This is a genomic window from Methylobacterium amylolyticum, from assembly GCF_030700245.1.
Taxonomy (GTDB): Bacteria; Pseudomonadota; Alphaproteobacteria; order Rhizobiales; family Beijerinckiaceae; genus Methylobacterium.
The window spans coordinates 1-55622 of the sequence record NZ_JAUYZI010000027.1; the positions used below are offsets into that span (position 1 = coordinate 1).

Below are 55622 nucleotides of genomic sequence, written 5' to 3' on the forward strand. Positions count from 1 at the left end.
GCCACCCTTGTATCTAGGAGGCGGCCCTGTGATGTGCTGAGATTGGGGCTGCGCCGGGTGGGGTGGCCACCCCACCCGGCGCGCGGCGTTTGGCGCCCGCCCACCCTCCGGCCACAACCGTGGGAGAGCTTTGGGACCGAACGCCGCCTCGTCACGCACGACCGGACAGTCGCTCGATTGCCGCTCGCATGGACAAGGCAGGTCACCGTGACACGCATCCTCTGTGGCGTCGACATCGGCGCCGACACCCTGGTCGCCCGCCTGGGCCGGGACGGGCCCGAACACACCTGCCGCAACACGCCGGAGGGTCTGGCCGACCTCGTCGCCTTCTGCCGGACGCATCGGGTCGACGTGGTGGCCATGGAAGCCACCGGCGGCTACGAGCGCTTGGCGTTCGGCCTGCTCTGGGGCGAGGGCCTCGCCTGCGCGCTGCTCAACCCGCGCGCCGTGCGCCGGTTCGCCGAGGGTATGGGCGTGCTGGAGAAGACCGACCGGATCGATGCTGGGCTGATCGCTTGGTACGCGCAGGTCAAGGCTGTCCGGCCCACCCCGCTCGCCTCGGCGGCGCAGGCCCGGCTGACCGCCCTGGTGACCCGCCTGCGCCAGCTCACCGCGCTCAAGGTCAGCCAGAGCAACCAAGCCCGTCTCGTCACCGATCCGGACGCCCTGGCCTCGTTCGCGCCCATCCTGGCCGCGGTCGCGGCGCAGACCCGGCGCCTGGAGGCGCTGATCGCCGAAGCGCTCGCCGCCGACCCGCTCTGGGCGGCGCTGGAGGCCGAGTTCCGCACGATCAAGGGCGTGGCGGGCCGCACGGTGGCGCTGCTCATGGCCGAGATGCCCGAGATCGGCACGCTCTCGGGCAAGGCGGCGGCCAAGCTCGCCGGCCTCGCCCCCCTGGCCAACGACAGCGGACGCCGCACCGGCCCGCGGCCGATCCGGGCCGGGCGCGCGAGCGTGCGCGGCATCCTGTTCGTGGTGGCCGAGATCGTCCGCCGCCATGAACCGGACTTCCAAGCCTTCCATCAGCGGTTGAGCCAAGCCGGCAAGCCCAAGAAGGTCATCCGCGTCGCCCTCGCCCACAAGCTGCTCGTGCGCCTCAACGCAAAAGCCCGAGATCTCCGTGCCGCTCTGCCCCAACCCGCTTGACACCCCAGACAGTCGCTCCCCCGCAGAGGGGAGAGGGAACCCGCGGTTACCCCTTCCCCCGCACCCGCACCCCCAGCAGCGCCTCGAACGGCAGCACCATCGCGCCCTTGTCGCGCTCGCCGTGGCCCTGGCGGAGCGCGGTCTGGTAGGTGGCGGTGGCCGCCGCCGTCACCGGCAGCGGGAACCCGCCCTCCGCCGCCACCGCGGCGGCGCTGACGAGGTCCTTGTAGGCCTTGCCCATCGGGTAGCCCTCGTCGAATTCCCCCCGCAGGATGCGCGGCACGAAGTACTGCGCGGCGTAGCTGCGGCTGGTGCCGGTGGTGACGACCTGCCCCAGCGTGTCGGGGTCGAGCCCCATCGCCACCGCCATCGGCAGCACCTCGGCGAGCGCCGCGATGGCGATGTCGTAGAGCACGTTGTTCACGGTCTTGGTGAGCTGGCCCGAGCCCGCCGGCCCCATGTGCAGCACGGTCGTGCCGAACCGCTCCAGCAGCGGGCGCGCCGCCGCGAAATCCGCCGCCGCGCCGCCGCACATCACGGTCAGCGTCCCGGCCTCGGCCCCGGCCGGCGCTCCGGAGACCGGCGCGTCGAGGCCCCGCCGGCCGCCCGCGTCGAGCGCCCGGTGCAGCGCCAGGGCCTGCCCGTGGTCGATGGTGCTGAGATCGACCACGAGCGCCCCCGGCGCGAGGCGCTCCGCCACCCCGTCCGGCCCGAACAGGGTCGCCTCCACCGCGTCCCCGTCCGGCAGGCACAGGAACAGGACCTCCGCCCCCGCCACGGCGGCACGGTCGGTCGTAGCCACGACCTCCGCCCCGCCGAGCCCCGCCAGCCGCGCCGGATCGGCATCCACCGCCACGATTGTTTCCGACGTGTCCGCGCGCTTCCCGGCGAGGTGGCGGGCGATCGGGTGGCCCATCGCGCCGAGGCCGATGAGGGCGATTGTCTGGGTCATGCCGACCGTGCTCCCTGATGCGCGGGGAGCGTGGCAGGGGCAGCCAGTCCGTTCAAGGGAGTGCCGTTCGGTCGATCGGTCATGCTCCTGGGCTGACAGACCCGGTGAGCAGAGTGGTTCCGGACTGCGGAGCGGAGGAATACTCACACGTCACGGAGGATTTTCCTTGACAATGTTCCTTCTTTGTGCTCATTGTCCCTCACTCGCCGCCCGGCGCCGAGGGAGCGATCCCAGGGGCGTCCAGCAGGGATCCGCGCTGGACTGAGCGCGGGTTTGGGCGGCGGGGCGGTGCCCGCGGGGTCAGGCTTCAGTCGGCCGGCCACCCGGGCGGCGCGTCCGGTGCGGGACGGCTCGGGTGCGGGCATGGAGGCAGGGGCGTACGCGCCCGGCGCGGCACCAAATGAGCCGCGCCCGGACCCCATCCTGGGCCGATCCTGAGGTAAGACTGCGGGCCCGCATGCCACTACGGGCACGGGCCGGGCTGCAAAGCCCCAGCGACGATGCGGGTTCCGGGGGCGCGAGCCGGGAGCAGCGATGCTTCCTGGGCCGGGCGCCCCGTCAGAGACCGCTCACGTGCGGGCGTAGACCGGGCGGGCTGTCAGACACCGCGACGACAAGATGGCCGGCGGCCCCGGTGACGGGGGCGGTCGGCCACGGGGCGCCGCGGGGGCCGGCTTCCGCGTGTGTCACACGACCAGGGCTCCCGCGGCGTCCCGCGTCCCCTGTATCTCTTGGGCCATGTCCCCGGCGCGGAAGCGGGTGGGGGCGAGAACGCGTGTCCGGAGGGCGGGCCGCGGCGCAACGCCGGCCGACTCGAAAGAACCCGATCCTGTTTCCGGTTGAGCGCTTCGGGCGCGGCTCTCTCCGTCTTTGCGAGCGGAGCGAAGCAACCCAGCGGCGCCACATCGACGGGCGTCGCGCAGCCCTGGGTCGCTTCGCCTACGGCTCGCGATGACGGCGTGGGCCCGGATCCCCGCGTGGTTCGGAGGGAAGCGCTATGAGGTGTCTGCGAACTGCCCTCGAAGGCGGGCTCCAGCCGGCCGCGCGATCCCTGGAGGGCTCCTTCGAGGCCCGCTGCGCGGGCACCTCAGGATGAGGGGGGTTGGTGGGAGGACGCTGGTGGGAGGGGGCCGGTGGACGGGCGTCGGCGAAGGCGCGGGAAACGCTCCGCCCCTCGCCCGGCCACCCTCTCTCTCCGCTACCGCGACCCCGAGTGCCAAAAAAAAGAAATTTGACGTGGGGGCGGGGGGGTGCGATCCGCCCGGCCGGCGTGCCTGCACCGGCGACACCGCGAGTCCGAGAATCCATGACCGACCTCATCGAGACGATCCGCCGGACGCTCGTGCCGATCCACAAGGAGGGCTACCCCTTCATCCTGATCGGCATCGTGCTGACGGTGCTGGCCGGCTACTTCTCGCAGTTCTTCGGGTGGATCTTCCTGATCCTGACCCTGTGGGTCTGCTACTTCTTCCGCGACCCCGAGCGGGTGGTGCCGGTGGCCGACGGGCTGGTGGTGTCGCCGGCCGACGGGCGGGTGAACCTGATCGCCACGGTGCTGCCGCCGCCGGAGCTCGACCTGCCGCCGGTCCCCACTCTGCGGGTTTCCGTGTTCATGAACGTGTTCGACTGCCACGTGAACCGGATGCCGGTGGGCGGGCGGATCGGCCAGATCCACTACACGCCGGGGCTGTTCCTCAACGCCGAACTCGACAAGGCGAGCGACGACAACGAGCGCAACGGCATGGTGATCGAGACCGAGCACCGGGGCGAGCCCAAGCGCGTCGGCGTCGTGCAGATCGCGGGGCTGGTGGCGCGGCGCATCGTCGGCTTCGTGGCGGCGGGCGACGCGCTGGCGGCGGGCGAGCGCTTCGGGCTGATCCGCTTCGGCTCGCGGGTCGACGTGTACCTGCCGGCGGGTTCCAAGGTGCTGGTCGGGCTCGGCCAGAAGGCGGTGGCGGGGGAGACCGTGCTCGCCGACCTCGGCGGCGGCCCGGACCGCGCCTTCCGCCGGATCTGAAGCGAGGCGCCCGTGGACGACCTGTTTCCGCCCTTCGCGCCCGACCCGAACGAGCCGCGCCCGCGCCGGTTCAAGCCGGTGCCGTTCCGGATGATCGCGCCGAACATGATCACCCTGATGGCGCTGTGCCTCGGGCTGACGGCGATCCGGCTCGCCTTCGAGGGCAAGTTCGAGCCCGCCGTCATCGCCGTGGTGGTGGCCGGCGTCCTCGACGGGATCGACGGGCGGGTGGCCCGGCTCCTGAAGGGCACCTCGCGCTTCGGGGCGGAACTCGATTCGCTGGCCGACTTCGTCAATTTCGGCTGCGCCCCGGCGCTGATCCTGTACGGGTTCTCGCTGTTCCACCTGAAGTCGGCCGGCTGGATCGTCGCGCTGATCTTCGCCATCGCCATGGCGCTGCGGCTCGCGCGCTTCAACGCGATGCTCGACGATCCGGACCGCCCGGAATGGAAGAAGGACTACTTCGTCGGCATGCCGGCCCCGGCCGGTGCGCTGACCGCGATGCTGCCGCTCTACCTGCACTTCCTCGGCTTCAGCTTCGAGGGCTGGGCGGCGCCGGCGATCCTCGTCTACGCCCTGTGCATCGCGCTGATGGTCGTCTCCACGGTGCCGACCTTCTCGGGCAAGACCATGGGCAAGCGGGTGCCCCGCGCCTGGGTGCTGCCGATCTTCCTGCTCGGCGTGGCCGCCTTCGGCATCCTGATCAGCTATCCCTTCGAGGCGCTGGTGGCGGTGAGCGGGGCCTACCTCGCGACCATCCCGGTCGGCGCCGCGCAGTACCGCCGCCGCGCCCGGGCCGACCTCGCGGCGCCCCCGGCCGCCCCTCAGGCCGCCCCTCCCGCCGCTCTCCCGGCCGCCGCTCTCCCGGCCACCCCGCCCGAGGCGCGGCCGGCGCCGGAGACCGGTGGAAAAGGGACGGCCTGAGTCTGGCTCGACCCCGGCGGCGCCCTATCGTCCCCACGGGTGCCCCGGAGGCGCTCACCGGGTCGGATCATGCTGGAAGAATTCAAAAAATTCGCCCTGCGGGGCAACGTCGTCGACCTCGCGGTGGGGGTGATCATCGGCGCGGCGTTCGGCGCCATCGTCACCTCGGCGGTGCAGGATCTGTTCATGCCGGTGATCGGCGCGCTGACCGGCGGGCTCGATTTCTCGAACTACTACCTGCCGCTGTCCGAGGCGGTGAAGACCGGGCTGCCCTACGCCGAGGCCAAGAAGCAGGGCGCGGTGTTCGGCTACGGCCAGTTCCTGACCGTGTCGCTCAACTTCCTGATCGTCGCCTTCGTGCTGTTCCTGGTGATCCGGGCGATGAACCGGCTCCAGAGCGCGCAGGCCGACAAGCCGGAAGCCGCCCCCGCCGTGCCCGCCGACGTGAAGGTGCTCGTCGAGATCCGCGACCTGCTCGCCGCCCGGCCGAAGGCCTGATACCGCATCCGCTCGATCGGAGCGGATGCGGTATCGGCAAGCCCGCGCGGCGCCTGAGCGAAGCCGAACTCCGCCATCCCGAAGGGATCGATCGGAGTTCGCATGAGCCTCAGCCGCGGCGCGGCTCGTCCGGGTTGACGCCCAGCGCGTCGAGGATCTTGTCGAGCGCCTGGCCGACCGCTTCGGTGCCCTCCTCGTGGGTCTTGAGGCGGGTCTCCAGCCGGCGGAGCTGCGGGGCGAAGGTGTCGTCCACCGGCGCGTCGCCGAGGAAGCTCGGCTTCTCCGCCACCGGCAGGGCGCCGCGCAACTGCTGGCCGAGATGGTCGCGGACCGGCTCGGGCAGGCTCGCCCCGCGGTCGTCAGGTTCCTGGATCATCGGATCGCTCCCGTTCGCCGCCCGTCAACGAGGATGCCCGGCCAAGCGTTGCGCGCTCGGAGTGTTGCGCGCTCGGCGTTGCGCACGCCCCGGTGCGCCTCGCGTCCGGGCATCCCGACACGAAAAAGGCCCCGGAGCCGGGCTCCGGGGCCTGTCGGGCGGGCCGGCCGGGCGCCGGCCCGGTGACGCACTCAGTCGATGACCTCGACGATGCGGTGGCCGCGGTCGACCAGCACCGGGCGGTCGTTGACCACGGTGTAGCGGTAGCCCGGCTGCACGCGGTACTCGCTCGGCACGTCGTAGTAGGTCACGCCGGACGAGGGCAGGGTGCTGCCGACGACGACGCGGCCGTCGTAATCGTAGGAGCGGACGTTGCGCTCGCGGACGTAGCTGCGGAAGCGGGGCGCCATGTCGACGCCGAGGATGCCGCCGACCGTGCCGGTGGCCGCGCCGACCGCGCCGCCGACGATGCCGCCGATCGGGCCGCCGACCTCGGAGCCCGCCGCCGCGCCGCGCTCGGCGCCGGGGATCGTGCCCTGGGCCTGCGCGGCCAGCGGCAGCGACAGGGCGAGGGCGGAGGCGGCGAGGAGGGTCTTGATCGTCATGCGCAACAATCTCCGTTCCGTGTGTTGCGCCGCAGCGCAGCGGCGCGTTCGGCCCAGTAACGCGCGCCCCCCGGAAACGGATGCATGTTTTTTTCGACGCCGCCCGCCGGCCGTCCCGGGCCCCGCCGGGCCTCGGGTTCAGGCGTCGGCCTCTGGCGTCGGGCTCAAGCGTCCTTGGGCATCGCCGACTGGATGAAGCGGTCGGAGCCGAGATCCTCCTCGTCGTAGCCGAGCAGCTCGGCGAGCCGGCCGCGGGCGCGGCTGACGCGGCTCTTCACGGTGCCGACCTTGCAGCCCATGATGGTCGCCGCCTCCTCGTAGGAGACGCCCTCGGCGCCGACCAGCACCAGCGCCTCGCGCTGGTCCGGGGGCAGCTTGGCGAGCGCGGTCTGGAGATCCTCGACGTCGAGCCGGTCGCCCTGATGCGGTGCGGTGGCGAGCCGGGCGGCGTAGGAGCCGTCCTGATCCTCGACCTCGCGCACCCGCTTGCGGTGATCCGAGTAGAAGATGTTGCGCAGGATCGTGAACAGCCACGCATTGAGGTTGGTGCCCGGCTGGAACCGGGCGCGGTGCTGCCAGCCCTTCAGCAGCGTGTCCTGCACGAGGTCGTCCGAGCGGGCCGGGTTGGAGGTCAGCGACAGGGCGAAGGCGCGCAAGGACGGCACCGCGGCGAGCAGCCCGTCGCGGAACTCCGGCTCGATCGCCTCGCCGCGGGCCCGCAGCGCGCCCTCCAACTGCTCGATCAGCTCGGCGAACCGGGCGGGCAGGGCGTCCTCGCCGATCCGGTCGTAGACCGTGCGCAGGTGCTCACCGAGATGGGTGCGGATGGAGGAGGACAGGTTCGGGCGGCCATCCTCCCGAAGGCCGTCCTCGCGAAGGCCGTCCTGCGCGGGCGGCGGGACGGTGTCGATGTCGTCGCGGGTCATGCTCGTCGCACTCGTCGGCTCGTCAGGGCTCGACCGGCGGTCCGGGTCGGTCGAGGGGGATCGCTTGACGGCCGGAATCCAGAGAAAGTAAGGCCGCTGCGGTCCTGTTGCTCGCAAGTCTAGCGCATCGGGCGCTCCGGCGCACCCTCCGCCCGGGTCGCACGCGCCGGCCCCTCCGCCCCCCTCAACAGGCGGATCGCCCCGTCCCGCAGCGTGAGCACGTCCCCGCGGGCGAGGTCGGTCCAGCACTCGTCGCGGGTCAGCGCCTGGGTGGCGATCACCGTCACCACGTCGCTCTCGGTGGTCTCCCGGGCGAAATCGACCTCCCAGTCCTCGTCGATCAGGGTCGCCCGGCCGAAGGGCGCACACCGGGTGAGGTAGCACAGCCGCTTGCCGCAATGGGCGTAGAGGGTGCGGCTGTCGGTCATCAGCATGTTGAACACGCCGAGCCCGTGCAATTCGGCGCACAGGTCGGCCACCGCCCGATCGAGGGTCTCCGGCCGCGGCAGCGCCCGGAACCGGTCTTGGAGCCGGCCGAGCATCCAGCAGAAGGCGTGCTCGCTGTCGGTGGTGCCGATCGGCGTGAACCCGCCGAGCGGCAGCCGCTTCACCCCCTTGAGCTGGCCGTTATGGGCGAAGGTCCAGCGCCGGCCCCACAGCTCGCGCGAGAACGGGTGCGTGTTCTCCAGGCTGACGCGGCCCCGATTGGCCTTGCGCACGTGGGCGACGACGATGCGGCTCTTGATGGCGGTGTCGCGCAGGAGCCGCGCCAGCTTGGAGCGGGAGCTCGGCTCCGGCTCGTGGAAGCTGCGGCAGGTGCGGCCCTCGTAGAAGCTGATGCCCCAGCCGTCGGCGTGCGGGCCGGTCTCGCCGCCGCGGCGGGCGAGGCCGGCGAAGGAGAAGCGGATGTCGGTCGGCACGTTGGCGCTCATGCCGAGCAGTTCGCACATCGGGGAAGCCGGGGCGTGACGGGAAGGCCGCCGATTTAGGGGCCTTCGGCCGCCGGAACAACGGGTTTCCGGCCGGTCAGCGCCCCAGGAGTCAGCGCGCCAGCACGTCGGTGAGCGTCATGCCGACGAGGATCGCCACCCAGAAGAAGCCCAGCGCCGAGAACAGGCGCACGAGGGGCGGCTCCTTCCGCACCTCCATCGAGACGAGCAGGATGATCGCCACCATCACCGTCACGACGGCGAGTTCGACGATCCAGACACGGGCGAAGGGCAGGGTGGCGCCCAGCGCGACGTTGACGGCGAGCAGGCCCAGCAGCGCGAGGAAGGTGAGCAGCGGCGCGCGCAGGTGCCGCTTGAGGAGCGCGCGGTCCTCGGGGCTGAGGGCGGCCCAGCGCCCGGGCCGGCTCATCGGTCGGTCCCGGCCATCGTCATGTCCGCGCCCGGCCGCAGGACGATGAGGGCATCCCGCGCGGCCTCGGCCGCCTCCGGATCCGCCCCGGCCGCGAGCGCGGCGAGCGCGGCGACGGCCCGGGCGCGCGCCTCGGGGCCGCTCTCCGAGATCCGCCCCGCGTCCAAGAAATGCAGGGCCTCGGCGCGTCCCTCGAACGAACCGCGCCGGAGAATGTTGACGAAGCTGTCGAGCGGCAGGCTGGCCCCGAGCTCGTCCAAGGCGAACAGCAGCGTTCCCGACTGGGGCGCGACCTCCGGCCGTTCGAGAACCTGCCCGATCCGGGCGGCCGCACCGGCCGCGCCGAGATCGGCGAGCGCCAGCGCCGCGGCGTTCCGCAGCCGAAAGGACGTGGTGGTGTCGAGGATGCGCTCGATCTCGCGGGCCTCCATCGGCGGCGTCCGGCCGTGCCGGTCGCGCAGCAGCGCGATCACGCCCTCCTCGTCGCGCGGATCCAGCCTCGTCCAATCCCGGTGAGCGACGACCATGCTCAGGACCTTACACGATTCCGGCCGGATGTGATCCAGGCCTCGTACTCGGCAAAAGCCTGCTCCCGGCCTTCGAGGTCGCGGCCGCCGGCCTCCTCCTTGCCGACCCGGTGCCACCAGCGTCGGAACGCCTCGAAATCCGGTCGCTCTTCGAGCCCGAACCAGCGGTCCCGCCGCGCTTGTCCCCCGCCCCGAAAGCGCCCGCCCGGCTCCCGCGACATGGGGCGTCAGCTCGACCGGTTGACCACGTAGAGGATCGGGAAGGCCAGGATCCAGACGAGGTCGATGAAATGCCAGTACAGGCCGTAGACCTCGATCCAGTTCTGGTGGCGGGCGAGGAAGCCCGCTCGCGCCGCCATCCAGGTCATGCCGAGCAGGATCAGGATGCCGGTGAGCAGGTGGACCGCGTGGAGGATCGTGGCCACGTAGTAGAGGTTCACGAACAGCCGCGCGGCCGGCGTCTCGGCGAGCGCGAACGGGCGGTCCGCGAGGAACGGCATCATGTGCTCGTCCCAGTCGGCGTAGTACTCGTAGCCCTTGAGCACCAGGAACAGCCCGCCCAGGGCCGCCGTGGCGAGCATGGCGCGGACCATCGCCCGCTGCCAGCCCATGCGCGAGAACGCGATCGCCATCGACATGGTCAGGCTGGAGCAGATCAGCACCACCGTGTTGGTCGCGCCGATCCAGAACTTGAGGTGGCGCGCCGCCGCGATCGTCGCCTCCGGGTGCTCGATCCGGACCACCAGCGCCACGAGGAACAGGGCGGAGAACAGCAGCAGTTCGGTGATCAGCCACGCCCAGATCCCGAGGGTCGCCGCCTGCCGCTGCTGGGCGACGGTCTCGAAATGGGCGACGCGGGCGACGCCGACGCCCTCGACCGCCCCCTCGGGCACCGGCGCGCTGCTCATCGGTGCTGGTCCCGGGTTTCCTGCGCCTGGATCGGGTAGTCGTAGGGGATCCGCGGCACCTCCGGCGGCTCCAGGAAATTGTGGGCGGGCGGCGGCGAGGCCGTCTCCCACTCGAGCCCCTTGGCGTTCCACGGGTTGGCCGGCGCCCTGCGGCCGAACCACAGGGAGTAGACGAGGTAGAGCATCGGGAAGAGGTAGCCCGCCGCCAGGATCGTGGCGCCGGCCGAGGACAGGACGTTGAGGAGCTGGAACTCGGGCGGGTAGGTCGCGTAGCGCCGCGGCATCCCGAGATAGCCGAGGATGAATTGCGGGAAGAAGGTGACGTTGAAGCCGAGGAAGATCAGGAAGGCGGACACCCGCCCCCACGCCTCGACGTACATGCGGCCGGTGAATTTCGGCCACCAGAAGTGCAGGCCGCCGAGGAAGGCCAGCACCGTGCCGCCGACCATGATGTAGTGGAAATGCGCGACCACGAAGTAGGTCGCGTGGATGTGCTGGTTGATGGCGAGCGTGGCCAGGTACAGGCCGGTCAGCCCGCCGAGCACGAACAGGCCGATATAGCCCATCGCGTAGAGCATCGGCGTGTCGAGGCGCAGGCTGCCCTTATGGATCGTCGCGGTCCAGTTGTAGACCTTGACCGCGGACGGGACCGCCACCGCGAAGGACAGCACCGAGAAGACGAGGCTCGCCAGGTCGCTCTGGCCGTTGACGAACATGTGGTGGCCCCAGACGAAGAACGTCACCGAGGCCAGCCCGATCGAGGCGTAGGCGACGAACCGGTAGCCGAACAGCTTCTTCTGGGCGAAGGCCGGGACGATCTCCGAGATCACCCCCATGCCCGGCAGCACCATGATGTAGACGGCCGGGTGCGAGTAGAACCAGAACAGGTGCTGGAACAGCACCGGGTCGCCGCCGTAGGCCGGGTCGAACACGCCGATGTGGAAGGCGCGCTCCATGATCAGCAGGATCAGCGCCGTGGTGATCACCGGCGTGGCGAGCAGGAAGATCAGGCTGGTGGCGTAGTGCGCCCAGACGAAGATCGGCAGCTTGAACCACGTCATGCCGGGTGCCCGCATGGTGTGGATCGTGACGACGAAGTTGAGCCCGGTCAGGATCGAGGAGAAGCCGACGATCGTCACCCCGATCAGCGCCGGCAGCACCCAGGTGTTCGAGAAGGCGGTCGAGAGCGGCGCGTAGAAGGTCCAGCCGGTGTCGACCCCGCCGAGCACCACCGAGACCAGGGTGAACAGGGCGCCGCCCATGAACACGTACCAGCTCGTCAGGTTGAGCTTGGGGAACGCCAGATCCTTCGCCCCGATCATCAGAGGGATCAGGAAGTTGCCGAAGGTCGCCGGGATCGACGGGATCAGGAAGAACCACACCATCACCACCCCGTGGATGGTGAACGCCTTGTTGTAGGTGTCGTTGGTCATCACCGCGCCGTTCGGCACGATCAGCGCGAGGCGCACCACCCCCGCGGCCACCGCCCCGATCACGAAGAAGCCGGTGATCGACGCGAGGTAGAGGATCGCGATGCGCTTGTGGTCGGTGGTGAGGAACCACGAGCGCAGGGTCGATTCCGCGTGCAGGTAGTCCGGCTTGCGCCCGAGCGTCGATTCCGGGGCGTGCGGCTCGCGGCGGGCGGTGCCGCCGACGCTGCCCGTTGCGCTCATCGCGTCGCCTCCGCGGATTCGCCCGCCCCGGACGCGCCGGCCCGGGCGCCGGCGGTGTCGTAGGCCTTGATGAAGTCGATCACGCGGCCGAGGTCGTCCGCCGGGATCCTGCCCGCGAAGCTCGGCATCACCTGCTTGCCCCCGCCGGCCAGCCGGTCGCCGTTCGGGTTCAGGATCTTTTCGCGCAGCCACGCGTCGTCGGCGACCACGGTGCGGCCGTCCGCGAGCCTGACCTCGGAGCCGTAGAGGCCGGCGAGGCCCGGCGCCTTCACGGCCGAGCCCGGCTCGTGGCAGCCGGCGCAGCCGTAGGCCTCGTAGAGGACGCGTCCCGCGGCGACCTTGCCCTGCTGCGCGCCGGCATGGGTCAGCCAGTCCTGGTAGTCGCCGGGGTTCATGAAGGTGATCTTCCCCTCCATCACCGAGTGGTCGGTGCCGCAATATTCCGAGCAGTAGAGGTGGTAGGTGCCGGTCTTGTCGGCCTTGAACCACAGCTCGGTGTAGCGGTCGGGCAGGGCGGCCACCTGCATGCGCACGGCCGGCAGGTAGAGGGCGTGGATCACGTCCTGGCTGATGATCCGCAGGCGGATCGGCTGGCCGATCGGCACGTGCAGGTCGTTGATCTCGGCCTGCCCGGTGGGGTGCTGGAACTTCCACATCCACTGGCGGCCGACCGCCTCGATCGTCATCGCGTCGGGGGGTGGGTTCTTCGAGAGGACGAACAGCCGCGCGCCCCAGACGAAGAACACCAGCGTCAGCAGGAACGGGATCAGCATCCAACTGATCTCGATCAGGTTCGAGCGGATGCCCGAGGGCTGCCGGTCGGCCTGCGAGCCCTCGCGGTAGCGCAGGGCGAAATAGGTGATCGCCAGGAAGACCGGCACGGTCAGCAGCAGCGTCAGCACCGTGAAGGCGAGGATCAGCACGTCGGTCTCGACCGCGTTGGCGGAGACGGCGGCGGGCCAGAGCTGGAGGGCGGCGTGGTCCGGGGTCATCGCGCGCCCGCGTCCAGGGGCCGGCCGACGCTGAGCTGCATCGCCCGGTCGATCGGGATGCGGGCGCGGGTGCGCGCCGGGTCGAGGTAGCCGTAGGCCGAGAGCGCCCGCTCGGCCGAGGCCCGCTCCCGGTCGAGGTCGGCGTAGGGGTCGGGCTGGAGGTGCGGGGGCGGGGGCCGCAGGCGGGCCGTCTGCTGCGGGGTCAGCGTCGGCAGCGCCGCGCGCTGGCTCGCGGCGAAGGCGCCCATCAGCCAGATCATGATCCCGATCGCCACGAGCGCCGCGCCCGCGAGGCCGGCCATCGCCAGGGCGGTGTTGCGGACGTTCACGTCCTCGGTCTCGTGGCCGGGGCCGGCCGGCCGGTCGGGCGCGTCCGCCCGCGCGGGCGTCACCGGCACGGCGCCGGTGCGGCGCAGGAGGAGGCCGGCGAGCACCGCCGGGATCAGGCCGCGGGGCGTCGTACCGCGGGGAGTCCGGCCACGGGTGCTCATGCCGGGCTCCCGGCGCGGGCGCCGCCCGGCGTCGCCCGCGCGGCGAGCGGCGCGAGGACCGGGCGCAGGGCGGCGGCGAGGGCGGCGAGGGCGAGGGCGGCGAGCGCGTCGGACCAGCGGATGACGAAGCGGTCGCGCAGGGCCGGGGTGACGAGCCAGGACATCTCCAGGGCGTGCACGCACAGGGCCGCGCCGGCGAGCCAGCGGGTGATCACCCGCCCGGGGCGCAGCGTCGCGAGCCCGGCGAGCGCCACCACCGCGCCGCCCGCGAGCGCCAGCCCGCGCCCGAGCGCCCCGCCGCGGGCGAAGTACCAGGACACCTCGGGCGGGAGGTTGGCCGACCACACGATCAGGAACTGGACGAAGTGCATGTAGGCCCACAGGCTCAGGAGCACGACCAGCGGGATGAGCCGGCCGCGGCCGGGGACGGTGCGCCCGCGCCCGATCGGCTCCGGCTCCTCCCAGGCGAGCAGGATCGCGGCGGCGAAGGCCAGCCCGCTCCAGGCGGTCGGCACCAGCAGGCCGAGCAGGGCGGAATCGAGCCGCGGGTCGAGGGCGGCGATCACGTCGATCACGAACAGGGTGGCGACCACCGCGTGCAGGCCGACCGCCGGGACGGTGCGGGCCTCGCCGGGGGCGTCGTAGGCCTTGGCGAAGCGCAGGCACAGCCACGTCCAGGCGGCGAGGTAGGCGATCACCCGGGCGGCGAAGAACGGCGCCGTGAACCACAGGGCGGCGAGCGGCGTGCGCGGCGGCGCGTCGGCCCAGGGGTAGAGCAGGGGGCCCATGGCGAGCACCGGCAGGCCGAGCAGGGCGGCGGCGGGCATCAGCCCCATCAGCCGGCGCAGGGCGGCGAGCATCTCGACGCCGCCGCGGGCCCGCACCCGCTCGCCGAAGCGCTCGGCCACCACGGTGATCGGCATGGCGCCGACCGGCAGGGCCAGCAGCACCAGCCACGCGGCGAGGTAGGAGCCGGCCGCGCCGCGCCAGCCGGCGACGAAGACGCAGAGGGCCAGCGCGGCGAGGCCCGCGGCGGCGAGGAGCAGGGGGCGCCTCATCGGCGCGCCTCCAGCCGGGCGCGGTCGGCCTCCGGCAGGTCGGCCACCGCGACGTCGCGGCTGAGCTGGAGGGCGCGCAGGTAGGCGACGATCGCCCATCGGTCGGCGGAGGGGATCATCTGCGCCATGCCGAACATCGTCCGGTAGCCGTCGGAGATCGTGCCGTAGAGGTCGGCGGCGCTCGCCCGGCGCAGCTTCTCCGCGGCGAGGTCGCCGGCATGGGGGAAGCCGCGGGCGACGACCATGCCGGCGCCCCGCCCGTCCGGCCCGTGGCAGGGGGTGCAGAACACGCCGTAGCGCTCCTGCCCCCGCGCCAGCAGGTCCGCGGTGATCGTCGCGGGCTGCGGCGCCGGCCGGGCCGGGTCGGCCCGCGGCACGGTGCCGGCCACCGGATGGCGCATGGTCGATTCGCGCGGGAAGAACGCGTTGCGGTCCCAGGTCTCGGCGCGCGGCTGGTCGGCCATGTTCGCCTCGCCGCAGGCGCCGAGCGGCAGCAGGCAGAGGAGGGCGAGGCAGGGGGGCAGCGCTCTCACCGCGGGATCCGCCGGATCTCGAGGGGCCGCCCGGCCTCGGCCGGCAGGGCGGCGAGCCGGCGCTCGATCCGGCCCGCGTCGAAGCCGTCGCCCTGGGCTTCGGCCGAGAGGAAGAAGCGGTCGTCGGAGGCGCGCAGGAAGCCGGGGATGTTGAAGGCCGGGTGGTTCAGGCGCGGCAGGCGGTTGAGCACGAGGAGCGCGACGTGGATCGCGAGGCAGCCGGTCATCATCGCGCAGGACACGCTCGGCACGACGAAGGACGGCCAGGAGAAGCGCGGGCGCCCGCCGATCAGGAACACGTAGTCGTAGGCCGTGGCGTAGACGCACAGCGCGTAGAAGGCACCCCCGCCCAGCAGCGCCCCGGCCAGGGCGTAGGGCAGGATCGAGCGGCCCTCCAGACCGAGCGGGCGCAAGGCGCGCGGCATCGGCACCGGCCCGTGGCCGTCGAGGTGCACGTCGCCGCCGCGCATCCCCGAGAGCGCCTGGAGGGCGGCGGCGAGGTCGGCCTGCGTGGCGAAGGCGGCGGCCACCCCCCAGAGCGGCCCCGCGTGCGGCTCCGCCTCCGGCCGGCGGACGCCGCGGGCCGCCTCGGCGGCGCCCGCGGCCGGGGCCTGCGCCAGCGCCAGCCGCCGGGTCTCGGCGATCGACACCGCCGGCAGGTAGCGCAGGAACAGCAGCAGCAGGGTCAGGAACAGGCCGACCGAGCCGGCGAAGGTGGCGATCCCCCAGGCGTTCTCGGCGTAGGAGAGGCGCGCGGCCGGCAGGAAGTCCTGCGTCAGGGTGACGACGAGCACCATGACGTGGTCCGCGTAGGCGCCGGCCGCCGCGAGCAGCCCGACCGCGGCGATCGCCAGCGGCGACACCCGTGCGCGGGCCGACCACAGCACCTGCGGCGCCCCCACGAGGCAGATCACCGCCGTCCAGAAGGCCGGCGCGTGCGCCCCGGTGAAGCGGCGGATCAGCACCGCCCGTTCGGGGGCGTGGCCGTTGAGGAGCGTGCCGAACGCCTCGGCCGCGTAGCAGTAGGCGCTGGCGCAGCCGAGGCAGAGCATCAGCCGGCCGAGCACGTCGAGGTGGCGGGCGGTGATCAGGGCGTCGAGACCGTACACGACCCGGACCGTCACGACGATCGCCGCGGTGACGCCGACGCCGGACAGGACGGCGTGGACGAGGAAGCTGATCGGCAGGAGCGTGCCGTGCCAGCCCGGCATCAGCGAGCCCGCGAGCATCACCGAGGCGCCGGTCTGCACCGAGATCACGAGCAGCACCCCGAGCAGGGCGACGGTGCGGTAGGCCTGCCCCCAGATCTGCCAGTGCGCGGCCGAGCCCCGCCAGCCCGAGGCGACGATGCCGTAGACCTGGGCGCGCAGCAGCGCGACCCGCCGCGTCGGCGCGCCGACCTCGCGCTGGCGCATCGCCTCGGCATGCGCCCGGTCGCGCAGGGTGGCGAGGTCGGGCAGGAGGCCGATGTACCAGAGGCTCAGGGCGATCACGAGGAAGGACACGATGTCGATCGCGTCCCACAGGAGCGGCGAGCGGAACTGCGGCCACAGGTCGTAGGTGTTGGGATACGGCAGGTTCCAGAAGAAGAACCACGGCCGCCCGAGATGGATGATCGGGTAGAGCCCGGCCGCGGCGGTGGCGAGCAGCGCCACCGTCTCGGCGATCCGGTTCACCGCGCCGCGCCACTCCGCTTCGAGCAGCATCAGCACGCCGGAGACGAGCACGCTGCCGCAGGCCACGCCGATCCACCAGTCGTAGCTGGCGATGTCGAGCGCCCAGACGACGGCGTTGTTGTTCCCCCAGATTCCGGGCCCCGCGTAGAGCAGATAGCCGAGCGTGAGGGCGAACACGCCGAGCAGCGCCAGCGCCGCCGCGAAGGCGATCCACCAGCGGCGGTTGCCGGGATGGGTGAGCGGGATGGCGGAGACGGCGCCGCCGATGTCGCGCAGGGTCTCGCCGGAGGCCAGCAGCGGGCCGAAGCGCGGACCCAAGCGCGGCGCGGAGCGCGGACCGGGGGGCGATCCGGGGGGCGGGCCGCCGCGGCGGGTGCCGGACATGCTCAGCCCTCCCGCCCGGACGGCGCCGGACCGGGCGCCGCATCGGGCCCGGGCGCGAGGCCGGCGAGGTAGGTGGTGCGCGGCCGGGTGTTCAGGTGCCCGAGCAGGGCGTAGTTGCGCGGATCGCGCTTGGCGGCGGAGACGCGGGCCCCCGCGTCGGCGACGTTGCCGAAGCTGATCGCCCGGGTCGGGCAGGCGCCCTGGCAGGCGGTCTCCACCGCCCCGTCGGGGATCGGGGCGTGGGCGTCCTTGGCGGAGGCGATCCGGGCCGCGGTGATGCGCTGGATGCAGTAGGTGCACTTCTCCATCACGCCGCGGGCGCGCACGGTCACCTCGGGATTGTTCTGCTGCTGGCGCACCGGCGGCAGGTCGCCCGTGTAGTCGAGGTAGTTGAAGCGCCGGACCTTGTAGGGACAGTAGCTCTGACAGGTGCGGGTGCCGACGCAGCGGTTGTAGACCTGGAGGTTGAGGCCCTCGCTGTCGTGCAGCGTCGCCTCCACCGGGCAGCCCAGCTCGCAGGGCGCGCTCTCGCAGTGCATGCACGGCACCGGCTGGAAATGCGTCGCCGGCGCGTCGAGGGGTCCCTCGTAGTAGCGGTCGACCCGCAGCCAGCCCATCCACCGCCCGCGCGCCACCTCCTCGCGCCCGACCACGGGGATGTTGTTCTCCGCCTGGCAGGCGGTGACGCAGGCGTTGCAGCCGGTGCAGGCGTCGAGGTCGATCGCCATGCCCCACTGCGCGGCGACCCAGCGGTCCTGCGAGGCGGGCGGCGGGTAGAACGAGGCCGGGGCGGGGGCGCCCTGCGGGTCGCCCACCGGCGCGCCGCCGACCGGCTGGACCCGGACGATGTCCGCGCCCTGCATCGTGCCGAGGTCCTGGGTCGTCACCGGCATCCGGCGCGCGCCGGTCTTCGTCAGCCGCGCGCCGGTCAGGTGCCAGGGGGTGCCGGTGGGGCGCAGCGCATTGGCGTCGTAGCCGAGGCCGCGGGAGAGGTGGTCCGGCACGTCGCGGCCGTAGCCGAGACCGAGGGTGACGGTCTCCGCCGCCTGCCCGGGGGTGATCCAGGCCGGCCCCTCGACATGGCGCCCGTCCGCCTCGATCCGCACCACGTCGCCGGTGGCGATCCCCATGCGCTCGGCGAGGCTCGGGCTCACGGCGACCGTGTTCTCCCAGACCACCTTGGTGAGGGGCTTGGGCAACTCCTGGAGCCACGCGAGGTCGGCATGCGTCCCGTCCCACAGGGTCGGGTCGGGGCGGAACACCACGTCGAGGCCGGAGGGGTCGGGCGCGGCCGGCGCGGCGGGGGACGCCGTGCCGGTCAGGGCGACGGCCTGCGTCGGCGCGGCGCTGCCGGGCAGGAAGCCGGCGCGCAGGGCGTCGTCGAACCGGGCGTCGAAGGCCGCCGCGTCCTCGCCGTCGCGGCGCCACTGCCGCTTCAGCAGGGCGAGCCCGTCCTCGGCCTCGGTCTCGCCGCCTTCCAGGAAAGCCAGCATCTCCGGCAGGGTGCGGCCGTTGTAGAGCGGCGCGACCGTCGGCTGGATCAGCCCGACCGTGCCGTCGAGGGAGCGGGCGTCCCCCCAGGATTCGAGGGGATGGGCGAGCGGCAGGTGCCAGTCGGCGTGGGCGCCGGTCTCGTCGTAGTAGAGGCCGGCGTGGACCTTCAGGGGCACGCGCGCCATCCGCGCGGCGAAGTCGAGGGCGCCGGGCGCCTCGTAGACCGGGTTGGCGCCGAGCACGACCAGCGCCGTCACCGCGCCCCGCCCCATCGCCTCGGCGAGTTCGGCGAGCGTCCCGGCCCCCTGCCCGGCGGCGGGCTCCGTATGGCGGAGCGTCGCGCCGGTGTTGCCCAGCGCGCCGTTGAGCCGGTGGACCAGGGCGTGCAGTTCCGGACTGCCGGTCAGCCCCGCCGTGACGATCCCGGCGCCCCGCGCCTCGACGAGAGCCTGCGCGGCCCGCCGGAACCAGCGGCCCGCGGGATCGTCGGCCGTCGGCATCGCGCCGCCCTCCGCGAATCCCAGAAAATCGCGGGCGAGGGCTTCGAGGCGGGCGGCGGGGACCGGGACGGCGTGGTCGGCCTTGGCGCTGGTCAGCGTCGGCGACGGCGCCGCGGCGTGCAGGGCGAGCAGGCGCCCGTCCGCGTAGGCCGCCCGGCGCGCGTCGCTCCAGCGCCGCGACAGGCCGACCTGCCCGGGCCCGAGGTCGAGACAGTCGCCGTCGAGGGAGACGACGACCCGGGCCGCGGCGAAGTCGGGCACCGTCTCCAGCGGCCGGCCGTAGGCCCGGCGGGCGCCCTCGTACAGCCCGTCGCGGCTGGCCCCGGCGCTCGCGTACCAGCGCAGGTCCGGGTAGGCGGCGCGCAGCCGGGCGAGGCCGGCGGCCACTGTGGGTGAGGTCATCGGGCCGGTCAGAACCGCCACGCCCGCGCCGCCGCCCGCGCGCCACGCCGGGACCTGCGCCAGCATCGCCGCGCGGAACCCCGCCCAGGAATCCGGCCGGCCGAGATGCTGCACCGCCTGGCTGCGGAACGGATCGTAGAGCCCGAGCACCGAGGCCTGCCCGATCACGTCGGTGCCGCCGCGGCTCCACGGGTGGTCGGGGTTGCCCTCGATCTTCAGCGGCCGGCCGTTGCGGGTGGTGACGAGGATCCCGTTGGCGAAGCCGTCGAACAGCGCGCAGGAGGCGTAGGACAGGGCCGCGCCGGGCAGGATCCGCTCGGGCTGGTCGACGTAGGGCACCTCGTAGGCGCGCCCGTCCTCCCGGCCGCAGGCGGTCAGCCCGCCGAGCGCGAACGAGGCCGCCATCAGCTTGAGGAAGCCGCGCCGGCCGGGCGCCGCCGCGAGCCGGGCGGCGGCGGGGAACTCGGCGCCGAGATAGGCGCGGAACTCGGCCGAATCCGCCACCGCGTCGAGGCTGCGCCAGAAGCGCGGCCCGTCGCCGCCGGAGAGTCTCGCGCGCAGGGCCGCGATGTCGGGGGGGCCGCTCATCGGTGGCAGATCCCGCACTCGGTGAGGCGGGCGCCGCCGCGGATGTGGTTGCGCGCCACCAGCTCCGGCCCGCGGGTCGCCTGGTCGGCGGGCGGGGTCCAGGTCATGTTCCAGACCTGATCGGGCTCGCGCACGTACTTCTCCGGCGCCCGGTGGCAGTCGAGGCAGAACTGCATCTCGAAGGCGTTGGCGCGGTAGGTCATCTGCATGCTCGTCACGTCGCCGTGGCAGGTCGAGCAGCCGATGCCCTTGGTCACGTGCACGGAGTGATTGTAGTAGACGTAGTCCGGCAGCCTGTTCAGCCGGACCCACCGGAGCGGCTTCTTCTCGTCGTAGCTCTCGCGGACCGGCTTGAGCATGTCCGAGCCGGTCCAGATCTGCGAATGGCAGGTCATGCAGGTGTGGGTCGGCGGAATGCCGGCGGTGGCGAGCCGCTCCACGCCGGTGTGGCAGTAGCGGCAGTCGATCCCGAGCTCGCCCGCGTGGTGCTTGTGGCTGAACGGAACCGGCTGGGCCGGGGCGATCCCGACGCCGGTGACGTAGCTCGACCGCACGATCCCGGCGGCCACCACCGGCACGGCCACGAGGCAGGCGAGGCCGGTCATCAGGGCGAGCCTGTAGAGGGCGTCGGCGCCGGGGGCGAAGAGCTGCGCCATCAGGCGGGCCGCAGGCCTGCACGGCGGTGGTCGGCGTCCAACGGCATCCCCTTCGCCAGCGCCCCCCGGCACGGCGGCACCCTAGAGCCGTTCGCAGGAGGCGGCCAGACCCGCGCGATGCCGCAGATGCCGCGCCCGCGCATCCGTGCCGCCCGCGCGAACCGCCTTCCCCTGCGCGGGGCGGCGCACTAAGCCCGCGCGGGCCCTTCTCCGCGCCGGAGCCGCATGGAATCCGATCCCGTCCTCCTGACCTGGCGCGCGGCGCGCCGCCTGCACGCCGCCGCCGTCGCCCTGGCGGTCGGCCTCGGCGGGCCGCTCTGCGCGGTGACGCTGCTGTGCCTGCGCGACCTGCTCGCGGTGCTGCCCCGCGACGAGGCGCCGAGCCTGCCGTTCCTGCGCCTCGCGCTGGACCTGCGCGGCGGCGAGCGGGTGCTGGCGCCGGGCTTCGCGCTGCCGCCGGCCGAGCTGGAGCTCGCCGCCTTCCTCGGGATCAGCCTGTGCGCCCTGGCGCTGGCCGGCCTCGGCTGGGGGGTGGCGGCCCTGTGCTTCCGGGCGCAGAACCGGGCCGGCGACGCGGTGCGCGAGGGGGTGATCCGGGCGATCCTCGACGCGCCGCCGGGGGTGCGCGACGAGGCGCGCGGCCTCGCCCGCCTCGTCGGCGAGGTGCTGGGGCGGGGCGACCGGCTGCTCGCGGCGGGGATCGTGGTGCCGGCGATGGCGGCCGCCGCGGTGCTGCTCGCCCTGGCCTTCGCCGGCCTCGCCGCGCCGCGCCTCGTCCCGGCGGCGGCGGTCGGCCTCGCGGCCGCGGGGCTGGCCTTCGCCCTGATCCTCCAGCGGGCCCGGGCCCGGCAGGAGATGCGCACCCGCACCGGCACCCGGGTGGAGGCGGGGCTGGCCGAACTCGTGCGGCGCATGCCGGCGGTGCGCGGCCACGGCGCCGCCGCCCTGGAGCGGGCGCGCATCACCGCCCGGGTCAGCGCGAACCGGGCCAAGGTGGCCCGCGCCGAGGCGCGCCTCGCCTATGCCCGGGCCCCGGCCCTGGCGCTCGCCGCCATCCTGCCGGCGGTGGCGGTCGGCACGGCCCTGTGGCGCGGCCCCGACGCGGACGGCCCGGCGGTCCCGCCCGTCGACCCGCCGGCCCTGGCCGCCGCCGCCGCCGCCTTCGGCATCGCCGCGTGGCTGATCGCCGCGAGCGCGCGCCTGTGGGCCGAGCGGGCGGCCCTGCGCCCGCGCCTGCGCGACCTCGCGCGCACCCTCGCGACCCTCCAGGGCCGGCGGCCCCGAGGGGGGAGCGCCGCCCCGCCGCCCCTGCCGCGAGCGGGCGACCTGGCGGCGCGGGGGGTCGGCGCCTTCGACCCGGCCACCGGCGAGCGCCTCGTCGGCGTCGACGTGGCGCTGCCGATGCCCGGGCACGTGGCGATCACCGGCGGCCGCGGGGGCGGCGCCCGGGCGCTGGCGGCGCTGCTCGCGGGGCAGCTCGACCCCACTGCCGGCCGCGTCACCTACGCCGGCACCGACCTCTCCGCCTTCGATCCGGCCGAGCGCGCCCGGCGGATCGCCTTCGTGGCCGGCGAGGCGATCCTGACCGAGGGCAGCCTGCGCGCGAACCTGCTCTACGGCACAGACCCCGCCGCCGCCCCGGACGACGTGGCGCTCGTGGGGATCTGCCGCCTCGTCGGCCTGGACGCCTTCGTCTACGAGAGCGGCCTCGAAGGCCGCCTCGACCCGGCGGCCGAGCCGCTGCTCGCCGCGGCTCTGGTCTCCGCCCGCCGCACCATGCGCGCGGCGCTGGCCGCCGAGGGCGCGGAGCGCCTCGTCGAGCCGTTCGACCCCGAGCGCTACAATCATCAGGCGAGCGTCGGCGAGAACATCCTGTTCGGCGAGCCGGTGGGCGGCGCCTTCGCCCCGGGGCGCCTCGCCCGCCACCCCTACATGCGTGCGGTGCTGGAGGCGGAGGATCTGGTCCGCCCGCTCACCGAGATCGGGCTCTCGGTCGCCCGCAGCACCGTCGAGATCTTCGCCGACCTGCCGGCCGACCACCCGCTGTTCGACGCCTACTCGCTGTTCCCGGCCGCCGAGCGGGGCTTCTTCGAGGACCTCGTCGTGCGTCTCTCCACCGCCGCCGACCTGCGCCGGGGACCGGCCGGCCAGCGCGACCGCACCCGCCTGATCGGGCTGGCGCTGCGCTACAGCGAGACCCGCCACCGGTTCGGCCTGATCGACGCGGCCTTCGAAGAGCGGCTGGTGCAGGCGCGGCGCTCCTTCGCGCGGATGCTGCCGGAGCACCTGCGCGGCGCGGTGGAGTTCCACGACCCGGCCCGGCTGAACCGGGCGGCGAGCCTGGAGGAGAACCTGCTGTTCGGCCGCATCAGCCAGGGCGAGGCCAACGCCGCGCCGCGGGTGCGGGCCCTGGTCCGGCGGGTGCTCGCCGACGAGGGGCTGGAGGTCGCCGCCTACCGGCTCGGCCTCGACAGCCCGGTCGCGGCCGCGGGCGGGGCCGCCCTGGCCGACGGGGCGGTCGGCGCCCGCGAGCGGGTGGCGATCGAGCTGGCCCGCTGCCTGGCCCGCGAGCCCGACATCCTCGTCGTCGCGACGATGATCGACCTGCGCAAGGCGGACGACCTGCGCGAGCGCCTCGACCGGCTGCGGCGGGCGCGGGCCGGCCGCGGGCTGATCGTCTGCCTGCCCGGCACCGAGCTGCCGGAGGGAGCCGCCGCCTTCGACGCGGTGCTGACGGTCGAGAACAACGCGGTGGTCGCGCCCCCGGCGCCGCCCGCCGGGCCCGGACCCGGGCCGGGGCCTGAGGCGGCGTCCGAGCGCGAACCCGAGCCCGAGCCGGGCACCGCCGGCTGACGGCGCCCGCCGGGCCTCACCCCCGCCGCAATACCGCGTCAGGGGGGACCGCCGTGCCCGCGGCCTCCTCCCCGCCCCCGACGTCTTCCCGCCCCCGACGTCTTCCCGCCCCGACGCGGACGCGCATGCCCCTGCCGATCCCGAGAGCCCTCCTCGCCGCCTGCCTCACCCTCGCCGCCGGCGAGGCCGCGGCGCAGGCCGGCAAGGCGCTGGAGCCGATCCCCGCCGCGACCCTGGCGCTGATCGCGCAGAAGGGCGCCTCGGCGGCCTCACCGGTCCTGTTCCGCGCCTTCAAGAAGGAATCGGAGATCGAGGTCTGGAAGCGGGGGCCTTCGGGCTACGTCTACATCAAGACCTTCCCGATCTGCCGCTGGTCCGGCCAGCTCGGCCCCAAGCGCCGGAACGGCGACCGGCAGGTGCCGGAGGGGTTCTACGCGGTGGGCAAGGGGCAGATGAACCCCAACTCGCGCTACCACCTGTCCTTCGACGTCGGCTACCCGAACGCCTACGACCGCGCCCACGGCGGCACCGGCTCGGCGATCATGGTCCACGGCATCTGCTCGTCGATGGGCTGCTTCGCGATGACCAACGGCACGGTGGGCGAGATCTACGCCATCGCCCGCGACGCGCTGGCGGGCGGGCAGGCGGCGTTCCAGTTCCAGGCCTACCCGTTCCGGATGACCGCCGAGGCGATGGCCCGGCACCGCACCGACCCGAACTACCCGTTCTGGCGGAACCTGAAGGAGGGCTACGACCGCTTCGAGGCCACGGGCGAGGAACTCCAGGTCTCGGTGGTCGCCGGGCGCTACGCCTTCGCGCCGTCGCGGGACCCGGCGCGGGAGGCCGCCGCGGTCACCCGCCGGGCGGTGGAGGAGGCGCGGGTCGAGGCCCTGGCGGAGGCCGGCGCGGCCGCGGTGCGCACCACCTATTCCGACGGCGGGCAGAACGCGTTCTGGGCGGCCTACATCGCCCGCGGCGGCGCGGTCGGCGACGTCAGCCGGCCCGAGGCGCTGGCCTATGCCGGGCAGGAGGTCGTCACCCTCGCGGGCCACCGCGCCCCGGCGCCGGTGCCCGAGGCGACCTGGTCCGCCTGGATCGCCTTCGGCTCACCGCTGGCCCCGTCCCGCGCCCCGGGCTTCGTGCCCGCCTACGAGCGCCGCCACGACCCGTTCGCGCCGCTCGCCGCGCCCCTGCCGGCGCGCTACGCCGACGGCCTGCCCGCGCTCCTGGCCGCGGACCTCTCGGCAGATCTCTCGGCGGATCCGGCCGGCGCCCGGGCCGCGCCCGCCACCCGCCCGGGTCCGGTCGCTCCAGGTCGCCTCGCTCCGGGTCTTCTCGTTCCAGCTCTCCTCGTTCCAGGACTTCTCGTTCCCGGCCCGGTCGCGTCGGCGGAGCGCCGGTGACGGCGGAGGCGGGGCGTCGGGACCCGGACGGGTGTGCGCCCCCGCACATCGCGACGGCCGCGCGCTCCCCAATTCATTGTGTGTCAGGGATGGAACGCTAGTCCTGTCCCGATCGTCTGCCCTAACCCATCGATCGTTTCGAAGCGACGGCGGGGTCCCGATGGAACCGATCGGGGTCGTCCGTCCTGAACACTCGTGATCGCCATGTCCAACAGTTCGGTGCCGAGCACCAGTGCGGCGGACGGGGACCTCGTCCTGCGTTTCTGGGGCGTCCGCGGATCCACGCCGGTCAGCGGTCCGCAATACGCGGAGTTCGGCGGCAGCACGCCCTGCATCGAGGTCGATTGCGGCGGCCGCATCTTCGTCGTCGACGCCGGGACGGGCATCTACAATTTCGGGCAGAACCACCGGACGGACCTGCCCCGGGAGATCGATCTCCTGTTCAGCCACCTCCATCTCGACCACACCGCGGGCCTGCCGTTCTTCAAACCGGCCGTGCTCGACGGCGAGCGGACGATCAACACGTGGTGCGGCAATCTCGGCGGCGCCTCCGCCGGCCCGACCCTCGACCGGCTGTTCGCGCCGCCGCTGTTCCCGGTTACCCTCGACGCCTTCCCCTGCACGTTCCGCCATCACGGCTTCGAGGCGGGGCAGACGCTGGTCTTCGGGGACGGGGCGCGGGTCGACACGATCCCCCTCAACCACCCGCAGGGCTCGGTCGGCTACCGGTTCGAGCACGGCGGCCGGCGCCTGTGCCTGATCAGCGACATCGAGCACAGCGACCCCTGGCCCGACCCGGATCTCGCCCGGTTCGTGGCCGATTCCGACCTGATGGTCTACGACGGCATGTTCACCGACGGCGAGTACCCGACCTGCCGCGGCTGGGGCCACTCGACCTGGCAGAAGGGCGTCGAGCTGGCCAAGCTGGCCGGCGTGAAGGCCCTGGCGATCTTCCACCTGCACCCGGCCCATTCCGACGCGGTGCTGCGCGACATCGAGGCGGACCTGCGCGCCGAGATGCCCACCGCCTTCATCGCCCGCGAGCGGCAGAGCATCGTGGTCGGCGCCCGCCGCCGCGCGATGCGCCGGGCGGGCCTGCGGCAGGCCGCGGCGGGCGAGATGCGCCGCCGCATCCGGGTCGCCTGAGCGGGGCCGCCCGCCCCGGGTTCCTCGGATCGAGCCGCCTGGACCGGCGCCCTCAGACCGAGCGCCGCCGGCGCCGCGCCCGCCGGTAGAGGTTGTAGGCGAAGAACACCATCAGGGCGAGGCCGATCAGCAGGATGCTCCAGCCGTAGGGGCTCACGAGTTGCGCGTCGATCGGGTGGCCGATCAGGCCGAGCGCCACCATCAGGCCGAAGGCGGCCACCGCCGCGGAGATCAGCAATCCCAGGATCATCGTCGCCTTCGGCACAGCGCGCCGGGCCGGCGCGGCATCCGGAGGAAATGCGCGCCGCATGCTGCCGTTCCCTCCGCGCGCGCCTTCTCGTTTTGCACTGGGGCGGGAGGGCGATGGAGGATGGAAAGCTTCCGGCCCGCTTTAGGGGCGAGAAAAGGCGGAAGCCGCCTTTCCGTCACTTGTTATGTGCCGACAGGCTGTTATGGTCAAGGTGACGACGGTAAAGCATTTGTCCGTCGCTGATGTCGCCTTTTGCGGAATTGATGGGCTCGGCGATGGCTTTGATCGACCGATACGTTCCAGACCCGCAGTATAGCGAACTTCACAGCGCAAGCGTTCAAGCGTCTGGCGACATCGTTCTCGCCGCCGCAGCGGCCTATCGAACCGAGAACGATCCGTTCTTTCGACGGATGATCGCGTTGCGTGAACTGCCGATGCGGGCAGGACAGATTCTCAAATGCCAGCATGGGGAACCGCTGCCGCCCTTCGGCATCGACAATTTCACCTTGCTGGAACGTGGCGAGAGAGAGGTCGTGTTCGGCTTGGCGGGCCGCTTCTGGCGGCCGGACTTCGATCTGGCTCCCCTGAGCGATGGGAAGGATTTTCTTGATCTGAAAGAGCCCGGGATCGCGAAGCTCGCTCTGAACTTCGCAGTTCGAGCGGGCGCGGCAGGCGTGACGATCCTTTCGACGGAAACGCGCGTCGTCTGCGTAGATCGTGCCGCGCGCGTGAGATTTGCCCCCTATTGGTATCTGATCCGCCCGGTGAGCGGTCTGATCCGCCGCCGCACCCTGAACATCATCCGGCGGACATGCGAGGACAACGTCGCACAGGCGGCTTGAGCTTTCCCTGTCTGCTGTCGCGCAAGTTAAAGAATGGGTTGAGCGGCTTAGTACCCTTCCGCCGGGCCCTCCCGCAATGCCCGGCCTCCCGCAATGCCCGGCCTCCCGCAATGACCTGCCTTCCGCAATGCTCTGCCCCATCCTGATCCATCCGGCTCCCATGCCGCGAGCAGGTAGGGTAAGGAGGCCGGACACGGCGCCTGACGGGCGCGGCGAGGAGCCCGAGACCACGGCGATGACCGGCCCAGAGACCACCCAGCGCGACGCCCAGACCGCCACGCCGCCCGCCACGCCGCCCGGCGAGGCGCGGAGCGTCGCCGCCGCCGCGCACCCGACGGCGCAGCTCGTGACGATCTTCGGCGGCTCGGGCTTCCTCGGCCGCCACGTGGTGCGGGCGCTGGCCAAGCGCGGCTACCGGATCCGCGTCGCGGTGCGGCGCCCCGACCTCGCCCTGTTCCTGCAACCGCTCGGCAAGGTCGGCCAGATCGTGGCGGTGCAGGCCAACCTCCGCTACCCCGATTCGGTGGCCCGGGCCGCCGAGCGCTCGGACGTGGTGATCAACCTCGTCGGCATCCTCCAGGAGAGCGGGCCGCAGCGCTTCGCGCGGCTCCAGGCGGAGGGCGCGGCCTCGATCGCCCGCGCCGCCGCGCGGGAGGGCGCCCGGATGATCCACGTCTCGGCGATCGGCGCCGACCCGGCCTCGGCCTCGGCCTACGCCCGCACCAAGGCCGAGGGCGAGGCCGGGGTGTTCGCCGCCTGCCCGGACGCGGTGGTGTTCCGGCCCTCCCTGGTGTTCGGGCCCGGCGACAGCTTCTTCAACCGCTTCGCCGCCCTGGCGCGGGCGCTGCCGGTGCTGCCGCTGGTCGGCGGCCAGACCCGGTTCCAGCCGGTCTTCGTCGGCGACGTCGCCGAGGCGATCGCCCGCGCCGTCGACGGTGCGGTCGAGCCGGGCCGGGTCTACGAGCTCGGCGGCCCGGAGGTGGCCACGCTGGAGCACCTCGTGCGCTACATGCTGCGGACCATCCAGCGCAGCCGCACCGTGATCGACCTGCCGCTGCCGCTCGCCAGGCTCCAGGCGCAGGCCCTGGAGATCGCCGACACCCTGACGCTCGGCCTCCTGCCCGACGGGCTGAAGCTGACCCGCGATCAGGTGACGCTGCTCCAGAGCGACAACGTCGTGTCGGAGGCGGCCCGGGCGGAGGGGCGCACCATCGAGGCGCTCGGCATCGCGCCCACCGCCGCCGAGGCGGTGGTGCCGGGCTACCTCTGGACCTTCCGCAAGGCGGGCCAGTTCGCCACCGGCCGCGGCGACGAATCCATCGCCGCGGTGCCGGACCTGATCGCGCCCGAGCCCATGACCGCCCCCTCCGGGCACCGGCCGGAGCGGGCCGCCGGCCCGGCGATCGGCGCGGATGCCGGCGGCCAGCCCGGCCGCAAGGGCACGCGCTGGGGCACCCGCGACCCGCGCTGACGGCGCCCGTGCCCGCCCCCCCGCACCCTCGCGTCACGCCCGCTCCGCGCGCGGGCGGGCACCGGAGCTGACATGCGCCGCATCCTCGTCACCGGCGCGGCGGGCTTCGTCGGCGGCCACGTCCTGCCGCTGCTGGCCCGCGGCCCCGGACGCGGCGGTCGCGTCGCGGGGATCGGGCGCGGCCCGGCGCCGAGCCTGCCCACGGGGGTCGCCTACGCCCGGATCGACCTCCTCGACGCGGAGGCGCTCGCCGGCTTCGTCGCCGATTTCCGCCCGACCGCGGTCCTGCACCTCGCCGGCCTCGCCTCGGTCGCCGATTCCGCGAGCGGCCCGGCGCAGACGTGGCGGGTGAACGTCGACGGGCTCTTGAACCTCGTGGCGGCGATGCGGGCGGCGCCCGGCTGCACGCTGTTCTTCGTCAGCACCGGCGAGGTCTACGGCAGCGCCTTCCTCGCCGGCCACGCCCTGACCGAGGACGCCGAGCCGCAGCCGCGCAACACCTACGCCCGCTCGAAATGGGTGGGCGAGCAGGTGCTGCACGACCTCCTGCCGCGCATCGGCGTCAAGCTCGTGGTGCTGCGCCCGTTCAACCATATCGGGCCGGGCCAGGACGAGCGCTTCGTCGTCGCCTCCTTCGCCGGGCAGATCGCCCGGATCGAGGCCGGCCGCGCCCCGCCGCGCCTGGAGGTGGGCAACCTGACCTCGCGGCGCGACTTCCTCGACGTGGCCGACGTCGCCGACGCCTACGCCCGGCTGATCGACCGGGCCGACGACCTCCCGGACGGGAGCGTGTTCAACATCGGCTCCGGCTGCCCGCGAACGATCGCGAGCGCCCTGGACGGCCTGCGCGCCGTCGCTCGAACGCCGTTCGAAATCCACGTCGCCCCCGAGCGCGTCCGCCCTGCCGAGATCCCGCTGGCGGCGGGCGATTCCGGGCGTCTGCGCGCGGCGACGGGCTGGGCGCCGCGGGTGGCGTGGGAGGCCTCGCTCGCGGGCGTGCTGGACGACGCCCGCGCCCGGCTCGCGGCCGCGCCCTGAGGGGTCAGCGCTCCCCGCTCCCGTCTCCGCGGCCCCGGATTTCGTCCATGATCTCGGCGCTCGAACCGCCGAGCCCCGGCGGCATGCGGCGGACGATGAGGCGGCGCCCGTCGAGCCGGTAGGGCGGGGCGAGGACGTGGGCGTTCTCGGGCCCGCCGACCACGAGGCCCGCCTCCCGGGCCCGCGCCCCGGTCAGCGCCTCGCGCAGGCCCAGCACCTCGCCGCAGGGGATGCCGGCCTCCTGGAGCCGGGCGATCAAGTCCGCGCGCGTCCACTTCGCCAGCTCCGCCTCCAGCACCGGCACGAAGGCGGCGCGGTTCTTCGCGCGGTCGAGGTTGGTCGCGAAGCGCGGATCGGCGCAGAGGTCGGGGCGCCCCAGCACCGCCTCGCAGAAGCGGCGGTACTGGGCGTTGTTGCCGACCGTGATCACCACCGGCCCGTCGCCGGCCTCGAACACCCCGTAGGGCACGATCGAGGGGTGGGCGTTGCCGTAACGGGGCGGATCCTCGCCGCGCGCCAGCGCCTCCAGGCCGTAGTAGGAGGTCAGCGCCACGCCGCAATCGAACAGCGCGAGGTCGATTTTCTTGCCTTTCCCCGTGCGTTCCCGCTGGAAGAGGGCGGCGAGCACGGCCTGCGCGGCGTACTGGCCGGTGAACAGGTCGACCGCCGCGACCCCGAACTTCAGCGGCGGCCCGCCGGCCTCGCCGTTGAGCGCCATCACCCCGGACTCGCCCTGCACCACGAGGTCGTAGCCGGGCCGGCTCGCCTCGGAGCCGTCCGACGCGTAGCCCGAGACCGAGCAGTAGATCAGCCTCGGGTTCTCCGCGACAAGTGCCGCGTAGCCGAGCCCGAGCCGGTCGGCGCCGCCGGTCTTGAAGTTCTGCACCAGCACGTCGCTCTGCCGGGCCATGTCGCGCACCAGCGCGAGCCCCTCGGGGGTGGCGAGATCGACGCCGATCGAGCGCTTGTTGCGGTTCACGCTGTCGAAATACGAGGTGTTGCCGGGGCTGGTGCGCACGCCCCAGTCGCGGGTGTCGTCGCCGCGCTCCGGGTGCTCGACCTTGATCACGTCGGCGCCGAGGTCGCCGAGCACCTGCGCGCACCACGGCCCCGCCAGCACCCGCGACAGGTCGAGCACGCGGATGCCGGCGAGCGGCAGATCATGCGACGAGTCGTGCGTCGGATCGTCCGGCTGCGCGTCAGATTGCACGTCGGTCATCCCCAAAACATCAGGCGCCCATCACGCCGTCGAGGCCGCGCACCGCCGCGATCAGCTTAGGGCGGGCCACCTCCAGCAGGAAGCCGGGGTCGGTGACGACGCGCGGCGCGCCGCAATTGACCGCCATCGGCGGCAGGCCCCCGCCGGGGTGGAAGCCGACCGCGATGGCGCAGACCGTCTCCTGCCAGTCGCCGAACGAGGTGCAGCAGCCGATCTCCCGGTGCTCGGCCACCGCCCGGTCGAGGCCCGCCCGCAGGGCCGGCCACGCGGCGGTGTCGCGCGCCGCCAACGCGGCGTAGATCGCCTCCCGCTCCCGCTCGGCGCAGACCGCCACGTAGGCGCGGCCCATGGCGCTGCGGGCGAGCGAGATGCGCGCGCCGGTGTCGAGGTTGAGCGAGATCGCCGCCGGGCCGCGCTGGCAGTCGACGTAGCGCATGCCGAGCCCGTCGCGCACGCCGAGCCCCACCGAGGCGTTGGCTGCCTCCGCCACGGCGCGCAAGCGCGGGCGGGCGATGCCGCGCAGGTCGAGGCCGCCGAGCGCCGCCGAGCCGAGGGCGATGGCGGCGTGGCCGAGCCGGTAGCGGCCGGCCTCGGCCACGTGCTGGAGGTAGCCGAGCTTGGTCAGGGTGTAGGTCAGGCGCGAGACGGTGGAGCGCGGCAGGCCGCAGGCGGCGGCGATGTCGTGGTTGGCCAGACTCGCCCGGCCCGGCCCGAAGCAGGCGAGCACCGACAGGCCGCGGGCCAAAGCCGTCACGAAGTGCCGGTCCTCCTTGGCGCCGTCGGGCTCCTTCGCCCCCTCGAAGTCGGGGGCGTCGAGGATCTCCGCCGCGCTCACCGGGCGAGGAACCGGGCGAAGGCGGCCTGCGCCTCCGGCCCCCGCCGCAGGGCGTGGAACACCTCCGCCTCCTCCGCGAGCGTCCGGTCCACCGCCGCGTCGAGGCCGCGGCGCAGGGCGCGCTTCGTCGCCGCGATCGAGGCCGGGGGGAGGGCGGCCAGCGCCCGCGCCCGGTCGAGGGCCGTCTCCAGGGCCGCCCCCTCCGCGACCACGGCGTTGACGAGGCCGGCCTCCCGGGCCGCCTCCGCGGTGAAGGGCTCGCCGAGGAGCAGCAATTCGGCCGCGCGCTTCGTCCCGGCGACCAGCGGGAGCAGGTGGCTCGACCCGCCCTCGGGGCTGAGGCCGAGCGCCGTGAACGGCAGGCGGAAGCGGGCGCCGGCACCCGCGTAGGCGAGGTCGCAGTGCAGGAGCAGGGTGACGCCGATGCCGACCGCGTGCCCCTCCACCGCCGCGACCACCGGCTTCGCGCAGGCCCGCAGCGCCCGCAGGAAGGTCAGGCCGGGGCTGTCGCCCTCGGTCGCCGCATCCTTGCTCTCCACGTCCCGGAAATCGGCGATGTCGTTGCCGGCGGTGAAGCAGCCCCCCGCGCCGGTGAGCACCACCGCCCGCACGCCCGCGTCCCGGTCGGCTTCCGCGAGGGCCGCACCGAGCGCCGCGTAGGTCGCCCGGTCGAGGGCGTTGCGCCGCCCCGGTCGGTCGATCGTCAGCAGGCGGATCCCGGGCTCCGGATCCGAGACCTGCAAGCCTCCGCGCGCGGGCGCCCCGCTCACGGCGCGTAGCCCGCCGACAGGCCGGCGGTCTGGGCGCGGGCCGCGGCGTAGTCCCGGGCGAGGCGGGCGACGAGGTCGGCGACCGGGGGCATGTCGTCGATGCTGCCGACCCCCTGGCCGGCGCCCCAGACGTCGCGCCACGCCTTAACGGAGGCGCTGCCGAAGTTCATCGCGGTCTTGTCGCGCACCGGCAGGGCGTCGGGGTCGAGCCCCGAGGCGCGGATGCTCGGGGTCAGGTAATTGCCGGGCACCCCGGTGAAGTAGGGCGTGTAGAGGATGTCGGCGGCGGACGACCCGGTGATCATCTCGCGGTAGCCCGGGGCGGCGTTGGCCTCCCGGGTGGCGATGAAGCGGGTGCCCATGTAGGCGAGGTCGGCCCCCATCGCCTGCGCGGCGAGGATCGCCGAGCCGGTGGTGATCGCCCCCGAGAGGATCAGCGGCCCGTCGTAGAAGCGGCGCACCTCGGAGACCAGCGCGAAGGGCGAGAGCGTGCCGGCGTGCCCCCCGGCCCCGGAGCAGACGAGGATCAGCCCGTCGACGCCGGCCTCCAGGGCCTTCTCGGCGTGGCGCACGGTGGTCACGTCGTGGAACACGACGCCGCCGTAGGCGTGGACCGGCCGGATCACCGCGTCGGGCGCCCGCAGGGAGGTGATGACGATCGGCACGCGGTGGCGCACGCAGGCCTCCACGTCCCCGGCGAGCCGGTCGTTCGAGGCGTGGACGATCTGGTTGACCGCGAACGGCGCGATGCGCTTCGAAGGATCTGCGGCACGGGCCTCGGCCAGCGTCGCCGTGATCCGGGTCAGCCAGTCGTCGAGCACCCCGGCGGGCCGGGCATTGAGAGCCGGGAACGAGCCGACCACGCCGGCGAGGCACTGGGCGATCACGAGATCGGGCCCCGAGACGATGAACATCGGCGCGGCGATCACCGGCAGGGCGAGGGTGCCGCGCAGCACGGCCGGCAGCCGCCCGTCGGGAGCCGGGGCTTCGGGTCCGTCGCTCACGGCGCGCTCCCCGCCGGCCGGTCGCGATGACGGCGCGGGCCCGGATGACCGAACGATTCCGTCGGACTTCGTATCACGCACGATCCTCCCTCGTCGGCGCCGTGACCCGGACGGCAACCGTCGCGCCGAGCGCGGGTTGTCTGTCGGTTCGTCCGCTGCGCGGATCGGGGCTGGATCACACGGGCGCGCGAAGACTGTCAACGGCCGGCCTCACGCGTTCCGCAATGCAGAACGCCGTTCAGCGGGCGGGCGTCCCGCCCCGACCTTGACAAAGTCAGGGCGCGGGCAGCATCTCGCCGCCGAAGACCGAAAACAAATTCTGCATTGCAGAACTGAGGGAACGCCCGCTTTGGTACGCAACGAGGTCGACGGCGGCGTCGCCGTGCTCACCCTCTCGAACCCGCCGGTGAACGCGCTCGGCGCCGACCTGCGCGCCGCCCTCGACCGGGCGCTGGCCGAGGCCATCGCCGACGCGACCGTGCGGGCGATCGTGATCGCGGCGGAGGGCAAGGTCTTCGTCGCGGGTGCCGACATCTCGGAGTTCGGCAAGGTCCGGCGCCGGCCGCTGCTGCCGGAGGTGCTGGCGCGGATCGACGCGAGCCCGAAGCCGGTGGTCGCGGCGATCGGCGGCGCGGCGCTCGGCGGCGGCCTGGAGCTGGCGCTCGCCTGCCACGCCCGGATCGCCGGACGGCACGCCAAGCTCGGCCTGCCGGAGATCAAGATCGGCATCATCCCGGGCGCGGGCGGCACGCAGCGCCTGCCGCGGCTGATCGGGCCGGAGACCGCCTTCGCGATGATGCTGTCGGGCGAGCCGGTGGGCGCCGACCGGGGTGCGGAACTCGGGATCGTCGACGCAGTGGTGCTCGGCGACCTCGTCCCCGCCGCCCGGGTCCGGGCGCTGGAACTGGCCGATGCCGGCCGGCTGCCGCGGGCGGGCGACCGCGACGACCGGCTGGATCCGGAGGCGCGGGCAGCCTTCGAGGCGCGGGCCGCGGACGCCGTGACGCGCGAGCCCGACGCCCCGAACGTCCGGGCGCTCGCCGAGGCCGTGCGCGCCTGCTTCGACCGGCCCTTCGCCGAGGGGCTGGCGGCGGAGCAGGCGGCGTTCGCGCCCCTGGTGGACGATCCCCGCGCGCGGGCCCTGCGACACGCCTTCTTCGCCGAGCGCGAGGCCGCGCGCGTCCCGGGGCTCTCCAAGGACACCCCGCGCCGCCCGATCGAGACGGCGGCGGTGATCGGCGCCGGCACGATGGGCGGCGGCATCGCCATGTGCTTCGCCAATGCCGGCATCCCGGTCACGGTGATCGAGACCGAGGAAGCGCCGCTCCAGCGCGGCCTGGAGCGGGTGCGCGGCCTCTACGCCGGCTCGGCCAAGCGCGGCTCGATCACGGAGGCCGAGCGGGACGCGCGGATCGGCCGGATCACCGGCGCGGTCGGGCTGGAGAACGCCGGCAGCGCCGACATCGTGATCGAGGCGGCCTTCGAGGAGATGGGCGTCAAGCGCGCGATTTTTTCGGAGTTGGACCGCATCGCCAAGCACGGGGCGATCCTGGCCACCAACACCTCCTACCTCGACGTGGACGCCATCGCCGCGGTGACGGGCCGGCCGCAGGACGTGCTCGGCATGCACTTCTTCAGCCCGGCGAACGTCATGCGCCTCGTCGAGGTGGTGCGGGCGGAGAAGACGGCGCCGGAGGTGCTCGCCACCGCCCTCGATCTCGGCAAGCGCCTGAAGAAGCTGCCGGTGGCGGTGGGCGTGTGCTTCGGCTTCGTCGGCAACCGCATCCTGGAGCGGCGCAGCCGCGCCGCCGAGCGCCTGCTGCTGGAGGGCGCGCTGCCGCACGAGGTCGACGCGGCGGTGACCGCCTTCGGCTTCCGGATGGGGCCCTTCGCCATGTCGGACCTCGCCGGCCTCGACATCGGCTGGCGCTCGCGCAAGGATTTCGGCGGCCGTGCCCCGGTCGCCGACGCGCTCGCCGAGATGGGCCGCTTCGGCCAGAAGACCGGCCGCGGTTTTTTTGTCTATCCCGACGGTGCGCGGGCCGGGCAGCGGGACCCCGAAGTGGAAGCCCTGATCGCGCGCACGGCGGCCGAGCATGGCATCGCCCAGCGCAGCTTCACGCCGGAAGAAATCGTCGCGCGGCTGATGTACCCGATGGTCAACGAGGGCGCGCGGATCCTGTCCGAAAAAATCGCGAGCCGGCCCGGCGACATCGATACGATCTGGATCAACGGCTACAACTGGCCGGCTTGGCGCGGGGGGCCAATGCACTGGGCCGACACGGTGGGCCTGAAGACGGTCGCCGCGGATCTGGAGCGGTTCGCCCGCGAGACCGGCGACGACAGCCAGGAGCCCGCGCCGCTCCTGAAAAAGCTCGCGGAGGAGGGTGGCAGCTTCGGCGCCCTCAAGGCGGCGTGACCGGAGAGGTGCTGTGACCGGAGGGATGCCATGACCGAGGCCGTCGTCGTCTCCACCGCCCGCACGCCGATCGGCAAGGCGCATCGCGGCGCGCTCAACCTCACCCGCGGCGCCGATCTCGCCGCCCACGCCATCCGCGGCGCCCTCGATCGGGCGCGGCTGGAGCCCGAGGCGGTGGAGGAGGTGGTGCTGGGCTGCGGCTACCCGGAGAACGCCACCGGCGGCAACGTCGCCCGGCACGCGGCGCTGGTCGCCGGCATCCCGGTCCAGTCGGCGGGGGTGACCGTCTCGCGCTTCTGCGCCTCGGGGCTGGAGGCGATCGCCTCGGCGGCCCGGCGGATCGTCCTCGACGGGGTGCCGGTGGCGGTCGCGGGCGGGGTCGAATCGATCAGCCTCGTGCAGCCGCGGGTGCAGCGGGAATTGACCCGCAACGCGTGGCTCGAAGCGCACCTGCCGGCGATCTACATGCCGATGATCGAGACCGCCGACATCGTCGCCGAGCGGTACGGCATCTCCCGCGCGGCGCAGGACGCCTTCGCCCTGGAGAGTCAGCGCCGGACCGCCGCCGCGCAGGCGGCGGGGCTGTTCGACGACGAGATCGTGCCGATGAGCGCGGTCATGGCCGTCACCGACAAGGCGACGGGCGAGACGCGCGAGGTCGAGACGCGGCTCACGAAGGACGAGGGCAACCGCCCCGACACGAATGCGGAGGGGCTCGCCAAGCTGAAGCCGGTGCGGGGGGAGGGCGCGTTCATCACCGCCGGCAACGCCAGCCAGCTCTCGGACGGGGCCTCGGCCAGCGTGCTGATGGCGGCGGGGGAGGCCGCCCGGCGCGGCCTCGAACCGCTGGCCACGTTCCGCGGCTTCGCCTCGGCCGGCTGCGGGCCCGACGAGATGGGCATCGGCCCGGTCTTCGCCGTGCCGCGCCTGCTGGAGCGGCACGGGCTCACCGTCGGCGACATCGACCTGTGGGAGCTGAACGAGGCGTTCGCCTCGCAGTCGGTCTACTGCCGCGACCGGCTCGGGATCGATCCCGAGCGGGTCAACGTCAACGGCGGCGCCATCGCGGTCGGCCACCCGTTCGGGATGTCGGGGGCGCGGCTCGTCGGCCACGCCCTGCTGGAGGGCCGCCGCCGCGGGGCGCGCTACGCGGTCGTCACCATGTGCGTGGCCGGCGGGCAGGGCTGCGCCGGGCTGTTCGAGATCGGGGGCTGAGCATGGACCTGCGCTTCACCGCCGAGGAGGTCGCCTTCCGCGACGAGGTCCGGACCTTCCTGCGGGAGAAGATCCCGGCGGAGATCCGGCGCAAGGTTTCGGAGGGGCGGGGGCTCGCCAAGGACGACATCGTCGCGAGCCAGCGCATCCTCAACGCCCGGGGCTGGGCGGTGCCGCACTGGCCGCGGGAATGGGGCGGGCAGGACTGGACGCCGATCCAGCGCTACATCTACACCGAGGAGATCTTCCAGGCCGCCGTGCCGCTGCCCCAGCAGTTCAACTGCTACATGTTCGGGCCGGTGCTCGCGACCTTCGGCCGGCAGGACCAGAAGGAGCGGTTCCTGCCCCGCGCGGCCAACCTCGACGACTGGTGGTGCCAGGGCTTCTCCGAGCCCGGCGCCGGCTCCGACCTCGCCTCGCTGAAGACCCGGGCCGTGCGCGACGGCGACCACTACGTCGTCGACGGCCAGAAGACCTGGACGACGCTCGGCCAGCACGCCGACTGGATCTTCTGCCTCGTCCGCACCGACACCGAGGCCAAGAAGCAGCGCGGCATCTCCTTCCTGCTCATCGACATGACGAGCCCCGGCGTGACGGTCCGCCCGATCCTCACCCTGGAGGGCCGGCACGAGGTCAACGAGGTCTTCTTCGACTCCGTCCGCGTGCCGGTGGAGAATCTGGTGGGCGAGGAGAACCGGGGCTGGGACTACGCCAAGTTCCTGCTCGCCAACGAGCGCACCGGCATCGCCCGCATCGGCCTGACCAAGGAGCGGATGCAGCGGATCAAGCGGCTGGCCAAGGCCATGCCCGCCGGGCCCGGCACGATGTGGGACGACCCCGATTTCCGCGCCCGGGTCGCCGAGGTCGAGGTCGAGCTGAAGGCGCTGGAGATCACCCAGATGCGTGTCGCGGCCAAGCAGGGCCGGGCGGACTCGACCCAGCCCGACCCCGCCTCCTCGCTCCTGAAGATCCGCGGCTCGCAGCTCCAGCAGGCGGCGACCGAGCTGCTGGTCGAGCTCGCCGGCCCGTTCGCGCTCGCCGCCCCGGACCACGGAGCGGGCGCCAACAACCCGCCCGGCGGCTTCGACTGGGTGGACGCGGCCGCGCCGAGCTACTTCAACAACCGCAAGGTCTCGATCTACGGCGGCTCGAACGAGATCCAGCACAACGTCATCGCCAAGGGGATCTTGGGGTTGTGAGCGCCGGCGGCCGGTGATGGCCGCGATGCACCGCCAGCCCCATCCACGCCCTCATCCTGAGGTGGCGCAGCGAAGCGGAGCCCTCGAAGGAGACTTCCAGGGATCGCGGCGTCCTCTGGAATCCTCCTTCGAGGCCCGCTGGCGCGGGCACCTCAGGATGAGGGCATGGGTGGGACGGGCCGCAACGGAGCCGCACCCTACTGTCGATCCGGTCCCGGAGAGGAACGCCCGATGGATTTCGACCTGAACGAGGACCAGTCGCTCCTGCGCGACAGCGTCGAGCGGCTCTGCGCCGACCTCTACCCGTCGCTGGAGGCGCGGCAGGCGCGGCTCAAGGCGCAGCAGGGTTTCCCCGAGGAGGGCTGGCGGCACTTCGCCGAACTCGGCGTCCTCGGCCTGCCGTTCTCCGAGGACGACGGCGGCCTCGGCGGCGGCCCGGTCGAGACGGCCCTCGTGATGGAGGCGGTGGGGCGCAATCTCGCCGTCGAGCCGCTGCTGGCGAGCCTCGTGCTCGGCTCCACCGCCCTGCGGCTCGGCGGCAGCGCGGCGCAGCGGGCGCGCCACGTCCCCGGCGTGATCGACGGTTCGCTCCGGCTGACGCTCGCCCACACCGAGCGGCAGTCGCGCTACGATCTGGAGGACGTGGCGACGACCGCCCGACGCGCGGGCGACGGCTTCACCCTGAACGGGGCCAAGTCCGTGGTGCCGAACGCCGACGCCGCCGGGCTGCTGGTGGTCTCCGCCCGGGTGTCGGGCGAGCGGCGCGACCACCGGGGGATCGGCCTGTTCCTCGTGCCCGCCGACGCGCCGGGGGTCGCGGTCGAACCCTACCCGACGCAGGACGGCGGCCGGGCGGCGGAGGTGGCGTTCACCGACGTGGCGCTGCCCGCCGACGCGGCGCTCGGCGACCCCGAGGGCGGCCTGCCGCTGCTGGAGCGGGTGGTGGAGCACGGCATCGCCGCGCTGGCCGCCGAGGCGGTCGGATCGATGGACGCGCTGCACGCGCTGACGGTGGAGTACCTGAAGACCCGCAAGCAGTTCGGCGTGCCGGTCGGCTCGTTCCAGGCGCTCCAGCACCGGGCGGTCGACATGCTGATCGCCCTCGAACAGGCACGCTCGATGGCGCTCTACGGGGCGATGATGGTCGAGGCGGAGGATGCGCAGGCGCGGGCGGCGGCGCTCGCGGCGGTGAAGGTGCAGGTCAACAAGGCCTGCCGGTTCGTCGGCCAGGAGGCGGTGCAGCTCCACGGCGGCATCGGCATGACGCTCGAATACGTCGGCGCGCACCACTTCAAGCGGCTGGCGATGATCGAGTACCAGCTCGGCGACACGGCCCACCACCTGCGCCGGATCACCCGCTCGGAGGGCGGCCTGCTGGCGGCGTGAGGGCGTCGGCCGTCAGGCGGCCGACGGTGATCCCACCCGCGCCCTCATCCTGAGGCGCCGCAGCGCAGCGGCGGCCTCGAAGGAGACCTCCAGCCGGCCGCGCGATCCCTGGAGCCCTCCTTCGAGGGCCGCTGGCGCGGCCGCCTCAGGATGAGGTCGTGGATGGGACAAGCCTCGCCTCAATTGAACAGCGAGCCGACGCCGCCCTGGACGCGGGACAGGCCGGAGCGGGCGACCGGGTTGTTCGGGTCGATCACCGAGGCGCGCTGGTAGTTCTCCATCGCCTCCTTGCGCTGGCCCGACTTCTCGTAGGCGAGGCCCCGGTAGGCCCAGGAGGTGGCGTCCTTGTTGTTGACGTTGAGCGCCGCGTTGTAGTCCTCGATCGCCTTCGGGTACTGGTTGGTGGCGATCAGGCTCTGGCCGCGGGCGGCGTAGGGCGCGCTGACGAAGGGGTTGCGGTCGATCGCGGCGTCGAAGTCGGCGATCGCCTGGGTGTCCTGGCCCTGCTTCTGCCGCACGAGGCCGCGGGCGTGGTAGGCCTCGGCCGATTCCGGCATGAGCCGGATCGCGACGTTGAGGTCGTTGAGCGCCCCGTCGAGGTTGCCCTGCGCGCGCTCGACGTTGGCGCGGCCGATATAGGCCGGGCCGTAATTCGGGTTGGCGGTGATCGCCCGGGAGAAGTCCTGGAGCGCGGCGTCGTTGCGGCCCATCTGGCGGTAGGCGAGCGCCCGGTTGTTGTAGGCCGAGGCCGAGTTCGGGTCGATCTGCACCGCCTTGGAGAAGTCGGCCACCGCATCGTTGAACTGGCCCGCCCGGGCGTAGGCGGCGCCGCGGGTGGTGTAGGCGCCCGCATCCCCGGGATTGCGTTGGATCACCTCGGTCAGCGAGGCGATGTTGGTGGAGGTGGCGCCCGTCGTGTCGGTCTCCAGCACCGCGTATTGCCGCGCGCTGCTGGCACTGTCGACGGAGATGCAACCGGTGAGCCCGGCGCCCGCCAGCATCAAAGCCGCCGTCAGCGCCGTCGTCCGGACGAGCCCGTTCCGTTCCGTCATGCCCCACTCTCCCCGGGACGCCCTCCGCGCCCTGCGCGCGTCGCCCCGCCCTCGCTCCACGTCCGTCCGGTCCGCGCCGCGTTCCGGCCCGCTCGGGACCGGGGGACGTTCGCGCATCGCGGTGAATCCCGGCTTAAAGACCCGGCCCATCCGGCCCGCCCCGGGCCCGTCCGGGCCGGTGCGGCCGATCGGCGGCCGGTCGTGATGCCGTGGAAGCGGCGGGATGTGGCGAAGGTATGGCCCGCGGCCCGGCGGGCGCGGACGGGCCGCCCCGGCGCGTCCGAGGACGGCCGGGTGTGTCGCCGGGGCCGCAGGTCGACGACCCCGGGACGATTGCCTCAGGGGCCCAGGCGGGTGACGTGGCCCATCTTGCGGCCCGGCCGGGCCTCGCCCTTGCCGTAGAGGTGCAGGTGCGCGCCGGGCTCGGCGAGCAGCGGCCGCCACCCGTCGGCTTCCGCGCCGATCAGGTTGCGCATCTCCACGGGCAGGCCGCCGACCCGGGCCGGGTCGCCGAGCGGCCAGCCGCAGACCGCCCGGACGTGCTGGGCGAACTGCGAGGTCAGCGCCCCCTCGATCGTCCAGTGCCCGGAATTGTGGACCCGCGGCGCGATCTCGTTGACGACGAGGCGCTCGGCGCCCTCGCGCACCAGGAACATCTCCACCGCCAGCACGCCGACATAGTCCAGCGCGTCGGCGATGCGTTTCGCGATCTCGACGGCGGCCGCCGCCGTCTCCGGCGCGACGTCCCGGGCCGGCACCCGGGTCAGTGCCAGGATGTGGTCGCGGTGCTCGTTCTCGCAGAGGTCGAAGGCGGCGAAGCCCCCGTCGGCGCCGCGGGCGGCGACCACCGAGACCTCGCGCTCGAACGGCACGAAGCCCTCCAGGATCAGCGGCGCGCCGCCGAACTCGGCGAAGATCGCGTTGCGGTCGCCGTCGCCGGGCTCGCGCAGGATGCGCTGGCCCTTGCCGTCGTAGCCGAAGCGGCGGGTCTTGAGCACGGCCGGCAGGCCGAGCGCGTCGAGTGCCCGGGCGAGGTCGTCGGGCGTGTCGACCGCGCGGAACGGCGCGGTCGGGATGCCGAGCCGGTTGATGAAGTCCTTCTCCGCGAGCCGGTCCTGGGTGGTCGCCAGCGCCTCGGCGTTCGGGTGCAGGGGCGCGTGCCGGGCGAGGATCTCGGCGGTGGCGCGCGGGATGTTCTCGAACTCGTAGGTCACCGCGTCGACGCTGGCGGCGAAGGCGGCGAGCGCGCCCGCGTCGTCGTAGGCCGCGCAGGTCGTCGCCGCGGCCACGTCGAAGGCCGGGCTGTCCGCGTCGGGGGCGTAGACGTGGGTCCTGAGGCCGTGATTCGCCGCCGCGAGCGCGATCATGCGCCCGAGCTGGCCGCCGCCCACGATCCCGAGGGTGGAACCCGGCCCGATGATCCTGTCCGTCACGGCGCGTCCGCCTCCGGCCGCTCGGCCACCGAAGCCGTCTGCCGCGCCCGCCACGCGTCGAGGCGCTCCGCCAGCCCAGCGTCGGCCAGGGCCAGCACCGCCGCGGCGAGCAGGGCGGCGTTGACCGCCCCCGCCCGGCCGATCGCCAGCGTGCCCACGGGGATCCCGGCCGGCATCTGCACGATCGACAGCAGGCTGTCCTGGCCCGAGAGCGCCTTCGACTCCACCGGCACGCCGAACACCGGCAGGCTGGTCATCGCCGCAGCCATGCCGGGGAGGTGGGCCGCCCCGCCCGCGCCGGCGATCACCACCTTGAACCCGGCCTCCCGCGCGCCCTTGGCGAAGGCCACGAGCCGGTCCGGGGTGCGGTGGGCGGAGACGATACGCGCGTCGTGGGCGACCCCCAGCGCGTCGAGGGTCTCGGCGGCGTGCCGCATGGTCGCCCAGTCGGACTGGCTGCCCATGATGATCGCGACGGGGGGCGCCGACATCGTTCAATCCGGTAAAAGAGGGCGCTTACCCTCGGGGGCCGTCCGCGGCAAGGCGCGGGCGGCGGGCATCCACCGGCATCAGGCGATGATGTCCGGCGTGAGCTGGTCCTCGATGTGGAAGATCCGGTCGCGCAGGGTGAGCTTGCGCTTCTTCAGGCGCTGGATCTGGAGCTGGTCGCCGGCGACGCTGCGCTCCAGCGCGTCGATTGCCCCGTCGAGGTCGCGATGCTCCTCGCGCAGCCGCGCCAGCTCGGCCAGGAGGTCGGACGCCGGGTCGGACGCCGGGTCGGACGCCGGGTCGCCCCCCGGTCCGGAAGCCGGCTCGCCCCCGGCACGCTCACCCGACTCTGCCGTCATCGCCACCCGGGACGTCACAGGGAAAACAGAAGGCCCTTCGACCGTGCGGAGCATGCGTCACGCCCTTGCGGTGAGCAAGCGCCGGGCGCGCATTCGTGAGGGCGGCCCGGCGATAAACGCTTCGACAGGTGCGGCGACCTGTGCCAGTCTCAAGCCGTCGGAACGATGACAGGAGACTCGCTTCATGTCGCTGCAGACGCATCTGAGCCAACTCACCCGGAAGCACGAAGCCCTGGAGCGTGAGATTCAGGAGGCCATCCACAGGCCCTCGGCGAGCGACCTGCACATCGCGGAACTGAAGCGCCGCAAACTCCACCTCAAGGACGAGATCAACCGGCTCCAGCAGGAGGCCGACACCGTCCACTGAGCCCGGACCGGGCGCGCCCGGCCTGCCCGCCGGGCCCCCCGGAGGCCGCGCCGTCCCCGACGGCGCGGTTTTTTCATGCCCGCTGACGCGTTCGGGCCGCATCTGTTAAGTCTCCACCGAAGACGGCCTGAAAGGCCGCCGGACCTGATTTCCGGGGAAACGCCATGCCCTCGCCCGAGACCACGCCCGAGCCCGGCCCCTACAGGCGGGCCTACGCGGAGGCCGCGGGCGACCCCGAGGCGTTCTGGCTCGCGGCGGCCAGGGCGCTCGACTGGGACCGCCCCCCGGAGCGGGCCTTCGACGGGACCTCCGGACCCTACGGCCGCTGGTTCCCCGGCGCCCGGCTCAACGCCTGCCACAACGCCGTCGACCGGCACGCGGACGGGGCGCGGCGCGACCAGGCCGCGATCCTCTACGATTCCCCCGTCACCGGCACCAAGCGGACGATCACCTACGGCGAGCTGAAGGCCGAGGTCGCGACGCTCGCCGCCGTGCTGGCGGGCCTCGGCGTCGGGCCCGGCGACCGGGTGGTGCTGTACATGCCGATGGTCCCGGAGGCGGTGTTCGGGATGCTCGCCTGCGCCCGGCTCGGGGCGGTCCATTCCGTGGTGTTCGGGGGCTTCGCCGCCAACGAGCTGGCGGTGCGGATCGAGGACGCCGCGCCCAAGGTCGTGCTCGCCGCCTCCTGCGGCGTCGAGCCGAGCCGGGTGGTCGCCTACAAGCCGCTGCTCGACGCGGCGCTCGACGCGGCGGCCCACAAGCCCGACGCCTGCCTGATCCTCCAGCGCCCGCAATGCGCCGCGGCGCTGACCGCGGGCCGTGACCGGGACTGGGCCGAGGCGGTCGACGCGGCCCGGGCCGCCGGCGCCACCGCCCCCTGTGCGAGCGTGGCCGCCACCGACCCGCTCTACGTGCTCTACACGTCCGGCACCACGGGCAAGCCGAAGGGCGTGGTCCGCGACGTCGCCGGCCAGCTCGTGGCGCTCGCCTGGACGATGCCGAACCTCTACGGCGTGCAGCCCGGCGAGACCTACTTCTGCGCCTCCGACATCGGCTGGGTGGTGGGGCACTGCTACATCGTCTACGCGCCGCTCGTGCACGGCTGCACCACCGTGCTCTACGAGGGCAAGCCGGTGGGCACCCCGGACGCGGGCGCCTACTGGCGGCTCCTGTCGGAGTACGGCGTCGTCTGCCTGTTCACCGCGCCGACCGCCCTGCGCGCGATCAAGAAGGAGGACCCCGGCGGGGACCTCGTCGCGCGCTACGACCTGAAAAAATTCCGGTCGCTGTTCCTGGCCGGCGAGCGGGCCGACCCGGACTCGGTCGCCTGGGCCGAGCGGGTGCTCGACCGGCCGGTCATCGACCACTGGTGGCAGACCGAGACCGGCTGGCCGATCGCCGGCAACCCGATCGGATTGGAGACCCTGCCGGTCAAGCGCGGCAGCACCTGCGTGCCGATGCCGGGCTACGACGTGCAGGTGCTCGACGAGGGCGGCAAGCCCGTCCCCGCCGGGACGATGGGCACGATCGCGATCCGCCTGCCCCTGCCGCCCGGCTGCCTGCCGACCCTGTGGGGCTCGGACGAGCGCATGCGCCAGAGCTACCTCAGCACCTTCCCGGGCTACTACGACACCTCGGACGCGGGCGTCATCGACGCGGACGGCTACATCACCGTGCTGGGGCGGACCGACGACATCATCAACGTCGCCGGCCACCGGCTCTCGACCGGCGGGATGGAGGCGGTGCTCTCCGCCCACCCGGACGTGGCCGAGTGCGCGGTGATCGGCATCCGCGACGCGCTGAAGGGCGAGGTGCCCTGCGGCTTCGTGGTGCTGAAGGCGCGGGTCGAGCGGGACCCGGCCGAGATCGAGCGGGAGCTCGTGGCCAAGGTCCGCGCGGAGATCGGCCCGGTGGCCGCCTTCAAGCTGGCGCTGACCGTGCCGCGCCTGCCCAAGACCCGCTCGGGCAAGATCCTGCGCGCCACGATGAAGCGCATCGCCGACGCCGAGCCCTGGACCATGCCGGCGACGATCGACGATGCCGGGGCGCTCGACGAGATCGGCGCGAGCCTGAAGGGCCGGGGGATCGGCGCGGGCTGAGCGCGGGGTCGCCCTCCCGCGCCCGGCGGGATCACTCCGCGTCGTCGTCGTCCGCGTCGACGGCCGCGGGCTCCTGCTGCGTCGGCATCGGCTGCACCGCGCCGGGGGCGGGATCGACCCGGGTCGCGACCACCGTCGGCGCCGTCCGCGGGGGAACCGCGGCGACGGGCGCCGAGGGGATGACGGTCGCGCCCGCGGCGACGAGGCCCGCCAGCGCGCGCAGATCGTCCGGCTGGCGCGCGTCGCGGGAGATCAGCTCGGCCTCCTGCTGGAGGCGGAGGTTGCACCCCGGGGACGGCAGGCCGCCGGTCGGGGTACAGGCGTCGTGGCGGGCGCAGGCCGCGTCGAGGGCGTCGACCGGCGGCAGCGGGGCGTTGTTGCCCGGCCCGCAGTAATTGCCGTGGATCAGCATCTTCGGGCCGCCGAACGCGGCGGGCTGGGCGAGCGCCGGGGCGCCGCCGGCGGCCAGGAGGATCGCGGCGGCCAGCGCGGGGAGCGTCCTGGCGCGGGGGCGGGCACAGGCTCGGGCAGGGGAGAGCGTCATGGCAGGACCTTCACGGCGACACACCCCCTCAGGCGGTTCGCGTCGGGCGCTGCAGTGCAGCAGTCAGGCCGTCAAACGGGCGGGCGGCGGGCGCGGTTCCCCCCGCGGTTGCGCGCGGGGCCGTCCCGCAACCCGGTGCTGGCCGCCGCGCGCGGTCCGCGCCAGATAGGCAGCGCACCCTTCGGAGCCGCCGATGACCGCCCGCCTGTTCGAACCGCTCACGCTCGACGCCCTCACCCTCGAGAACCGCATCCTGATCGCGCCGATGTGCCAGTACTCGGCCCGGGACGGGCAGGCGACCGACTGGCACACGATGCATCTCGGCCAGATGGCGATGTCGGGGGCCGGGCTTCTCACCCTGGAAGCCACCGCCGTCTCGCCGGAGGCGCGCATCACCGCCTGGGACCTCGGCCTCTACGACGACGGCTGCGAGCGGGCGCTCGCTCGGGTGCTCGCCGCGGTGCGGGACTACGCCCCGGTCCCGGTCTGCATCCAGATCGCCCATGCCGGCCGCAAGGCGTCGAGCGAGGCGCCCTGGCGCGGCGGCCAGCAGATCGCGCCGGACCACCCCTACGGCTGGCGCACCGAGGCGCCCTCGCCGGTGCCGCACGGGGAGGGCGAGGTGCCGCCCCACGCGATGGACGCGGCCGACATGAAGCGGGTGCGCGACGCCTTCGTGGCGACCGCCAAGCGCGCCGTGCGGCTCGGGATCGAGGCGGTGGAGCTGCACGGCGCCCACGGCTACCTGCTGCACCAGTTCCTCTCGCCGATCGCCAACAAGCGCACCGACGCCTACGGCGGCAGCCTGGAGAACCGCATGCGCTTCCCGCTGGAGGTCTACGACGCGGTGCGCCAGGTCGTGCCCGCAGGCGCACCGGTCTGGCTGCGGGTCTCGGCCACCGACTGGGTCGAGGACGGCTGGGACGTGGCGGACACGGTCGAGCTCGGCCGCGCCCTCAAGGCGGCGGGCTCGCCGGCTTTGCACGTCTCGACCGGCGGCGTCTCGCCCAAGCAGGCGATCACCCTCGGGCCGGGCTACCAAGTGCCCTACGCCGAGCGGGTGAAGGCCGAGACGGGGCTCACCACCATCGCCGTCGGGCTGATCACCGAGGCCGCGCAGGCGGAGGGCATCCTGGCGGAGGGCCGCGCCGACGCGATCTCGCTCGCCCGGGCGATGCTCTACAACCCGCGCTGGCCCTGGCACGCGGCCGCCGAACTCGGCGCCCAGGTCCGCGCCCCGAAGCAGTACTGGCGCTCGCAGCCGCACCAGTTCAAGACGCTGTTCAAGGACACCGCCTTCGGTCAGCGCTGAGCCTGTGATCTCAATCTCGGCAAAACGTGTAACCGATCCGAAATAAGCATCGGTCAATTTTTATTTGTAATGATAGAATTAATTATCGTACTAACCATCTCAGATTTCAATAATGAAATCTCCTGCACGCTAATGCCAGTCTTATTTGAAATTGATCTCACTGAGTTATTATCTGACAAAATCTCCTCAAGAATCGAAATAATTCGATCATTGCGGAAGAACAACCTGCGGAGATCGTCCGCATACGCGTAGCGTCGTTGGCGTGAGTCTGGAATCGGTAGGTTGACCCGCTCTTTCTGTCGGGACAACCTGTCTTGCTTGCCTTTATGCTCGATCCGAGCTCGAATGATATGCGTTACGTCTGATTTAAGATCTTTCATAATATTGTCTAACTCAAAGCTTTTGAGATTCCTTGCGACATAACGTATAATAGCGTCTTTCGCGATGTCACGGATTACGTGATTGGCAGATAAAGTCATAATATCTTTCTTAAAAATCTGTGCTGCGAAAAAACTAAGCCGCCTTTGAACGGTATGCCACGGAAATTTCGACGTGGAGATGACATCAAGCGTCGCCGAAAGCGCAAAACACTTGATGAAATAACGTGTGAAATCGTGCTGTGCTTGACCGAGTTCGATATCGAAGCGAGCCGCTTCACCGATCAAGATCGCCTCGATAATGAATGACCTTGCTGATTCTCGCTGAACTTCTAAATTAATATCGCTTTCTTCGAGTATTATGTGGTGTTTTTGATAGAAGGCGCGCGCAACCGAAATATAACCGTACCGCGTCAATGTCTGACGTAACCAGTGGTTAGCAACGTCGTTGCCGTAGTTTCTCCGAAGGTAGGCAAGTGCCATGTTTCCGATGCGGATTGAATTTGCACTATCCCACGAACCAACAATATCGAACAAAGTTAATGGCAAATCGGAAGATATTTTATCAATTTTGCTCTCTATCTGATTGTATATAGAATATACGCTGCCGATAAATACCTGCTTCCTCCAAAGAAAAATGTCTATCCATTTGCTTCCCGGCTCAACGGCGATCGCTTTAATCCTTTTAATAGCGTCCCTGTCTGCCGATATGGGCTCGAAATCTACAATCGTGCCGGCGTGATCGCCTGGTACCGAACAAATCGCAATATAAAAATCATTGTTGCTGTTTATAATCTCGAAGATCGGCAGCGTAAATCCGTTTCCCATGAGCGGATAGAAGCCGACTAGTCGCGCATAAGGCAATCGTTCTGGGCAATGTCTCACGATACTATCCTACAATGCTCCGACGCAATCGAGAAATCTCTCGAGCTCCGCCTGGATCTCACGATGAAAATCCGATGGCATACGATTTGGTTGCCAGTCATATGAGCAATAAGAGCATTCGGAAGTGCTTAAAAATCCATCGACGTCTCCGTTGATGGCATGCTTGTCCTCAAGAAATTGCTTGGGAAATATCAAGTGATGCACATGAGGAACGAGGGGAACGTGCTCACTGAATGCGACTTCAACCGCCGAAGCTCGCGAGTCAGGCCGGTTGTGTCCAGCTTGCGCGAGTTTGGCGATCTTGAGAAATGTCGCAGGCGCGGCCATCCATACTGGGATGTTCTCGTGAAGCCCCGGAATTAGCACTCCGTGGTAATAGTTTTTGCGCGATGAAAAAGCCCAGTCGACATGCCCTAGCGCTGATGAAAAGTTCGGCTCGAGTTCGAAGTCATCGAGCGCTAAATACGGATTATAGGCCTCATTGAAGGCTCCACTGTGCGCCCCGCCGGAATCAAACGGATATACATGGTGCGGCTCGGGCAATTTCGATGCATTCAAGACGATTGCTGCAGGAAAAAAATCCAGTAGGTCACTTTTTTCTTCGCTGCTCTTCGGCTTATACGCAGCTTTCAAAAGAAAAAAATAATTTAATTCTCTTTTAAATACACGACATCCGTTCGTGATTATCTTCCGCGTCCTTATTATTTCGCGAAGTGCGCCAACGTTACAAATATGCACTAGATAGATTTCGTGCGTCTCGTCGACCTTATTCTGTCTGATACTCCGATCCGGAATGCCGCTTTTGCGCAACTCAAAGCCCTTCTTGCGCATCATTCCCTCAAAAAATAATACAGGCACCTATCCTACTTGACCGCTATCATAGAAAACAATGCGCGCCAAATCAAAATTTGGCGTCTGACAGTTTTCGTTGTCAACCGAAGCTGAGTTCACTCCAGCCATCGCAGAAGCGATTGCAGATTCGCTGAAGGGGTGATTCCGCCTGAGAGGCTCATCACCGCGCCTTGGCACCGACCAACGGCCCGAGCGGGCGGCTGATGTCCGAGCGGTCGAGGTTCGGCGCGTAGAGGCTCGACACCGAGCCGTCGAGGAACAGGGCGTTGCGGCAGCCGAGCGCGTCCTTGAACAGGCGGGCGAAGGCGCCGAACGTCACCGGCCGCTCGGAGATCGCGAACACGGCGGTGCGGCCGTCGTCGCGTACGCCGACCCCGTTGCGGATCTTCTGCGACGGGCCGTCGGCGGAGATCTTCGGGTGGATCTGCCCGTCGATCACCAGCATCGGGCCCGATTGCGTGGCGAAGTCGGGCCGGACCTTCGCCCGCTGGTAATGGGCCGTGTCGAGCACCCCCGCCCGCTCGCCCTTCACCCAGAACACACCGTTGGGCTTGAGGTGGAAGTTGCCCGGACCGTCCGCGGTGGACAGGCCCTTCAGCTCGCGCCCGCCCTCGACGTAGAGCCCGACCGGCGCCTGATCCTTGTCGTACATGCCCGCGTTCATCGCGAAGCTGAGGCCCGTGCCCTCGGCCTGCGCCAGCGCCCCGAGGGAGCCGTAGGGCAGCCCGTCGGCGCCGCGCCAGAACAGCCGCAGCCGCTGGCGCCGCAGGTCGAGGGTGCAGACCGTGTAGCTCTCGCCCTCCGCCTGCACCGCGCGGCAGGGCCCCGGCTCGGGAGACGCCGCCCGCGCGGGGGCGCCCGCCAAGGGGCCCGCCATGGCGACGAGCGCGATCAGCAGGCCGTGGACCGGGCGGAGGGGCATCGGCGTGTCCGGGTGCGCCGAGAGGCGCGGAGCGCGTCCGCTCGCCCAGGAAAGCGGCGAATTTTGGCGCCCGGGCCGGGGCAGGGCGGGCCGGCGCGGCCGTGGCGCCCCGCCGCAGGACGGACCTGAACCGTTTCGGGACACCGGACGTTTCACGAAGCAGGGGTGCGCGGTCTAGTCTCGGAGATGGTGCGATGAAGGGTGCGTTGCTCGGTTCCGCCCTGCTGGCGGCGGGAGCCCTGGTGCTGGCGCCGGCGAGCGCCGACGCCGGCGGGTTCGGCGGCTTCCGCGGAGGGGGCTTCGGCCACGGCGGGTTCGGTCACGGCGGCTTCGGCGGCTTCCGGGGCGGGTTCGGCGGGTATCGCGGCGGCTTCGGCGGCTTCCGCGGGGCCGGCTTCTACGGCGGTCGCGGCTTCGGCTGGCGCGGCGGCTACGGTGGCTGGCGCGGTGGCTACGGCGGCTGGCGCGGCGGGTACGGCTACGGCCTCGGCGGCCTCGGTCTCGGCGTCGGCCTGGGTCTCGCGGCCGGCGGGCTCTACGGCGGGTACGGCGGCTACGGCTACCCGGGCTACGGCTACGGCGGCGGCTACGCGCCGGTGGGCTACGGCGGCTACTACGGCCCGGCCGCCTACGGCGGCGGCTGCTACACCGTTCCGCGGGTGCGCTGGACGCCCTACGGCTACCGGCGCGTGCTGGTGGAGCGCTGCTACTGAGGCGCTCCCTCGCGACGGTTGTGGAGAAGGCCGCCCCCGGGCGGCCTTTTTCTTTGCCCGGTCCTTGCCCGGCCGCCCCGGCCGCGGTTGGACAGCCCCGGCGCACCCGCCGATAACGGGCGGGGCGATGGCGGAGACGGCGATGCGTGAGACACCCGGGCCAGGCGCGGCGGCCGCCGAGGCGGTGGAGATCCGCGACCCGAGCCTGTCCGCCTTCTACCGGGCGATGACCCCGCCGGAGCGGCACACCTTCTGGGCCTGTTTCATGGGCTGGGCGCTCGACGGCATGGACTTCATGATCTACCCGCTGGTGATCGGCACGATCATCGCGCTGTGGAAGGTCGATCCCGGCACCGCGGGCCTCGCCGCGACGGTGACGCTGCTGGCCTCGGCGCTCGGCGGCTGGATCGCCGGCTTCGTCGCCGACCGGATCGGCCGGGTGCTCACCCTCCAGATCACCATCCTGTGGTTCTCGTTCTTCTCGCTGGTCTGCGCCTTCGTGCAGAACTTCGAGCAGCTCCTCGTCGCCCGCGCCCTGCTCGGCCTCGGCTTCGGCGGCGAGTGGGCGGCGGGCGCCGTGCTGATCGGCGAGACCATCCGGGCCGAGTACCGCGGCCGCGCCGTGGGCTCGGTGCAGTCCGGCTGGGCGATCGGCTGGGGGCTCGCGGTTCTGGCGCAGGCGATCCTGTTCTCGGCCCTGCCCCCCGAGAGCGCGTGGCGCTGGATGTTCGTGATCGGCGCCCTGCCGGCGCTGCTGGTGTTCTACCTGCGCCGGCACGTGAAGGAGCCCGAGGTCTCGGTCGCGACCCGGGCCGCCGCGGCCGCCTCCGGCGACCGCCCGCGGATCTGGGAGATCTTCTCCGGGCGGATGCTGGGCACGACGATCCTCGCCTCGCTGGCGGCGGCCGGCTGCCAGGGCGGCTACTACGCCATCACCACCTGGGTGCCGCGCTTCCTCACCACCGAGCGCGGCCTGTCGATCGTCTCGTCCACCGGCTACCTCGCGGCGCTGATCGTCGGCTCGTTCGCGGGCTACCTCGTCGGCGCGTGGCTCGCCGACCGGCTGGGACGGCGCCCGCTGTTCCTGATCTTCTCGCTCGGCGCCATCGCCGTGATCCTCGCCTACACGCAGTTGCCCCTCTCCAACAGCGTGCTCTGGGTGCTGGGCTTCCCGCTCGGGTTCTTCGCCTCGGGCTACTTCTCGGGGATGGGCGCCTTCCTGACGGAGCTCTACCCGACGCGGCTGCGCGGCTCGGGCCAGGGCTTCTGCTACAATTTCGGCCGCGGCATCGGCGCCCTGTTCCCGGCGCTGGTCGGCTACCTCTCCGCCCAGGTCGGGCTGGCCTCGGCCATCGCGATCTTCGCGGCCATCGCCTACGGCGTGTTCTTCGTCGCCGCCTTCGCCCTGCCCGAGACGCGGGGCCGGGTGCTGCACGCGGACGCCTGAGCCAGAGATCGATCCCCTGGAGCGAGTCTGAGGAGCGAGCCCGATGCACGAGGTCCCGAAGACGGTCCGCGACTGCCCCGCCCCCGACCCGCATCCCGCCGGCCCGACCCGCTACGCGGTGCCGCCGGGGGCGGTCGACACCCACGCCCACGTCATCGGCCTGCCGCCCGACCACCCGTTCGTGGAGGATCGCAGCTACACGCCCCCGGCGGCGCCGGCCGAGCGCTACCTCGCGATGCTCGACGCCACCGGCATGGCGCACGGGGTGCTGATCCAGGTCAGCGTCCACGGCACCGACAACCGGCTGATGCTGGAGACCCTGCGGGCGAACCCCGCGCGGCTGCGGGGCGTGGCGGTGATCCCGCTCGGCCTGCCCGACCGGGAGCTCGCCGCCCTGTCGGAGGCCGGGGTGCGGGGCCTGCGCCTCAACGTGCTGTTCGGCGGCGGCGTCGGGCTCGACGCCCTGGAGCGCTACGGGGCGCTCGCCCGCGAGATGGGCTGGCACCTCCAGTTCCTGCTCGACGCCCGCGACCTGCCGCCGATCGCCGAGCGCCTGTCGCGGCTGCCCGTGCCGATCGTGTTCGACCACATGGGCCACATGCCGACCGCGGCCGGCCTCGACCACCCGGGCTTCCAGGCGCTCCTCGGGCTGGTGCGCGACGGCGCCTGGGTGAAGCTGTCCGGCGCGTTCCGCGACTCGACGCAGGGCGCGCCCTACGCCGACACGGTCCCCTTCGCCCGCGCCCTGAACGACGCCGCGCCCGGGCGCTGCCTGTGGGGCTCGGACTGGCCGCACGTGGCCGCCTGGGACGGCCCGCCGAAGCTGACGGCGCTGCTCGACCTGATGGCCGATTGGGTGCCGGACGCGGAGCGCCGCCGGATGCTGTTCGTCGACAACCCGCACCGGCTCTACGGCTTCTGATCTTTTTTCCGGCCGATCGCCTTGTTCGGCCTCCGCGCCTTTCCCCTCTGCGGGGGAGGGGGCCCTCGCGTGAGCCGGGCCCGGACGAACCGCAGCCGCGCCCCGACATCGACGTCCCGATCGTCCCCCATCCGTGCCGGCCTGTTTCGGATGTTGCGGATCCCGCAACAGCGGCGGCCCCTGCGACACCTCCGCAAGGGTTTGCGGGCGCGCAGAAAAGGACTTGGTGCGCGCCCCCCGAAGGTGTCCCCTCGCGCGAGCCGCCCTCCACGGAAGCCCCGCCCGATGACCGACCACCCGCTGCGCAACACCCCGTCGCTGGACGCCTTCTGGATGCCGTTCACGGCCAACCGCCAGTTCAAGGCGGCCCCGCGCCTGCTCGTGGCGGCGCAGGGCATGCACTACACCGCCGACGACGGCCGCAGCGTCCTCGACGGCACGGCCGGGCTGTGGTGCGTCAATGCCGGCCACGGGCGACGGGGAATCGCGGCGGCGGTGGAGCGCCAGCTCGCCACCCTCGACTTCGCCCCGACCTTCCAGATGGGCCACCCGGTCGCGTTCGCCTTCGCCGAGCGGCTCGCCGAGATCGCCCCGGGCGGCCCCGAGGCCGGGCTCGACCGAGTGTTCTTCACCAATTCCGGCTCGGAATCGGTCGACACGGCGCTGAAGATCGCGCTCGCCTACCAGCGGGCGATCGGGCAGGGCACCCGCACCCGGCTGATCGGGCGCGAGCGCGGCTACCACGGCGTCGGCTTCGGCGGCATCTCGGTGGGCGGCATCGTCTCGAACCGCCGGGTCTTCCCGCAGCTCCCCGGCGCCGACCACCTGCGCCACACCCACGACCCGGCCCGCAACCGCTTCGTGAAGGGCCAGCCCGAGCACGGGGCCGAGCTCGCCGACGACCTGGAGCGGCTGGTCCAGCTCCACGGGGCGGAGACCATCGCCGCCTGCATCGTCGAGCCGGTGGCGGGCTCGACCGGGGTGCTGATCCCGCCCAAGGGCTACCTGGAGCGCCTGCGCGACATCTGCACGCGCCACGGCATCCTGCTGATCTTCGACGAGGTGATCTCCGGCTTCGGCCGTCTCGGCGCGCCGTTCGCCACCGACTTCTTCGGCGTCGTGCCCGACCTCGTCACCGCCGCCAAGGGGCTCACCAACGGCACGGTGCCGATGGGGGCGGTGTTCGCGAGCCGCACCGTGCACGACGCCCTGATGCGGGGCCCGGACGGGATCGAGCTGTTCCACGGCTACACCTATTCCGGCCACCCGATCGCCTGCGCGGCGGGGATCGCCACCCTCGACATCTACCGGGAGGAGGGGCTGCTCACCCGCGCCGCCGACCTCTCCGACGACTGGGCGGCGGCGATGCACGACCTGCGCGGCCGGAAGCGCGTGACCGACATCCGCACGCTGGGTCTCGTGGCCGGCATCGAACTCGAATCCCGCCCGGACGCGCCCGGCCAGCGCGCCTACGACGTGTTCGTGGACTGCTTCGCCCGGGGCCTCCTGACCCGGGTCACCGGCGACATCATCGCCCTGTCGCCGCCGCTGATCGTCGAGCGGGGGCAGATCGCCGAGATGGCCGCGGTGCTGGGCGACGCGATCGACCGGGCGGCCTGAGGCGGGCGCCCTTGCGGGGCGCAGGCCGCGTCCGCATCTCGCCGGGATACGGAGGCGGAGTACCCCATGGCCAGGACAGCCCTGATCGTCGGCGCGAGCGGGATCGTCGGCAGCGCGGCGGCGGCGCTGCTGGCGGGGGAGGGCTGGCGCGTCGCCGGCCTCGCCCGAAACCCGCCGCAACAGCCCGGCGTCGAGCCGGTGGCGGCCGACCTGCTCGACCCGGGCTCGCTCGGTCCGGCGCTCGCGGGCCTCGCTCCCGATCTCGTGGTGTTCGCGACCTGGCAGCGGCGCGCCACCGAGGCGGAGATGATCCGCGTCAACGGCGCGATGGTCGAGAACCTGCTGGCGGCCGTGCCGCCGGGCCCGCGCCACGTCGCCCTGGTGACCGGCCTGAAGCACTATCTCGGGCCGTTCGAGGCCTACGGGCAGGGGGCGCTGCCGCAGACGCCGTTCCGCGAGGAGCAGGGGCGGCTGCCGATCGACAATTTCTACTA

Annotated in this window: 52 protein-coding genes (1 of these 52 running past the window's edge); 22 read left to right on the top strand and 30 right to left on the bottom strand. The window is 72.5% G+C overall.

The genetic code is table 11. The features are described from left to right. The first annotated feature begins 207 nt into the window (after positions 1 to 207). Entirely contained in the window at positions 208 to 1146 is a 939-nt protein-coding gene (locus tag Q8W71_RS18870) for an IS110 family RNA-guided transposase (RefSeq protein WP_305524427.1), read from the top strand. 46 nt (positions 1147 to 1192) lie between these two features. On the opposite strand, the gene Q8W71_RS18875 is transcribed toward Q8W71_RS18870, so the two are convergent. Continuing rightward, positions 1193 to 2098 (bottom strand): NAD(P)-dependent oxidoreductase, encoded by a 906-nt coding sequence (locus tag Q8W71_RS18875; protein WP_305526941.1) that lies wholly within the window; start codon positions 2096 to 2098, stop codon positions 1193 to 1195. Between the two features lie 1306 nt (positions 2099 to 3404). On the opposite strand from Q8W71_RS18875, the gene Q8W71_RS18880 reads away from it, so the two are divergent. From Q8W71_RS18880 to mscL, 3 genes are all read left to right on the top strand, one after another. Then, a complete protein-coding gene (locus Q8W71_RS18880; RefSeq protein WP_305526942.1) occupies positions 3405 to 4115 on the top strand; it encodes a phosphatidylserine decarboxylase in 711 nt (236 codons plus the stop codon). A gap of 12 nt (positions 4116 to 4127) precedes the next feature. Beyond that, positions 4128 to 5039, top strand: a complete 912-nt coding sequence (locus Q8W71_RS18885) for a CDP-alcohol phosphatidyltransferase family protein (RefSeq protein WP_305526943.1) — start codon at positions 4128 to 4130, stop codon at positions 5037 to 5039. A gap of 69 nt (positions 5040 to 5108) precedes the next feature. Beyond that, on the top strand, positions 5109 to 5537 hold the full coding sequence (gene mscL / locus Q8W71_RS18890; RefSeq protein WP_305526944.1) for a large conductance mechanosensitive channel protein MscL: 429 nt from the start codon (positions 5109 to 5111) through the stop codon (positions 5535 to 5537). A 109-nt stretch (positions 5538 to 5646) separates the two neighbouring features. On the opposite strand, the gene Q8W71_RS18895 is transcribed toward mscL, so the two are convergent. The 16 genes from Q8W71_RS18895 to Q8W71_RS18970 all read right to left on the bottom strand — a co-directional run bounded on the left by Q8W71_RS18895 (position 5647) and on the right by Q8W71_RS18970 (position 20685). Beyond that, complete coding sequence (locus tag Q8W71_RS18895; RefSeq protein WP_305526945.1) at positions 5647 to 5913, bottom strand: hypothetical protein; 267 nt, start codon at positions 5911 to 5913, stop codon at positions 5647 to 5649. 191 nt (positions 5914 to 6104) lie between these two features. Further along, a complete protein-coding gene (locus tag Q8W71_RS18900) occupies positions 6105 to 6518 on the bottom strand; it encodes a DUF1236 domain-containing protein (protein ID WP_305526946.1) in 414 nt (137 codons plus the stop codon). A gap of 164 nt (positions 6519 to 6682) precedes the next feature. Continuing rightward, positions 6683 to 7444 (bottom strand): NepR family anti-sigma factor, encoded by a 762-nt coding sequence (locus Q8W71_RS18905; protein ID WP_305526947.1) that lies wholly within the window; start codon positions 7442 to 7444, stop codon positions 6683 to 6685. 119 nt (positions 7445 to 7563) lie between these two features. Then, positions 7564 to 8394 (bottom strand): class II glutamine amidotransferase, encoded by an 831-nt coding sequence (locus Q8W71_RS18910; RefSeq protein WP_305526948.1) that lies wholly within the window; start codon positions 8392 to 8394, stop codon positions 7564 to 7566. Positions 8395 to 8485: 91 nt separating this feature from the next. After that, positions 8486 to 8803 (bottom strand): cytochrome C oxidase subunit IV family protein, encoded by a 318-nt coding sequence (locus tag Q8W71_RS18915; RefSeq protein ID WP_305526949.1) that lies wholly within the window; start codon positions 8801 to 8803, stop codon positions 8486 to 8488. Continuing rightward, complete coding sequence (locus Q8W71_RS18920) at positions 8800 to 9330, bottom strand: hypothetical protein (RefSeq protein ID WP_305526950.1); 531 nt, start codon at positions 9328 to 9330, stop codon at positions 8800 to 8802. Before Q8W71_RS18920 ends, Q8W71_RS18915 begins: the two co-directional genes overlap by 4 nt. A gap of 2 nt (positions 9331 to 9332) precedes the next feature. Continuing rightward, positions 9333 to 9551 (bottom strand): hypothetical protein, encoded by a 219-nt coding sequence (locus Q8W71_RS18925; protein ID WP_305526951.1) that lies wholly within the window; start codon positions 9549 to 9551, stop codon positions 9333 to 9335. Positions 9552 to 9557: 6 nt separating this feature from the next. Then, entirely contained in the window at positions 9558 to 10238 is a 681-nt protein-coding gene (locus Q8W71_RS18930) for a cytochrome c oxidase subunit 3 (protein ID WP_305526952.1), read from the bottom strand. Then, positions 10235 to 11911 (bottom strand): cytochrome c oxidase subunit I, encoded by a 1677-nt coding sequence (locus Q8W71_RS18935; protein ID WP_305526953.1) that lies wholly within the window; start codon positions 11909 to 11911, stop codon positions 10235 to 10237. The genes Q8W71_RS18930 and Q8W71_RS18935 overlap by 4 nt, the downstream gene beginning before the upstream one ends. Continuing rightward, entirely contained in the window at positions 11908 to 12903 is a 996-nt protein-coding gene (gene coxB, locus Q8W71_RS18940) for a cytochrome c oxidase subunit II (RefSeq protein ID WP_305526954.1), read from the bottom strand. Before coxB ends, Q8W71_RS18935 begins: the two co-directional genes overlap by 4 nt. Beyond that, a complete protein-coding gene (locus Q8W71_RS18945; protein WP_305526955.1) occupies positions 12900 to 13394 on the bottom strand; it encodes a hypothetical protein in 495 nt (164 codons plus the stop codon). Before Q8W71_RS18945 ends, coxB begins: the two co-directional genes overlap by 4 nt. After that, positions 13391 to 14452 (bottom strand): hypothetical protein, encoded by a 1062-nt coding sequence (locus Q8W71_RS18950; RefSeq protein WP_305526956.1) that lies wholly within the window; start codon positions 14450 to 14452, stop codon positions 13391 to 13393. The genes Q8W71_RS18945 and Q8W71_RS18950 overlap by 4 nt, the downstream gene beginning before the upstream one ends. Further along, positions 14449 to 14985 (bottom strand): c-type cytochrome, encoded by a 537-nt coding sequence (locus tag Q8W71_RS18955; RefSeq protein WP_305526957.1) that lies wholly within the window; start codon positions 14983 to 14985, stop codon positions 14449 to 14451. The genes Q8W71_RS18950 and Q8W71_RS18955 overlap by 4 nt, the downstream gene beginning before the upstream one ends. After that, a complete protein-coding gene (locus Q8W71_RS18960; RefSeq protein WP_305526958.1) occupies positions 14982 to 17045 on the bottom strand; it encodes a quinol:electron acceptor oxidoreductase subunit ActD in 2064 nt (687 codons plus the stop codon). Before Q8W71_RS18960 ends, Q8W71_RS18955 begins: the two co-directional genes overlap by 4 nt. A gap of 2 nt (positions 17046 to 17047) precedes the next feature. Then, complete coding sequence (locus tag Q8W71_RS18965) at positions 17048 to 20029, bottom strand: TAT-variant-translocated molybdopterin oxidoreductase (RefSeq protein WP_305526959.1); 2982 nt, start codon at positions 20027 to 20029, stop codon at positions 17048 to 17050. Next, a complete protein-coding gene (locus Q8W71_RS18970; protein ID WP_305526960.1) occupies positions 20026 to 20685 on the bottom strand; it encodes a cytochrome c3 family protein in 660 nt (219 codons plus the stop codon). Before Q8W71_RS18970 ends, Q8W71_RS18965 begins: the two co-directional genes overlap by 4 nt. Positions 20686 to 20910: 225 nt before the next feature. Between Q8W71_RS18970 and Q8W71_RS18975 the strand changes: the two genes are divergently transcribed. The 3 genes from Q8W71_RS18975 (at position 20911) to Q8W71_RS18985 (ending at position 26087) form a co-directional block, all read left to right on the top strand. Continuing rightward, positions 20911 to 23538, top strand: coding sequence for a P-loop NTPase family protein (locus tag Q8W71_RS18975; RefSeq protein ID WP_305526961.1), 2628 nt, complete (start codon positions 20911 to 20913; stop codon positions 23536 to 23538). A gap of 125 nt (positions 23539 to 23663) precedes the next feature. Beyond that, positions 23664 to 24941, top strand: a complete 1278-nt coding sequence (locus tag Q8W71_RS18980) for a L,D-transpeptidase family protein (protein ID WP_305526962.1) — start codon at positions 23664 to 23666, stop codon at positions 24939 to 24941. Positions 24942 to 25145: 204 nt separating this feature from the next. Continuing rightward, a complete protein-coding gene (locus Q8W71_RS18985) occupies positions 25146 to 26087 on the top strand; it encodes an MBL fold metallo-hydrolase (RefSeq protein ID WP_305526963.1) in 942 nt (313 codons plus the stop codon). Positions 26088 to 26139: 52 nt separating this feature from the next. Here Q8W71_RS18985 and Q8W71_RS18990 read toward each other — a convergent pair whose 3' ends face one another. Next, complete coding sequence (locus Q8W71_RS18990) at positions 26140 to 26337, bottom strand: hypothetical protein (RefSeq protein WP_305526964.1); 198 nt, start codon at positions 26335 to 26337, stop codon at positions 26140 to 26142. A gap of 275 nt (positions 26338 to 26612) precedes the next feature. Between Q8W71_RS18990 and Q8W71_RS18995 the strand changes: the two genes are divergently transcribed. From Q8W71_RS18995 to Q8W71_RS19005, 3 genes are all read left to right on the top strand, one after another. Further along, positions 26613 to 27179, top strand: a complete 567-nt coding sequence (locus Q8W71_RS18995) for a hypothetical protein (RefSeq protein WP_305526965.1) — start codon at positions 26613 to 26615, stop codon at positions 27177 to 27179. Positions 27180 to 27414: 235 nt separating this feature from the next. Continuing rightward, positions 27415 to 28650 carry a complex I NDUFA9 subunit family protein gene (locus Q8W71_RS19000; RefSeq protein WP_305526966.1) on the top strand — a complete coding sequence of 412 codons (1236 nt, stop codon included), beginning with the start codon at positions 27415 to 27417 and terminating at the stop codon, positions 28648 to 28650. 72 nt (positions 28651 to 28722) lie between these two features. Beyond that, positions 28723 to 29688: an NAD-dependent epimerase/dehydratase family protein gene (locus tag Q8W71_RS19005; RefSeq protein WP_305526967.1), complete on the top strand. Its 966-nt coding sequence runs from the start codon at positions 28723 to 28725 to the stop codon at positions 29686 to 29688. A gap of 4 nt (positions 29689 to 29692) precedes the next feature. Here Q8W71_RS19005 and Q8W71_RS19010 read toward each other — a convergent pair whose 3' ends face one another. From Q8W71_RS19010 to Q8W71_RS19025, 4 genes are read right to left on the bottom strand one after another with little or no spacing between them, the layout of a single operon-like run. After that, positions 29693 to 30898, bottom strand: coding sequence for a CaiB/BaiF CoA transferase family protein (locus tag Q8W71_RS19010; protein ID WP_305526968.1), 1206 nt, complete (start codon positions 30896 to 30898; stop codon positions 29693 to 29695). 19 nt (positions 30899 to 30917) lie between these two features. Then, a complete protein-coding gene (locus Q8W71_RS19015; protein WP_305526969.1) occupies positions 30918 to 31742 on the bottom strand; it encodes an IclR family transcriptional regulator in 825 nt (274 codons plus the stop codon). Next, on the bottom strand, positions 31739 to 32512 hold the full coding sequence (locus Q8W71_RS19020; RefSeq protein ID WP_305526970.1) for an enoyl-CoA hydratase/isomerase family protein: 774 nt from the start codon (positions 32510 to 32512) through the stop codon (positions 31739 to 31741). The genes Q8W71_RS19015 and Q8W71_RS19020 overlap by 4 nt, the downstream gene beginning before the upstream one ends. Then, on the bottom strand, positions 32509 to 33516 hold the full coding sequence (locus Q8W71_RS19025; RefSeq protein WP_305526971.1) for an NAD(P)H-dependent flavin oxidoreductase: 1008 nt from the start codon (positions 33514 to 33516) through the stop codon (positions 32509 to 32511). Before Q8W71_RS19025 ends, Q8W71_RS19020 begins: the two co-directional genes overlap by 4 nt. 349 nt (positions 33517 to 33865) lie before the next feature. Between Q8W71_RS19025 and Q8W71_RS19030 the strand changes: the two genes are divergently transcribed. The 4 genes from Q8W71_RS19030 to Q8W71_RS19045 all read left to right on the top strand — a co-directional run bounded on the left by Q8W71_RS19030 (position 33866) and on the right by Q8W71_RS19045 (position 39735). After that, positions 33866 to 35935, top strand: coding sequence for a 3-hydroxyacyl-CoA dehydrogenase NAD-binding domain-containing protein (locus tag Q8W71_RS19030; RefSeq protein WP_305526972.1), 2070 nt, complete (start codon positions 33866 to 33868; stop codon positions 35933 to 35935). A gap of 30 nt (positions 35936 to 35965) precedes the next feature. After that, complete coding sequence (locus Q8W71_RS19035; RefSeq protein WP_305526973.1) at positions 35966 to 37150, top strand: acetyl-CoA C-acyltransferase; 1185 nt, start codon at positions 35966 to 35968, stop codon at positions 37148 to 37150. A gap of 2 nt (positions 37151 to 37152) precedes the next feature. After that, positions 37153 to 38349 carry an acyl-CoA dehydrogenase family protein gene (locus Q8W71_RS19040; protein ID WP_305526974.1) on the top strand — a complete coding sequence of 399 codons (1197 nt, stop codon included), beginning with the start codon at positions 37153 to 37155 and terminating at the stop codon, positions 38347 to 38349. 231 nt (positions 38350 to 38580) lie between these two features. Then, positions 38581 to 39735, top strand: a complete 1155-nt coding sequence (locus Q8W71_RS19045) for an acyl-CoA dehydrogenase family protein (protein WP_305526975.1) — start codon at positions 38581 to 38583, stop codon at positions 39733 to 39735. Positions 39736 to 39914: 179 nt separating this feature from the next. On the opposite strand, the gene Q8W71_RS19050 is transcribed toward Q8W71_RS19045, so the two are convergent. The 4 genes from Q8W71_RS19050 to Q8W71_RS19065 form a co-directional block, all read right to left on the bottom strand. Further along, positions 39915 to 40787 carry a tetratricopeptide repeat protein gene (locus Q8W71_RS19050; protein WP_370875471.1) on the bottom strand — a complete coding sequence of 291 codons (873 nt, stop codon included), beginning with the start codon at positions 40785 to 40787 and terminating at the stop codon, positions 39915 to 39917. 338 nt (positions 40788 to 41125) lie between these two features. Continuing rightward, the gene (locus Q8W71_RS19055; protein ID WP_305526976.1) at positions 41126 to 42220 is read right to left on the bottom strand and encodes a 5-(carboxyamino)imidazole ribonucleotide synthase; all 1095 of its coding nucleotides are present in this window, start codon (positions 42218 to 42220) and stop codon (positions 41126 to 41128) included. After that, positions 42217 to 42711 carry a 5-(carboxyamino)imidazole ribonucleotide mutase gene (purE, locus tag Q8W71_RS19060; RefSeq protein WP_305526977.1) on the bottom strand — a complete coding sequence of 165 codons (495 nt, stop codon included), beginning with the start codon at positions 42709 to 42711 and terminating at the stop codon, positions 42217 to 42219. Before purE ends, Q8W71_RS19055 begins: the two co-directional genes overlap by 4 nt. Positions 42712 to 42789: 78 nt before the next feature. Next, positions 42790 to 42969: a YdcH family protein gene (locus Q8W71_RS19065; RefSeq protein WP_305527032.1), complete on the bottom strand. Its 180-nt coding sequence runs from the start codon at positions 42967 to 42969 to the stop codon at positions 42790 to 42792. A gap of 283 nt (positions 42970 to 43252) precedes the next feature. Here Q8W71_RS19065 and Q8W71_RS19070 point away from each other — a divergent pair, with 283 nt between their 5' ends. Together Q8W71_RS19070 and Q8W71_RS19075 are read left to right on the top strand one after the other, a co-directional pair. Then, on the top strand, positions 43253 to 43435 hold the full coding sequence (locus Q8W71_RS19070; RefSeq protein ID WP_305526978.1) for a YdcH family protein: 183 nt from the start codon (positions 43253 to 43255) through the stop codon (positions 43433 to 43435). A 164-nt stretch (positions 43436 to 43599) separates the two neighbouring features. Further along, positions 43600 to 45534 (top strand): AMP-binding protein, encoded by a 1935-nt coding sequence (locus Q8W71_RS19075; protein WP_305526979.1) that lies wholly within the window; start codon positions 43600 to 43602, stop codon positions 45532 to 45534. A 31-nt stretch (positions 45535 to 45565) separates the two neighbouring features. Here the strand turns inward: Q8W71_RS19075 and Q8W71_RS19080 are convergent, their stop codons facing one another. Further along, complete coding sequence (locus Q8W71_RS19080; protein ID WP_305526980.1) at positions 45566 to 46078, bottom strand: hypothetical protein; 513 nt, start codon at positions 46076 to 46078, stop codon at positions 45566 to 45568. A 193-nt stretch (positions 46079 to 46271) separates the two neighbouring features. On the opposite strand from Q8W71_RS19080, the gene Q8W71_RS19085 reads away from it, so the two are divergent. Continuing rightward, complete coding sequence (locus Q8W71_RS19085; RefSeq protein ID WP_305526981.1) at positions 46272 to 47390, top strand: NADH:flavin oxidoreductase/NADH oxidase; 1119 nt, start codon at positions 46272 to 46274, stop codon at positions 47388 to 47390. A gap of 53 nt (positions 47391 to 47443) precedes the next feature. Here Q8W71_RS19085 and Q8W71_RS19090 read toward each other — a convergent pair whose 3' ends face one another. The 3 genes from Q8W71_RS19090 to Q8W71_RS19100 form a co-directional block, all read right to left on the bottom strand. After that, positions 47444 to 48652, bottom strand: a complete 1209-nt coding sequence (locus Q8W71_RS19090) for a hypothetical protein (protein WP_305526982.1) — start codon at positions 48650 to 48652, stop codon at positions 47444 to 47446. 9 nt (positions 48653 to 48661) lie between these two features. Beyond that, positions 48662 to 49486, bottom strand: coding sequence for a hypothetical protein (locus Q8W71_RS19095; RefSeq protein ID WP_305526983.1), 825 nt, complete (start codon positions 49484 to 49486; stop codon positions 48662 to 48664). Between the two features lie 178 nt (positions 49487 to 49664). After that, positions 49665 to 50426, bottom strand: coding sequence for a phosphodiester glycosidase family protein (locus Q8W71_RS19100; RefSeq protein ID WP_305526984.1), 762 nt, complete (start codon positions 50424 to 50426; stop codon positions 49665 to 49667). A 194-nt stretch (positions 50427 to 50620) separates the two neighbouring features. Here Q8W71_RS19100 and Q8W71_RS19105 point away from each other — a divergent pair, with 194 nt between their 5' ends. The 5 genes from Q8W71_RS19105 to Q8W71_RS19125 all read left to right on the top strand — a co-directional run. Continuing rightward, positions 50621 to 51139 carry a hypothetical protein gene (locus Q8W71_RS19105; RefSeq protein WP_305526985.1) on the top strand — a complete coding sequence of 173 codons (519 nt, stop codon included), beginning with the start codon at positions 50621 to 50623 and terminating at the stop codon, positions 51137 to 51139. A gap of 142 nt (positions 51140 to 51281) precedes the next feature. Then, positions 51282 to 52586, top strand: coding sequence for an MFS transporter (locus Q8W71_RS19110; protein WP_305526986.1), 1305 nt, complete (start codon positions 51282 to 51284; stop codon positions 52584 to 52586). A 43-nt stretch (positions 52587 to 52629) separates the two neighbouring features. After that, positions 52630 to 53508 carry an amidohydrolase family protein gene (locus Q8W71_RS19115; RefSeq protein ID WP_305526987.1) on the top strand — a complete coding sequence of 293 codons (879 nt, stop codon included), beginning with the start codon at positions 52630 to 52632 and terminating at the stop codon, positions 53506 to 53508. 285 nt (positions 53509 to 53793) lie between these two features. Beyond that, positions 53794 to 55128, top strand: a complete 1335-nt coding sequence (gene aptA / locus Q8W71_RS19120; RefSeq protein ID WP_305526988.1) for an omega-aminotransferase AptA — start codon at positions 53794 to 53796, stop codon at positions 55126 to 55128. A 66-nt stretch (positions 55129 to 55194) separates the two neighbouring features. Further along, positions 55195 to 55622, top strand: the 5' end (the start) of a protein-coding gene (locus Q8W71_RS19125) for an SDR family oxidoreductase (RefSeq protein ID WP_305526989.1). It continues 628 nt past the right edge of the window; 428 of the gene's 1056 nt are visible here — the first part of the coding sequence; its start codon is at positions 55195 to 55197; the stop codon falls past the right edge of the window.

Excerpts from the sequence above, each read along its gene's own strand:
- Q8W71_RS18910 (WP_305526948.1), bottom strand. The coding sequence starts at position 8,394 with ATGTGCGAACTGCTCGGCATGAGCGCCAACGTGCCGACCGACATCCGC.
- Q8W71_RS19100 (WP_305526984.1), bottom strand. The coding sequence starts at position 50,426 with ATGCCCCTCCGCCCGGTCCACGGCCTGCTGATCGCGCTCGTCGCCATG.
- Q8W71_RS18990 (WP_305526964.1), bottom strand. The coding sequence starts at position 26,337 with ATGATCCTGGGATTGCTGATCTCCGCGGCGGTGGCCGCCTTCGGCCTG.
- Q8W71_RS19070 (WP_305526978.1), top strand. The coding sequence starts at position 43,253 with ATGTCGCTGCAGACGCATCTGAGCCAACTCACCCGGAAGCACGAAGCC.
- coxB (WP_305526954.1), bottom strand. The coding sequence starts at position 12,903 with ATGACCCCGGACCACGCCGCCCTCCAGCTCTGGCCCGCCGCCGTCTCC.
- Q8W71_RS18965 (WP_305526959.1), bottom strand. The coding sequence starts at position 20,029 with ATGAGCGGCCCCCCCGACATCGCGGCCCTGCGCGCGAGACTCTCCGGC.
- Q8W71_RS19080 (WP_305526980.1), bottom strand. The coding sequence starts at position 46,078 with ATGACGCTCTCCCCTGCCCGAGCCTGTGCCCGCCCCCGCGCCAGGACG.
- Q8W71_RS18880 (WP_305526942.1), top strand. The coding sequence starts at position 3,405 with ATGACCGACCTCATCGAGACGATCCGCCGGACGCTCGTGCCGATCCAC.
- Q8W71_RS19095 (WP_305526983.1), bottom strand. The coding sequence starts at position 49,486 with ATGATGCGCAAGAAGGGCTTTGAGTTGCGCAAAAGCGGCATTCCGGAT.
- Q8W71_RS19040 (WP_305526974.1), top strand. The coding sequence starts at position 37,153 with ATGGACCTGCGCTTCACCGCCGAGGAGGTCGCCTTCCGCGACGAGGTC.
- Q8W71_RS19000 (WP_305526966.1), top strand. The coding sequence starts at position 27,415 with ATGACCGGCCCAGAGACCACCCAGCGCGACGCCCAGACCGCCACGCCG.
- Q8W71_RS18905 (WP_305526947.1), bottom strand. The coding sequence starts at position 7,444 with ATGACCCGCGACGACATCGACACCGTCCCGCCGCCCGCGCAGGACGGC.
- Q8W71_RS18945 (WP_305526955.1), bottom strand. The coding sequence starts at position 13,394 with ATGAGCACCCGTGGCCGGACTCCCCGCGGTACGACGCCCCGCGGCCTG.
- Q8W71_RS18980 (WP_305526962.1), top strand. The coding sequence starts at position 23,664 with ATGCCCCTGCCGATCCCGAGAGCCCTCCTCGCCGCCTGCCTCACCCTC.
- Q8W71_RS18930 (WP_305526952.1), bottom strand. The coding sequence starts at position 10,238 with ATGAGCAGCGCGCCGGTGCCCGAGGGGGCGGTCGAGGGCGTCGGCGTC.
- Q8W71_RS19075 (WP_305526979.1), top strand. The coding sequence starts at position 43,600 with ATGCCCTCGCCCGAGACCACGCCCGAGCCCGGCCCCTACAGGCGGGCC.
- Q8W71_RS18985 (WP_305526963.1), top strand. The coding sequence starts at position 25,146 with ATGTCCAACAGTTCGGTGCCGAGCACCAGTGCGGCGGACGGGGACCTC.
- aptA (WP_305526988.1), top strand. The coding sequence starts at position 53,794 with ATGACCGACCACCCGCTGCGCAACACCCCGTCGCTGGACGCCTTCTGG.
- Q8W71_RS18935 (WP_305526953.1), bottom strand. The coding sequence starts at position 11,911 with ATGAGCGCAACGGGCAGCGTCGGCGGCACCGCCCGCCGCGAGCCGCAC.
- Q8W71_RS19050 (WP_370875471.1), bottom strand. The coding sequence starts at position 40,787 with ATGACGGAACGGAACGGGCTCGTCCGGACGACGGCGCTGACGGCGGCT.
- Q8W71_RS18900 (WP_305526946.1), bottom strand. The coding sequence starts at position 6,518 with ATGACGATCAAGACCCTCCTCGCCGCCTCCGCCCTCGCCCTGTCGCTG.
- mscL (WP_305526944.1), top strand. The coding sequence starts at position 5,109 with ATGCTGGAAGAATTCAAAAAATTCGCCCTGCGGGGCAACGTCGTCGAC.
- Q8W71_RS18915 (WP_305526949.1), bottom strand. The coding sequence starts at position 8,803 with ATGAGCCGGCCCGGGCGCTGGGCCGCCCTCAGCCCCGAGGACCGCGCG.
- Q8W71_RS18895 (WP_305526945.1), bottom strand. The coding sequence starts at position 5,913 with ATGATCCAGGAACCTGACGACCGCGGGGCGAGCCTGCCCGAGCCGGTC.
- Q8W71_RS18975 (WP_305526961.1), top strand. The coding sequence starts at position 20,911 with ATGGAATCCGATCCCGTCCTCCTGACCTGGCGCGCGGCGCGCCGCCTG.
- Q8W71_RS18995 (WP_305526965.1), top strand. The coding sequence starts at position 26,613 with ATGGCTTTGATCGACCGATACGTTCCAGACCCGCAGTATAGCGAACTT.
- Q8W71_RS19085 (WP_305526981.1), top strand. The coding sequence starts at position 46,272 with ATGACCGCCCGCCTGTTCGAACCGCTCACGCTCGACGCCCTCACCCTC.
- Q8W71_RS18960 (WP_305526958.1), bottom strand. The coding sequence starts at position 17,045 with ATGTCCGGCACCCGCCGCGGCGGCCCGCCCCCCGGATCGCCCCCCGGT.
- Q8W71_RS18970 (WP_305526960.1), bottom strand. The coding sequence starts at position 20,685 with ATGGCGCAGCTCTTCGCCCCCGGCGCCGACGCCCTCTACAGGCTCGCC.
- Q8W71_RS18920 (WP_305526950.1), bottom strand. The coding sequence starts at position 9,330 with ATGGTCGTCGCTCACCGGGATTGGACGAGGCTGGATCCGCGCGACGAG.
- Q8W71_RS18950 (WP_305526956.1), bottom strand. The coding sequence starts at position 14,452 with ATGAGGCGCCCCCTGCTCCTCGCCGCCGCGGGCCTCGCCGCGCTGGCC.
- Q8W71_RS19045 (WP_305526975.1), top strand. The coding sequence starts at position 38,581 with ATGGATTTCGACCTGAACGAGGACCAGTCGCTCCTGCGCGACAGCGTC.
- Q8W71_RS19035 (WP_305526973.1), top strand. The coding sequence starts at position 35,966 with ATGACCGAGGCCGTCGTCGTCTCCACCGCCCGCACGCCGATCGGCAAG.
- Q8W71_RS18925 (WP_305526951.1), bottom strand. The coding sequence starts at position 9,551 with ATGTCGCGGGAGCCGGGCGGGCGCTTTCGGGGCGGGGGACAAGCGCGG.
- Q8W71_RS19115 (WP_305526987.1), top strand. The coding sequence starts at position 52,630 with ATGCACGAGGTCCCGAAGACGGTCCGCGACTGCCCCGCCCCCGACCCG.
- purE (WP_305526977.1), bottom strand. The coding sequence starts at position 42,711 with ATGTCGGCGCCCCCCGTCGCGATCATCATGGGCAGCCAGTCCGACTGG.
- Q8W71_RS19110 (WP_305526986.1), top strand. The coding sequence starts at position 51,282 with ATGCGTGAGACACCCGGGCCAGGCGCGGCGGCCGCCGAGGCGGTGGAG.
- Q8W71_RS19005 (WP_305526967.1), top strand. The coding sequence starts at position 28,723 with ATGCGCCGCATCCTCGTCACCGGCGCGGCGGGCTTCGTCGGCGGCCAC.
- Q8W71_RS18875 (WP_305526941.1), bottom strand. The coding sequence starts at position 2,098 with ATGACCCAGACAATCGCCCTCATCGGCCTCGGCGCGATGGGCCACCCG.
- Q8W71_RS19105 (WP_305526985.1), top strand. The coding sequence starts at position 50,621 with ATGAAGGGTGCGTTGCTCGGTTCCGCCCTGCTGGCGGCGGGAGCCCTG.